Source organism: Actinomycetospora termitidis (genome assembly GCF_030286555.1).
Taxonomy (GTDB): domain Bacteria; phylum Actinomycetota; class Actinomycetes; order Mycobacteriales; family Pseudonocardiaceae; genus Actinomycetospora; species Actinomycetospora termitidis.
Genome location: NZ_JASVWF010000001.1, coordinates 56,876 through 110,629 on the forward strand (window position 1 = coordinate 56,876; position 53,754 = coordinate 110,629).

The 53,754-nt window shown below is 74.3% G+C and carries 65 protein-coding genes (2 of these 65 only partly in view); 37 read left to right on the forward strand and 28 right to left on the reverse strand.

The annotated features are described in order from the left end of the window. Positions 1-110, forward strand: partial view of an aminotransferase family protein gene (locus QRT03_RS00265; RefSeq protein WP_286050412.1) — the end only. The gene continues 1,171 nt to the left of window position 1, outside the view; only the last 110 of its 1,281 coding nucleotides appear in the window; its start codon lies off the left edge, out of view; its stop codon occupies positions 108-110. Here the strand turns inward: QRT03_RS00265 and corA are convergent. Together corA and QRT03_RS00275 are read right to left on the reverse strand one after the other, a co-directional pair. Then, positions 107-1,147, reverse strand: a complete 1,041-nt coding sequence (gene corA, locus QRT03_RS00270) for a magnesium/cobalt transporter CorA (RefSeq protein ID WP_286050413.1) — start codon at positions 1,145-1,147, stop codon at positions 107-109. The genes QRT03_RS00265 and corA overlap by 4 nt on opposite strands. Before the next feature lie 62 nt (positions 1,148-1,209). Further along, the gene (locus QRT03_RS00275; RefSeq protein ID WP_286050414.1) at positions 1,210-1,740 is read right to left on the reverse strand and encodes a hypothetical protein; all 531 of its coding nucleotides are present in this window, start codon (positions 1,738-1,740) and stop codon (positions 1,210-1,212) included. Between the two features lie 94 nt (positions 1,741-1,834). Between QRT03_RS00275 and QRT03_RS00280 the strand changes: the two genes are divergently transcribed. After that, the gene (locus QRT03_RS00280) at positions 1,835-2,458 is read left to right on the forward strand and encodes an L-threonylcarbamoyladenylate synthase (protein ID WP_286050415.1); all 624 of its coding nucleotides are present in this window, start codon (positions 1,835-1,837) and stop codon (positions 2,456-2,458) included. Positions 2,459-2,461: 3 nt separating this feature from the next. On the opposite strand, the gene QRT03_RS00285 is transcribed toward QRT03_RS00280, so the two are convergent. Both QRT03_RS00285 and QRT03_RS00290 read right to left on the reverse strand, forming a co-directional pair. Then, a complete protein-coding gene (locus tag QRT03_RS00285) occupies positions 2,462-3,175 on the reverse strand; it encodes a DUF4333 domain-containing protein (protein WP_286050416.1) in 714 nt (237 codons plus the stop codon). A gap of 146 nt (positions 3,176-3,321) precedes the next feature. Continuing rightward, a complete protein-coding gene (locus tag QRT03_RS00290) occupies positions 3,322-3,828 on the reverse strand; it encodes an Hsp20/alpha crystallin family protein (protein ID WP_286050417.1) in 507 nt (168 codons plus the stop codon). A gap of 113 nt (positions 3,829-3,941) precedes the next feature. On the opposite strand from QRT03_RS00290, the gene QRT03_RS00295 reads away from it, so the two are divergent. The 3 genes from QRT03_RS00295 (at position 3,942) to QRT03_RS00305 (ending at position 5,737) form a co-directional block, all read left to right on the forward strand. Next, positions 3,942-4,166, forward strand: a complete 225-nt coding sequence (locus QRT03_RS00295) for a hypothetical protein (RefSeq protein ID WP_286050418.1) — start codon at positions 3,942-3,944, stop codon at positions 4,164-4,166. Positions 4,167-4,244: 78 nt separating this feature from the next. Beyond that, positions 4,245-5,012, forward strand: a complete 768-nt coding sequence (locus tag QRT03_RS00300; RefSeq protein WP_286050419.1) for a serine/threonine protein phosphatase — start codon at positions 4,245-4,247, stop codon at positions 5,010-5,012. Then, positions 5,012-5,737 (forward strand): HAD family hydrolase, encoded by a 726-nt coding sequence (locus QRT03_RS00305; RefSeq protein ID WP_286050420.1) that lies wholly within the window; start codon positions 5,012-5,014, stop codon positions 5,735-5,737. The genes QRT03_RS00300 and QRT03_RS00305 overlap by 1 nt, the downstream gene beginning before the upstream one ends. A 2-nt stretch (positions 5,738-5,739) precedes the next feature. Here QRT03_RS00305 and QRT03_RS00310 read toward each other — a convergent pair whose 3' ends face one another. Further along, positions 5,740-6,528: an N-acetylmuramoyl-L-alanine amidase gene (locus QRT03_RS00310; protein WP_286050421.1), complete on the reverse strand. Its 789-nt coding sequence runs from the start codon at positions 6,526-6,528 to the stop codon at positions 5,740-5,742. Between the two features lie 34 nt (positions 6,529-6,562). On the opposite strand from QRT03_RS00310, the gene QRT03_RS00315 reads away from it, so the two are divergent. Further along, the gene (locus tag QRT03_RS00315; protein WP_486598979.1) at positions 6,563-7,021 is read left to right on the forward strand and encodes a phosphatase domain-containing protein; all 459 of its coding nucleotides are present in this window, start codon (positions 6,563-6,565) and stop codon (positions 7,019-7,021) included. Here QRT03_RS00315 and QRT03_RS00320 read toward each other — a convergent pair. Continuing rightward, entirely contained in the window at positions 7,018-8,421 is a 1,404-nt protein-coding gene (locus QRT03_RS00320) for an MFS transporter (RefSeq protein ID WP_286050423.1), read from the reverse strand. The two genes, QRT03_RS00315 and QRT03_RS00320, sit on opposite strands and share 4 nt — an antisense overlap. An 88-nt stretch (positions 8,422-8,509) precedes the next feature. Between QRT03_RS00320 and QRT03_RS00325 the strand changes: the two genes are divergently transcribed. From QRT03_RS00325 to QRT03_RS00345, 5 genes are all read left to right on the forward strand, one after another. After that, positions 8,510-8,869: a YciI family protein gene (locus QRT03_RS00325; RefSeq protein WP_286050424.1), complete on the forward strand. Its 360-nt coding sequence runs from the start codon at positions 8,510-8,512 to the stop codon at positions 8,867-8,869. Further along, positions 8,866-10,086: an RNA polymerase sigma factor gene (locus QRT03_RS00330; protein ID WP_286050425.1), complete on the forward strand. Its 1,221-nt coding sequence runs from the start codon at positions 8,866-8,868 to the stop codon at positions 10,084-10,086. Before QRT03_RS00325 ends, QRT03_RS00330 begins: the two co-directional genes overlap by 4 nt. Before the next feature lie 42 nt (positions 10,087-10,128). Next, positions 10,129-11,034: a helix-turn-helix domain-containing protein gene (locus tag QRT03_RS00335; RefSeq protein WP_286050426.1), complete on the forward strand. Its 906-nt coding sequence runs from the start codon at positions 10,129-10,131 to the stop codon at positions 11,032-11,034. Positions 11,035-11,126: 92 nt separating this feature from the next. Further along, entirely contained in the window at positions 11,127-11,363 is a 237-nt protein-coding gene (locus QRT03_RS00340) for a DUF397 domain-containing protein (RefSeq protein WP_286050428.1), read from the forward strand. After that, positions 11,363-11,620: a hypothetical protein gene (locus QRT03_RS00345; RefSeq protein WP_286050429.1), complete on the forward strand. Its 258-nt coding sequence runs from the start codon at positions 11,363-11,365 to the stop codon at positions 11,618-11,620. Before QRT03_RS00340 ends, QRT03_RS00345 begins: the two co-directional genes overlap by 1 nt. 15 nt (positions 11,621-11,635) lie before the next feature. On the opposite strand, the gene QRT03_RS00350 is transcribed toward QRT03_RS00345, so the two are convergent. The 4 genes from QRT03_RS00350 to QRT03_RS00365 form a co-directional block, all read right to left on the reverse strand. Continuing rightward, complete coding sequence (locus QRT03_RS00350; RefSeq protein WP_286050430.1) at positions 11,636-13,060, reverse strand: wax ester/triacylglycerol synthase domain-containing protein; 1,425 nt, start codon at positions 13,058-13,060, stop codon at positions 11,636-11,638. Next, positions 13,057-14,457 carry a 1-acylglycerol-3-phosphate O-acyltransferase gene (locus QRT03_RS00355; RefSeq protein WP_286050432.1) on the reverse strand — a complete coding sequence of 467 codons (1,401 nt, stop codon included), beginning with the start codon at positions 14,455-14,457 and terminating at the stop codon, positions 13,057-13,059. The genes QRT03_RS00350 and QRT03_RS00355 overlap by 4 nt, the downstream gene beginning before the upstream one ends. Then, the gene (locus QRT03_RS00360; protein WP_286050433.1) at positions 14,454-16,736 is read right to left on the reverse strand and encodes a glycerol-3-phosphate 1-O-acyltransferase; all 2,283 of its coding nucleotides are present in this window, start codon (positions 16,734-16,736) and stop codon (positions 14,454-14,456) included. The genes QRT03_RS00355 and QRT03_RS00360 overlap by 4 nt, the downstream gene beginning before the upstream one ends. Positions 16,737-16,837: 101 nt before the next feature. After that, complete coding sequence (locus QRT03_RS00365) at positions 16,838-17,827, reverse strand: helix-turn-helix domain-containing protein (RefSeq protein ID WP_286050434.1); 990 nt, start codon at positions 17,825-17,827, stop codon at positions 16,838-16,840. A gap of 187 nt (positions 17,828-18,014) precedes the next feature. On the opposite strand from QRT03_RS00365, the gene QRT03_RS00370 reads away from it, so the two are divergent. The 3 genes from QRT03_RS00370 to QRT03_RS00380 all read left to right on the forward strand — a co-directional run bounded on the left by QRT03_RS00370 (position 18,015) and on the right by QRT03_RS00380 (position 21,332). Next, positions 18,015-20,147: a molybdopterin-containing oxidoreductase family protein gene (locus tag QRT03_RS00370; RefSeq protein WP_286050435.1), complete on the forward strand. Its 2,133-nt coding sequence runs from the start codon at positions 18,015-18,017 to the stop codon at positions 20,145-20,147. A 2-nt stretch (positions 20,148-20,149) separates the two neighbouring features. Further along, a complete protein-coding gene (locus tag QRT03_RS00375; protein ID WP_286050436.1) occupies positions 20,150-20,560 on the forward strand; it encodes a CBS domain-containing protein in 411 nt (136 codons plus the stop codon). Positions 20,561-20,765: 205 nt separating this feature from the next. Further along, positions 20,766-21,332 (forward strand): hypothetical protein, encoded by a 567-nt coding sequence (locus QRT03_RS00380; RefSeq protein ID WP_286050437.1) that lies wholly within the window; start codon positions 20,766-20,768, stop codon positions 21,330-21,332. Between the two features lie 333 nt (positions 21,333-21,665). On the opposite strand, the gene QRT03_RS00385 is transcribed toward QRT03_RS00380, so the two are convergent. Together QRT03_RS00385 and QRT03_RS00390 are read right to left on the reverse strand one after the other, a co-directional pair. Next, positions 21,666-22,304: a zinc ribbon domain-containing protein gene (locus tag QRT03_RS00385; protein ID WP_286050438.1), complete on the reverse strand. Its 639-nt coding sequence runs from the start codon at positions 22,302-22,304 to the stop codon at positions 21,666-21,668. A 285-nt stretch (positions 22,305-22,589) separates the two neighbouring features. After that, complete coding sequence (locus tag QRT03_RS00390) at positions 22,590-22,991, reverse strand: DUF3224 domain-containing protein (RefSeq protein WP_286050439.1); 402 nt, start codon at positions 22,989-22,991, stop codon at positions 22,590-22,592. A 69-nt stretch (positions 22,992-23,060) separates the two neighbouring features. Here QRT03_RS00390 and QRT03_RS00395 point away from each other — a divergent pair, with 69 nt between their 5' ends. Together QRT03_RS00395 and QRT03_RS00400 are read left to right on the forward strand one after the other, a co-directional pair. Then, positions 23,061-23,813, forward strand: a complete 753-nt coding sequence (locus QRT03_RS00395; RefSeq protein ID WP_286050440.1) for an SDR family oxidoreductase — start codon at positions 23,061-23,063, stop codon at positions 23,811-23,813. A gap of 4 nt (positions 23,814-23,817) precedes the next feature. Further along, positions 23,818-24,111 (forward strand): YrhK family protein, encoded by a 294-nt coding sequence (locus QRT03_RS00400; RefSeq protein ID WP_286050442.1) that lies wholly within the window; start codon positions 23,818-23,820, stop codon positions 24,109-24,111. Here QRT03_RS00400 and QRT03_RS00405 read toward each other — a convergent pair. Continuing rightward, complete coding sequence (locus QRT03_RS00405; RefSeq protein WP_286050444.1) at positions 24,108-25,847, reverse strand: LamG-like jellyroll fold domain-containing protein; 1,740 nt, start codon at positions 25,845-25,847, stop codon at positions 24,108-24,110. The two genes, QRT03_RS00400 and QRT03_RS00405, sit on opposite strands and share 4 nt — an antisense overlap. Positions 25,848-25,889: 42 nt before the next feature. Then, positions 25,890-26,570, reverse strand: a complete 681-nt coding sequence (locus QRT03_RS00410) for a hypothetical protein (RefSeq protein WP_286050445.1) — start codon at positions 26,568-26,570, stop codon at positions 25,890-25,892. A gap of 194 nt (positions 26,571-26,764) precedes the next feature. Between QRT03_RS00410 and QRT03_RS00415 the strand changes: the two genes are divergently transcribed. Genes QRT03_RS00415 through QRT03_RS00430 form a run of 4 tightly spaced genes read left to right on the forward strand, consistent with a single transcriptional unit; the run spans position 26,765 to position 29,022 of the window. Beyond that, positions 26,765-26,941 (forward strand): hypothetical protein, encoded by a 177-nt coding sequence (locus tag QRT03_RS00415; protein ID WP_286050447.1) that lies wholly within the window; start codon positions 26,765-26,767, stop codon positions 26,939-26,941. Continuing rightward, positions 26,938-28,341 (forward strand): FMN-binding glutamate synthase family protein, encoded by a 1,404-nt coding sequence (locus QRT03_RS00420; protein ID WP_286050448.1) that lies wholly within the window; start codon positions 26,938-26,940, stop codon positions 28,339-28,341. Before QRT03_RS00415 ends, QRT03_RS00420 begins: the two co-directional genes overlap by 4 nt. A 16-nt stretch (positions 28,342-28,357) precedes the next feature. Continuing rightward, positions 28,358-28,588, forward strand: a complete 231-nt coding sequence (locus QRT03_RS00425) for a type II toxin-antitoxin system CcdA family antitoxin (protein WP_286050449.1) — start codon at positions 28,358-28,360, stop codon at positions 28,586-28,588. Then, the gene (locus tag QRT03_RS00430) at positions 28,585-29,022 is read left to right on the forward strand and encodes a type II toxin-antitoxin system VapC family toxin (protein ID WP_286050450.1); all 438 of its coding nucleotides are present in this window, start codon (positions 28,585-28,587) and stop codon (positions 29,020-29,022) included. The genes QRT03_RS00425 and QRT03_RS00430 overlap by 4 nt, the downstream gene beginning before the upstream one ends. 111 nt (positions 29,023-29,133) lie before the next feature. Here QRT03_RS00430 and QRT03_RS00435 read toward each other — a convergent pair whose 3' ends face one another. The 6 genes from QRT03_RS00435 to QRT03_RS00460 form a co-directional block, all read right to left on the reverse strand. Further along, entirely contained in the window at positions 29,134-29,466 is a 333-nt protein-coding gene (locus tag QRT03_RS00435) for a VOC family protein (RefSeq protein ID WP_286050451.1), read from the reverse strand. Between the two features lie 10 nt (positions 29,467-29,476). Continuing rightward, on the reverse strand, positions 29,477-30,448 hold the full coding sequence (locus tag QRT03_RS00440) for an ERCC4 domain-containing protein (RefSeq protein ID WP_286050452.1): 972 nt from the start codon (positions 30,446-30,448) through the stop codon (positions 29,477-29,479). Between the two features lie 18 nt (positions 30,449-30,466). Next, entirely contained in the window at positions 30,467-30,979 is a 513-nt protein-coding gene (locus QRT03_RS00445) for a TIGR03086 family metal-binding protein (RefSeq protein ID WP_286050453.1), read from the reverse strand. Between the two features lie 37 nt (positions 30,980-31,016). Further along, the gene (locus QRT03_RS00450) at positions 31,017-31,502 is read right to left on the reverse strand and encodes a L,D-transpeptidase (protein WP_286050454.1); all 486 of its coding nucleotides are present in this window, start codon (positions 31,500-31,502) and stop codon (positions 31,017-31,019) included. Between the two features lie 85 nt (positions 31,503-31,587). Further along, complete coding sequence (locus tag QRT03_RS00455; RefSeq protein ID WP_286052006.1) at positions 31,588-32,931, reverse strand: serine hydrolase domain-containing protein; 1,344 nt, start codon at positions 32,929-32,931, stop codon at positions 31,588-31,590. A 19-nt stretch (positions 32,932-32,950) separates the two neighbouring features. Then, a complete protein-coding gene (locus tag QRT03_RS00460) occupies positions 32,951-33,202 on the reverse strand; it encodes a DUF2795 domain-containing protein (protein ID WP_286050455.1) in 252 nt (83 codons plus the stop codon). A 59-nt stretch (positions 33,203-33,261) separates the two neighbouring features. On the opposite strand from QRT03_RS00460, the gene QRT03_RS00465 reads away from it, so the two are divergent. The 3 genes from QRT03_RS00465 to QRT03_RS00475 are packed head-to-tail and all read left to right on the forward strand — an operon-like array spanning position 33,262 to position 35,506. Beyond that, on the forward strand, positions 33,262-34,215 hold the full coding sequence (locus QRT03_RS00465; protein ID WP_286050456.1) for a TIGR03557 family F420-dependent LLM class oxidoreductase: 954 nt from the start codon (positions 33,262-33,264) through the stop codon (positions 34,213-34,215). Positions 34,216-34,230: 15 nt separating this feature from the next. Then, entirely contained in the window at positions 34,231-34,824 is a 594-nt protein-coding gene (locus QRT03_RS00470) for a class I SAM-dependent methyltransferase (protein ID WP_286052007.1), read from the forward strand. 43 nt (positions 34,825-34,867) lie between these two features. Further along, positions 34,868-35,506 (forward strand): NAD(P)-dependent oxidoreductase, encoded by a 639-nt coding sequence (locus QRT03_RS00475; protein ID WP_286050457.1) that lies wholly within the window; start codon positions 34,868-34,870, stop codon positions 35,504-35,506. Positions 35,507-35,509: 3 nt separating this feature from the next. On the opposite strand, the gene QRT03_RS00480 is transcribed toward QRT03_RS00475, so the two are convergent. The 3 genes from QRT03_RS00480 to QRT03_RS00490 are packed head-to-tail and all read right to left on the reverse strand — an operon-like array spanning position 35,510 to position 38,211. Next, on the reverse strand, positions 35,510-36,907 hold the full coding sequence (locus QRT03_RS00480; protein ID WP_286050458.1) for a dihydrolipoyl dehydrogenase family protein: 1,398 nt from the start codon (positions 36,905-36,907) through the stop codon (positions 35,510-35,512). Further along, entirely contained in the window at positions 36,900-37,610 is a 711-nt protein-coding gene (locus QRT03_RS00485; protein ID WP_286050459.1) for an FAD-binding oxidoreductase, read from the reverse strand. The genes QRT03_RS00480 and QRT03_RS00485 overlap by 8 nt, the downstream gene beginning before the upstream one ends. Further along, positions 37,600-38,211 carry a sulfite oxidase-like oxidoreductase gene (locus tag QRT03_RS00490; RefSeq protein ID WP_286050460.1) on the reverse strand — a complete coding sequence of 204 codons (612 nt, stop codon included), beginning with the start codon at positions 38,209-38,211 and terminating at the stop codon, positions 37,600-37,602. Before QRT03_RS00490 ends, QRT03_RS00485 begins: the two co-directional genes overlap by 11 nt. Before the next feature lie 146 nt (positions 38,212-38,357). On the opposite strand from QRT03_RS00490, the gene QRT03_RS00495 reads away from it, so the two are divergent. The 7 genes from QRT03_RS00495 (at position 38,358) to QRT03_RS00525 (ending at position 42,966) form a co-directional block, all read left to right on the forward strand. Next, complete coding sequence (locus tag QRT03_RS00495) at positions 38,358-38,705, forward strand: UBP-type zinc finger domain-containing protein (RefSeq protein WP_286050462.1); 348 nt, start codon at positions 38,358-38,360, stop codon at positions 38,703-38,705. 2 nt (positions 38,706-38,707) lie between these two features. After that, on the forward strand, positions 38,708-39,430 hold the full coding sequence (locus tag QRT03_RS00500) for a YoaK family protein (protein ID WP_286050463.1): 723 nt from the start codon (positions 38,708-38,710) through the stop codon (positions 39,428-39,430). A 98-nt stretch (positions 39,431-39,528) separates the two neighbouring features. Further along, complete coding sequence (locus QRT03_RS00505; RefSeq protein WP_286050464.1) at positions 39,529-39,990, forward strand: DUF5709 domain-containing protein; 462 nt, start codon at positions 39,529-39,531, stop codon at positions 39,988-39,990. A 62-nt stretch (positions 39,991-40,052) separates the two neighbouring features. Then, positions 40,053-40,694, forward strand: a complete 642-nt coding sequence (locus QRT03_RS00510; RefSeq protein ID WP_286050465.1) for a TetR/AcrR family transcriptional regulator — start codon at positions 40,053-40,055, stop codon at positions 40,692-40,694. Continuing rightward, positions 40,691-42,097 carry a cytochrome P450 gene (locus QRT03_RS00515; protein WP_286050466.1) on the forward strand — a complete coding sequence of 469 codons (1,407 nt, stop codon included), beginning with the start codon at positions 40,691-40,693 and terminating at the stop codon, positions 42,095-42,097. The genes QRT03_RS00510 and QRT03_RS00515 overlap by 4 nt, the downstream gene beginning before the upstream one ends. Then, positions 42,097-42,576: a nucleoside deaminase gene (locus tag QRT03_RS00520; protein WP_425604761.1), complete on the forward strand. Its 480-nt coding sequence runs from the start codon at positions 42,097-42,099 to the stop codon at positions 42,574-42,576. Before QRT03_RS00515 ends, QRT03_RS00520 begins: the two co-directional genes overlap by 1 nt. Before the next feature lie 126 nt (positions 42,577-42,702). Beyond that, positions 42,703-42,966: a hypothetical protein gene (locus QRT03_RS00525; protein ID WP_286050467.1), complete on the forward strand. Its 264-nt coding sequence runs from the start codon at positions 42,703-42,705 to the stop codon at positions 42,964-42,966. 87 nt (positions 42,967-43,053) lie between these two features. Here the strand turns inward: QRT03_RS00525 and QRT03_RS00530 are convergent, their stop codons facing one another. Then, positions 43,054-43,596 carry a YbhB/YbcL family Raf kinase inhibitor-like protein gene (locus QRT03_RS00530; RefSeq protein WP_286050469.1) on the reverse strand — a complete coding sequence of 181 codons (543 nt, stop codon included), beginning with the start codon at positions 43,594-43,596 and terminating at the stop codon, positions 43,054-43,056. A gap of 155 nt (positions 43,597-43,751) precedes the next feature. On the opposite strand from QRT03_RS00530, the gene QRT03_RS00535 reads away from it, so the two are divergent. Next, positions 43,752-45,854, forward strand: a complete 2,103-nt coding sequence (locus tag QRT03_RS00535) for a serine/threonine-protein kinase (RefSeq protein ID WP_286050470.1) — start codon at positions 43,752-43,754, stop codon at positions 45,852-45,854. On the opposite strand, the gene QRT03_RS00540 is transcribed toward QRT03_RS00535, so the two are convergent. The 3 genes from QRT03_RS00540 to QRT03_RS00550 all read right to left on the reverse strand — a co-directional run bounded on the left by QRT03_RS00540 (position 45,805) and on the right by QRT03_RS00550 (position 47,323). After that, positions 45,805-46,125: a PadR family transcriptional regulator gene (locus QRT03_RS00540; RefSeq protein WP_286050471.1), complete on the reverse strand. Its 321-nt coding sequence runs from the start codon at positions 46,123-46,125 to the stop codon at positions 45,805-45,807. The two genes, QRT03_RS00535 and QRT03_RS00540, sit on opposite strands and share 50 nt — an antisense overlap. A 270-nt stretch (positions 46,126-46,395) precedes the next feature. Further along, positions 46,396-47,070 (reverse strand): metal-dependent transcriptional regulator, encoded by a 675-nt coding sequence (locus QRT03_RS00545; protein WP_286050472.1) that lies wholly within the window; start codon positions 47,068-47,070, stop codon positions 46,396-46,398. 28 nt (positions 47,071-47,098) lie between these two features. Beyond that, a complete protein-coding gene (locus QRT03_RS00550; protein WP_286050474.1) occupies positions 47,099-47,323 on the reverse strand; it encodes an FmdB family zinc ribbon protein in 225 nt (74 codons plus the stop codon). A gap of 75 nt (positions 47,324-47,398) precedes the next feature. Between QRT03_RS00550 and QRT03_RS00555 the strand changes: the two genes are divergently transcribed. The 4 genes from QRT03_RS00555 to QRT03_RS00570 all read left to right on the forward strand — a co-directional run bounded on the left by QRT03_RS00555 (position 47,399) and on the right by QRT03_RS00570 (position 50,735). Beyond that, a complete protein-coding gene (locus QRT03_RS00555) occupies positions 47,399-47,809 on the forward strand; it encodes an SRPBCC family protein (protein WP_286050475.1) in 411 nt (136 codons plus the stop codon). Between the two features lie 217 nt (positions 47,810-48,026). Next, positions 48,027-48,425, forward strand: coding sequence for a VldE C-terminal domain-containing protein (locus QRT03_RS32305; protein WP_486598980.1), 399 nt, complete (start codon positions 48,027-48,029; stop codon positions 48,423-48,425). Positions 48,426-48,575: 150 nt separating this feature from the next. Continuing rightward, positions 48,576-50,060, forward strand: a complete 1,485-nt coding sequence (locus tag QRT03_RS00565) for a DEAD/DEAH box helicase (RefSeq protein ID WP_286050477.1) — start codon at positions 48,576-48,578, stop codon at positions 50,058-50,060. Between the two features lie 21 nt (positions 50,061-50,081). Then, a complete protein-coding gene (locus QRT03_RS00570) occupies positions 50,082-50,735 on the forward strand; it encodes a DUF2461 domain-containing protein (protein WP_286050478.1) in 654 nt (217 codons plus the stop codon). 12 nt (positions 50,736-50,747) lie between these two features. On the opposite strand, the gene QRT03_RS00575 is transcribed toward QRT03_RS00570, so the two are convergent. Then, a complete protein-coding gene (locus QRT03_RS00575; protein ID WP_286050479.1) occupies positions 50,748-51,527 on the reverse strand; it encodes an SDR family NAD(P)-dependent oxidoreductase in 780 nt (259 codons plus the stop codon). Between the two features lie 143 nt (positions 51,528-51,670). Between QRT03_RS00575 and QRT03_RS00580 the strand changes: the two genes are divergently transcribed. After that, positions 51,671-52,888, forward strand: a complete 1,218-nt coding sequence (locus QRT03_RS00580) for a PucR family transcriptional regulator (protein WP_286050480.1) — start codon at positions 51,671-51,673, stop codon at positions 52,886-52,888. 114 nt (positions 52,889-53,002) lie between these two features. Beyond that, on the forward strand, positions 53,003-53,754 hold the 5' portion of the coding sequence (locus QRT03_RS00585) for an alpha/beta fold hydrolase (RefSeq protein WP_286050481.1). The gene runs 82 nt beyond the window's last position; the window shows 752 of its 834 coding nt (coding positions 1-752); the start codon lies at positions 53,003-53,005; its stop codon lies beyond the right edge, outside the window.

Consider the following 53,754-nt stretch of genomic DNA (forward strand, 5'->3'; position numbering starts at 1 on the left):
CGCCCCTCACCGTGACCGACGAGGAGATCCGGCTGCTCGGCGAGGGCATCCGGGCGGGCCTGGACGCGCTGCCGGTCGAGGCGCCGGTCCCCAGCGCACCCGGTGCCTAGAGCCAGCCGCGGCTCTTGAACACCACGTAGAGCACCACGGCCGCAGCCACCATGAGTCCCAGGGCGAAGGGGTAGCCGTAGGTCCAGGAGAGCTCGGGCATGTGCTCGAAGTTCATGCCGTAGATGCCGCCGATCATCGAGGGCGCGAAGATGATCGCGGCCCAGCTCGAGATCTTCTTGACCTCCTCGCCCTGGGCGAGGCTGGTCTCGGACAGGCGCTGCATCTCGTCGTTCTGCCGCTGGCCGACCAGCGAGGCGTTGACGCTGAGCAGCCGCTCGAGCAGCTGCCGGAACCCGTCGGCGGCCTCCACGCAGGACTCGACGTGGTCCGCGACGTCCCGGAGCCCGCGGTGCAGCTGGACCGACGCGGCGTCGTCCTCGGTCTCGGTCAACAGGGTGCGCATCATGGCGCGCAGCGGGTCGGTGGCGCGCTGGAACTCGATCACCTCGCGGGAGAGGTGGTAGATGCGCCGCGACACGTCCGGGTCCCCGCCGAACACCTCGGTCTCGATCTGGTCGATGTCGCGGCGCAGCTCGGAGACCACCGGGGCGTAGTCGTCGACGATCCGGTCGAGGATGCCGTAGAGGACCGCGCGGGGACCGAGACGCAGCAGCTCGGGGTCGGCCTCCAAGCGGCGGCGGACGTCGGCGAGGTCCGGGGTCTCGGCGTGCCGCACCGCCACGACGAAGTCCGAGCCCAGGAACAGGTGGATCTCGCCGACCTGCACGTCCTCGTCCTCGTCGACGTACCAGGCGGGACGCAGGACGACGAACTCGACGTCGTCGTAGCGCTCGATCTTGGGGCGCTGGTGGGCGTGCACCGCGTCCTCGACCGCGAGGTCGGGCAGCGCGAAGTCGCGGGCCACCTGGGCGATCTCGTCGTCGTCGGGCCGCAACAGGCCGATCCAGGCGAAGTCGGCCCGACCGCGCCCGTCGAGCGACTCCTCGTCGCGCAGCACGCCCAGCGTGCCGTCGAGGGTCTCGGGCTCGGACTCCCGGTGTCCGGCCCGGTAGACCGCGTTGTCGACGACGCTCATGCCGGCCCGAGTACCCGACGACGGGCCGGGGTACGACCGGCCGTCGGCGAAAACGTCCGGTGTCAGCGGATCGGGATGACCTGGGTCTGGCCGGCGGGCGGGACGGGTGACGCGTCCGCGGCGTTCGTGCCGGAGGCGATCGGGCGGGTGCTCGTGCCCGAGGTGGGGGAGTCGGGGTTCGCGACGGCGGGTCCGGCGCTCGCGGCGGCGGGGTCGGAGGTCGCGGCGGCCCCGTGGCCCGTGTCGGTGGACCTGCCGACGTCGGTGATCGCGTCCTCGCCGGTCGCGTCCCCGTCCACGGAGGAGTCGGAGTCCTCGTCCGACGGGAGGAGTCCGGCGTCGACCAGCGCGTCCCGCACGGTCTGCTGCGCGTCGGCCCGGGCGTCCGCCGCCTTCTCGCGGGCGTCGGACGTCGCACCGTCCGAGCCGTACGCGTGGCCGTGGGAGCCGTGGTGCGAGTCGGACCCGTCGTCGTGGGCGAGGGCGGTGCCCGCCCCGACCACCCCGGTGGCGGCGACGGCCAGCGTCGTCGTCGCGATCCGCGCGACGGTGGTCGCGCCCGTGTCGGTCGATCGGGCCGTGTGGGCTCCCATGTCTGCCTCCTGCTCCCGGGTCACGGTTGCATCACGGGCTATCCCGACCCGGTCGTGGCTACACGTCCGGGGCCGGACGCCTACGCTGCGGAGGGTGGCCAGGTTCTACGACGTGCACCCCCGGAACCCGCAGCGGCGGGTGATCTCGCAGGTCGTGGCGCTGCTGCGCGACGGCGGCCTGATCGTCTACCCGACCGACTCGGGTTTCGCGCTGGGCTGCCGGATCGACGCCCGCGACGCGGTCGAGCGGATCCGGGCGATCCGCCACCTCGACGACCGGCACCACTTCACGCTGGTGTGCCGCGACTTCGCGCAGCTCGGGCAGTTCGTGGAGGTCTCGAACCCGGTGTTCCGCGCGGTCAAGGCTGCGACCCCCGGGCCCTTCACCTTCATCCTCCCGGCGTCGCGCGAGGTCCCCCGCCGGCTCGCGCACCCGAAGAAGCGCACCGTCGGCGTCCGCATCCCGGACAACGCCGTGACCCGGGACCTGCTCGACGAGCTGGGCGAGCCGCTGCTGTCGAGCACGCTGCTGTTCCCGGGCGAGAGCGAGCCGCCGACGGAGGGCTGGGAGGTCGCCGAGCGCCTCGAGCACCAGGTCGACGCCGTGCTGGACTCCGGCGACCAGGGCAAGGAGCCGACGACGGTCGTCGACCTCTCCGGCCCCGAGCCCGAGATCGTCCGGCAGGGCGCCGGCGAGGAGCGGGAGTGGCGTTGGTGAGGCTCAGGCGCGGGTGATGTCGAACTTGACGTCACGCCCCTGGACGCTGCTCACCGTCGCCCGGAGGTTGACCGGCTGACCGTTCTCGGTCGCGGTGCACGTGATGGCGGCGCCGACGGTCGCGGGCAACGGACCCGGGCACCGCACCGTGCCGGCGACCGCGGGGACCGTCTGCTCGATCGTCGACTGGACGCGGTCGGCGGTCAGGTCCGTCGACGGGAGCCAGCTGGTCGGCACGCCGACGGTGAGCGCCACGACGAGGGCGGCCTCGGCCAGCGTGAGCAGCAGCCCGATCACGATCGCGGCCGTCGCGGCGCCCCGGCCGGTGAGCCGCTCCGGCGGGCTCTGCTCGAAGGCGGCCGTCGACGAGGCCGTGATCCGGCGGCGGGCCACGATGCCGAGCACGAGGCCGACCGGCGCGACCAGCACCGCGAGCACCACGGCGACGACGGCCAGGCGCGACCGGCGGGCGGGCGGCGACGGGGCCGTGCGGTGGGGCCCGCCCGGCCCGAACACCGACTGCACCGGGGGTCGCGGCGGCGGGGCGGCGAACGTGCCCGACCCGGGACCGGTCACGGGGAACGGGCCCGTGGGCGGCCGGGGCGGCGGGGGGCCCGGGCGCGGCGGCGGCGCACCGCGCGGCCCCGGCGGCGGCCCGGGGTACGGCCCGCGCTGCGCGGGGCCGGGGCGGCCGGGCGGCGGGGCCTGCGGTGGCATGGGAACTCCGGGCGGGTCGGACGGCCTGTGCCGGGATCGTAGCGAGCGGCGTCGCCGACGGGCAGCGCTCCGGCGGGGCCGGACACGACGACGCCCCGCAGGACGGTGTCCGGCGGGGCGTCGTGCAGGATCAGGCGTGCAGGAGATCAGGCCTGCGGCGTGCTCTCGTCCGACGACTCCTCGGACGAGGTGTCGGACGGCGTGCCGCCCGCGATCTCGATGCGGCGCGCCTCCGGCGTCACGGGCTGCGGCGCGACGTGCGCACCGGCGACCCGCACCGTCAGCACCCCGGCGTCGTACGACGCGCTCACCGCGTCGGCGTCGACGTGGCGGGGCAGGGAGAAGCTGCGGCGGAACGAGCCGCGGCGCGACTCCCGGACGCCGTCACCCTCGTGCTGCTCGCGGCGCTCGCCGGCGATCACGAGGCGGTGCTCGGCGACCTCGACGGTGACGTCGGAGGTGACGTCCACACCGGGCAGCTCGACGCGCACGACGGCGTCGTCGCCGTCCCGCACGACGTCGGCGGCCGGCACGTACCAGGCGGACTCGGACGGGCGCGGGGCGGCGAAGGAGCCGCGCACGAGCGCGTCGGCCACGCGGAAGGGGGCGAAGGGGCCGACGAAGCGGGGGCCCCAGTAGGTCAGGGAACTCATGATGGTCCTCCTCGGACTGCGAAGGGAGCCCGGCCTTGCGGGCTACTGACTCCTGCAACCTGAGTCGGGTCCGCTCAATTCCCGCCTCCGCGAGATTCTGGGACCCTGGCGCCATGAGCGAGACCGGCCCGGAGATCACGCCCGACTACACCGCCGACGGGGTCCCGACGTTCGACTTCGTGCGGGACCGCATCGAGCAGCGGGCGGCGACCGCCGAGGGCGCGGGCGAGCTCGACGCCGCGACCCCGGAGGGACAGGACCTCGCGCAGCGGGAGGCCGACCGCGAGGAGGCGGCCCGCGCGAAGCTCGAGGAGATCCGCCGCAGCCTCGAGGGCTGACCCCGAGGTCTCACCCGGCGCTCAGCCCGCCCACAGCCTCCGCGGCCACCGTGGAGGCACGAGGCGAGGAGGCCGGCGATGACCGTGACGACGACGACCCCGGGCACGAGGACCCGTGGCACCCGGACGACACGCAGGACGGACTGGTCCGCGGCCGACGCCCGCGGCCCGCGCCGCCACCAGGCGGACGCCGCCGCCGGGTTCACCGGCCGGGACGGCCGCCGGGCCGTCGCGGTCGCCGACGGGGTCGGGGACTCCCCGGCCGCCGCACGGGCCGCCCGCATCGCGGCCGACCACGCCGTCCGCACGGCGGTGCTCGACGGGCGCGCCGACCTGGCGGTGCTCGCCGCCCGTGACGTGCTCCTCGGCGCCGGCCTGCCCGGCGACGCCGCCCTGACCGTCGCCCTCGGCCCGGACGCCCGGCTCGCGGAGCCGACGTGGACCGTCGCGTGGGTCGGCGACGTCCGTGCCCTCGCGGTCGTCGACGGCCGTCCGCAGCCCCTCACCCGCGACCACAGCGTCGGCGCCGCGATGCGTGCTGCGGGCGTCGAGGTCGCCCCGCGGATGGACCACGTCCTGACGACGAGCGTGCGCACCGTCCGCGGGGCCGTCGAGATCGGGCTCACCGTGATCGCCGAGCCCGACGCGCTCGTCCTGGCCACCGACGGCGTCCACCGGGCGTTGGACCCGGACACCCTGGCCGGGCTGTGCGCCGCCGTGCCCGCGGCGCACCTGCCCCGGGCGCTCGTCGCCGCCGCGACCGCGGCCGACACGCACGACAACGCCACGGCGCTGGTGGTCGTGGCGGGAGCACGCCCCGTGGTGCCGGAGCCGCGTCGGGGATGATGCCCGCCGTGCGCGCCCTGTTCGACCTCACCGCCGCCTACGAGCCGACCGACGCCCAGCGCCGGGACCCGGTGCCCGCCGTCGAGGCGGTGCTGTTCGACTTCTCCAACACGCTCTTCCACATGGTCGACACCCCCACCTGGCTCCTGGCGGTGGGCGACGCGACCGGGCGGGAGATCCCGTTCGGCGCCACGCTGGACGCCCTGGCCGAGGCCGCCGCCCGCCCCGACGTCGCAGCCGCCCAGCAGGGACGGGACCTCTCCGACGCCGCCCACCGCGACGCGATGCGCACGTGGTTCGCCCAGGTGCCCGTGCTGGCCGGGATCGAGGACGTCGCGGTCGACGTCCTCCGCGCGCCGGGGACCTGGATCCCCTACCCGGACACCGCCGCCGTCCTGACCGCGCTGGCCGACCGTGGGATCCGGGTGGGCGTGGTGTCCGACATCGGCTGGGACATCCGCACCCACGCCCGCGCGGCCGGGCTCGAGGACCTCGTCGGGACCTGGGTGCTCTCCTGCGAGCTGGGCGTCGAGAAGCCGGACCCCGCGATGTTCACGACCGCCTGTACCGCGCTCGGCGTCGACCCGCGCGCGACGCTGATGGTCGGTGACAACCCGGGGCGCGACGGCGGGGCGGTGGCGGTGGGCTGCCGGACGTTCCTGCTGCCGAGCGAGTTCCGCCTCGGCGAGCGGGGACTCGGGGCCGTGACGGCCCTGCTCGGCTGACGTCAGCCGATCATCGACGCCAGGGCGGCGGCGAACCGCTGCTGCCCCGCGGGCGAGCGCGCGAGCGCGGCGTCGTCCGGGTTGCGCAGGTTGGCGCACTCGACGAGGACCGTGGGGACCGTGGCGAGGTTGAGCCCGGCGATGTCGTCGCGGGGATCGAGCCCGTCCCGGCCGATGTAGGTGGCCGGGGTGAACCCGGCACCGCGCATCCCCGTGACGGCGGCCGCGGCCAGCGCCCGGGCCGGCTCGCGCTGGGCCTCGTCCAGCGGCGGCGACGAGGTGAGGACGTGGAAGCCGTGCCCCCGCGGCGCGGCCCCGTCGGCGTGCACCGAGATCACGGCGGCCGCCCCGGCCCGGGCGCCCGCCGCACCACGTTCGTCCACGCAGGGGCCGACGCCGGTGTCGTCGTCGCGGGTCAGGACGACCCGGAACCCCCGGCCCCGCAGGAGCTCGGCGAGGCGCTGCGAGACCGACCACGTGAAGGCGTGCTCCGGGTAGCCGTCGGCGGTCGACGCCCCGGTGGTGTTGCACGGCTTCGTCCCGCCCCGCCCGTCCGGCACCGGGCGCCCGATGGCCGCCGCGGCGCCGGCGTTGCCGCCGTTGTGGCCCGGGTCGATCACGATCGTCGCGCCCGGCGGGACCGCGAACGTGCCCGGGCGTGCGGGCGCCGCGCTCGTCGGAGGCGCCGCGGCGGGAGCCGGCGGCGGGACCGGCTGGGCGGGCGCGCTCCCCGGCCCGGCGCAGGCGGCGAGCACGACGACCAGGGCGGCGACCAGCACGGCGCGGGACACGGGCGTCGATGGTGCCCGACCGGCCGTGCGGACGGTGGGAGCGCACCGCCAGGATCCGCCCCATGGAGGAGGTGCTGCTCTGCGACGTCGACGGGACGGTCGCCCTGCGCGCGGACCGGTCCCCGTACCCGGGCCCGGACGGCGAGCTCCGTCGGGCGAGGACCTCCCGCACCTCCCCGTGCTCCGGGTCCTGGACGACCTGCGCCGCTCCACCCCGCGCGTGGTGTTCCTGTCCGGGCGGACGGAGGCGGCGCGCGTGCCGACCGAGTGGTGGCTGCACGCCCACGCCCTGGGTGGTCGGGAGTGGCCGGAGCTGTACCTGCGCGCGATCGGGGACACGCGGCCCGACGACGTCGTCAAGCGCGAGCTCTACGAGCGGCACGTGGCCGGACGGTTCGCGGTCCGGCTGGTCCTCGACGACCGTGACCGCGTCGTCGCGATGTGGCGCTCGCTCGGGCTGACCGTGCTGCAGGTGGCCGACGGCGACTTCTAGGCGGCCGCGCGGCCCCGGAGCGCGGTGAGGGCGCCGAGCACCGCCACGACGCCCATCCCGCCGTAGAGGAACGTCGCCGACGACGCCGGGTCCGCGCCGCCGAGCGCCACCGCCACGCCCGCGAACGAGGCCCCGAGGGCGACCGCGAGCATCTGGACCATCGTGATCGCCGCCGAGGCCCGGTCCCCCTCGGCGTCGTCCGGGTCGTCGTCGGCGTCGTCCGCCGAACCGGTCGCCATCGCCCCCGCCGTGAGGTGCGGCCACGCCACCCCGACCCCGAGGCCCGCGAGGACGAGGCCGAGCGCCCACCACGCGACGCCGCCCGAGGTCTGGGTCACGGTCAGCAGCGCGAAGCCGACGACGGTGAGCAGCGGCCCGGTCCCGACGGCGAGGCGTCCCCGGCCGACCGAGGCGCTGGTCAGCTCGCCGACCACCCACCCGCACGCGAGCGCGACGCCGAGGAAGCCCGCGGCGAGCGGGGAGAGCCCGCCGAGGCGCTGACCGAACAGCGGGACGAAGGCCTCCACCGCGGACACCCAGATCAGCACCGCCGCCGTCACGTAGACCGCGGCCAGGGGGCCGCCCCGGGTGTAGGTCGCGAGCGGGAAGACCCGCGCGGCGCCCGGTCGACGCTCGTGGCGCACGAGTCCGCCGAGCAGCAGCAGCGCCACGACGAGCCCGCCCGCGGCGACGAGGATCCCGCGGGTGCCCACCCCGGACCCGGACACCGCGAGGCCGGAGACCGACAGCACGGCCGCCGCGGCGCCGACGAGCACGACGGAGAGCACCGGGAACGCGGTCCGCGCCCCCGCCGCCCGCGGGGCCGCACGGCGCAGGCCCGTGGGCACCGCCACCGCGACGAGCAGGGTGACCCCGACCATCGTCACGAAGGCCCCGCGCCAGATCCCCGCCTCGGCGAAGACCCCGCCGAGGACGGGCCCGACGAGCAGGCCCACCCCCCACATCGCGGAGATCGCCGCACTGCCCCGGGTCCACAGTTCGCGCGGGAGCGCGGTCCGGAGCAGCGCGTAGGCCAGCCCGGCGAGCAGCCCGCCACCCGTTCCCTGGACCGCCCGCCCGACGAGCAGCACCGCCATCGACGGCGCCACGGCGTCGATCGCCGTGCCGAGGCCGAAGGCGAGCAGGGCCAGCAGGTAGGCCCGGCGCGCGGACCACGCCGCGAGCGCGCGGCCCGTCAGGGCGGACGTCACCACGGCCGGCAGCAGGTACACGGTGACGACCCACGAGTAGAACCGCTCGCCGCCGATCTCGGCGATCGCGGACGGCAGGAGGCTCGCCGTCACGTAGGTGTCCACGGCGAACAGCAGCACCCCGCCGCAGAGGACCCCCACCGCGCCGCGGCGCCCCGGGGCCACCAGCCCCGCCCATCCCGTCGTCATCAAAGTGCTCCACGTCACACTGGTCGTCGTCGATCCGGGGCGGTCCCGTCCGTGGAGAGGATGACCACCGACCCCGGGGAGGCACACCGTGACGCAGTACCTGCTCGCCATCCAGCAGCCCGACGATCCGACCGACCCGGAGCCGCAGCGCCCCGACGACGAGACCCTCGCCCGCATCATGCGCGACGTGGAGCAGGTCCGCACCGACATGCGCGACGCCGGGGTCTGGGTGTTCTCGGGTGGGCTCGCCGCGGCGGCGAGCGCGACCGTCGTCCGCACCCGCGGCGACGAGGTGCTGCTCACCGACGGGCCGTACGCCGAGGGCAAGGAGCACATCGGGGGCCTGACGATCCTCGACTGCGCCGACCTCGACGAGGCGTTGCATTGGGCCGGCCGGCTCTCCCGGGCGATCCACCCGCTGCCCGTCGAGGTGCGGCCGTTCCAGTGAGCACCGCGGAGGTCTTCGCCGCCGAGTACGGCCGGTGCGTGGCGACCCTCACCCGCCTCCTCGGCGACATCGACCTCGCCGAGGAGGCCGTGGCCGACGCGTTCGCGGTGGCGGTCGAGCACTGGGCCGGGGGCGTCCCGCCCAACCCCGGCGGCTGGATCGTCACGACCGCGCGACGGCGGGCGATCGACCGGATCCGACGGGAGAGGGCGCGGGAACCGAAGGAGGGGGACGCCGTGCGGCTGCTGGACGACACCGGTCCCGACGAGGACCACGGTCCCATCGAGGACGACCGGCTGCGGATGCTGTTCACCTGCTGCCACCCCGCCCTGGCGGCCCCCGCGCGGGTGGCGCTGACGCTGCGCCTGCTCGGCGGGCTGGAGGTCCCGGCGATCGCGCGGGCGTTCCTCACCGCGGAGCCGACGATCGCGCAGCGGATCGTGCGGGCCAAGGTGAAGATCCGCGACGCCCGCATCCCGTACCGGGTCCCGCGGGCGGCCGACCTGCCCGACCGGCTGGCGTCCGTGCTCGCGGTGATCTACCTGATCTCCACCGAGGGGCACACCGGCACCACCGACCCGACGCGGCCCGACCTCGCCGCGGAGGCGCTCCGCCTCGCCCGCCTGGTCGCCGACCTCATGCCCGACGAGCCCGAGGCGCTCGGCCTGCTCGCCCTGCTGCTGCTCACCGAGGCCCGCCGGCCCGCACGCGTGGCCGACGACGGGTCCCTGGTGCGCCTCGACGACCAGGACCGCTCGGCCTGGGACGCCGCGATGATCGCCGAGGGACACGAGCTGGTGCGCCGCTGCCTGCGCCGCGACCGGCCGGGCCGCTACCAGCTGCAGGCCGCGATCAACGCCGTGCACACCGACGCGGCCCGGGCGCAGGACACCGACTGGACGCAGATCCTGGCGCTGTACGACCAGCTCGCCGTGCTCGACCCGGGGCCGGTCGTCGCCCTGAACCGCGCCGTCGCGCTCGCCGAGGTGCACGGCCCGGCGGCCGGCCTCGCCGTCGTCGACACCCTCGACGCGCCGCGGTACCACCTGCTCGACGCCGTCCGGGCGGACCTGCTGGACCGGCTGGGGCGGCACGACGAGGCCGGGGCCGCCCGCGCCGAGGCGCTGGGCAAGACCGACAACCCCGCCGAGCGGGCGCTGCTGCGGGACGCGGGCCGTCGGCCGCGACACGTTCGGAAATCCTCCCGCGGCCTGTAGTCTCCTGCGTTCGGACCGTCACCGAACCCGGAGGACACCGGCGTGGCCGAGAAGGCTGTCGAGGAGCCCGAGGGCTCCGACGTTCCTGGCGGTCCGGACGACCCGGGGCCGACGGCCCGGCGGATCATCGTCGGGGCCCAGCTCAAGCGGATGCGCGAGCACGCCTCGGTCACCCGCGCCGCGGCGGGTTACCACATCCGCGGCAGCGAGTCGAAGATCAGCCGCATGGAGTCGGGCAAGGTCGGCTTCAAGCGCCGCGACGTCGACGACCTGCTGACCCTCTACGGCGAGGGCGACACCGACCGTCGCGCCCGGCTGCTCGACCTCGCCACGCAGGCCAACGAGGCCGGCTGGTGGCAGCGCCCCGGCGAGGCCGTGCCGGACTGGTTCTCCGAGTACGTGGGCCTCGAGTCGGCGGCGGTCCGCATCCAGACCTACGAGCTGCTGTTCGTCCCCGGTCTGCTGCAGACGGCCGACTACGCCCGGGCGATCGTCACGCGCGGGCGCCCCGACGAGGCCACGCCGACCCACGAGGAGCGGGTCGACGTCCGGATGAAGCGCCAGCGCGTCCTCGCCCGACCGGACGCCCCTCGGCTGTGGGCGGTCGTCGAGGAGTCGGTGCTCCACCGGCCGATCGGCGGGCACGCGGTCCTGGCCGCCCAGCTCGAGCACCTCGCAGAGATGTCCCGGCGCCCGAACATCACGCTGCAGGTCCTGCCCTCGGAGCTCTCGGGCTACGGCAGCGAGGCGGCGTTCACGATGCTGCGCTTCGCCGAGCCCGACGTCCCCGACATCACCTACATCGAGGGCCTCACCGGGGCGCTCTACCTCGACCGTCGCGCCGAGGTCGAGGAGTACTCGCGGTCGATGGAGGAGCTCACCATCGACGCGTTGAGCCCGGACGAGACCCGCAGCCTGCTCGCCAAGCTCCGCACGGGCCTCGACTGATCGTCGGACGAGAGCTTCTGCACATGCAGACGGCTCTCGCCGGTGTTAGCGTCATCCGCACTGCACGGCTCCAGCGCGGACGGGACTCCACCATGCACACCACGGCCTCGCGCCTCGCCGGCGCCGCCTGGCGCCGCAGCCGGCACAGCGGCAAGCAGGGCAACTGCGTCGAGCTCGCCCCGGCCGACCGTGCTGCCGCCGGACACGTGGCCGTGCGCAACTCCCGCTTCCCCGACGAGCCGGCCCTGCTGCTCACGCGCACCGACCTCGCCGCCCTGCTCTCCGAGGTCCGCGCCGGACGGTTCGACGACCTCCTCGAGGGCGCGTGATGGGATGCCCGCTGCCGGTCGACCGGGCGCACTGGCTCACCTGCGCCCTCGACGGACGCGACCACGCCGTCGTCGAGGCCGACCCGCACTCCGGTGCCCACCTCGCCGCGTGCGCCCGCACGGTGTGGGCGTCCTCGCTGGCCAGCCCGCCCGCCTCCCGGTGCCCGGACTGCGCCGGCGTCACGGGGGAGGGGCGGAGCGTCGAGCGGCGCGCCTCGACGCTGCTCGACCGGCTACGCGGGCCGCGCACCGCCTGAGCGGAGGCCGTGTCCTCAGGCGTGCAGCGTCGGGTCCGGCGGGGCCTCCGGTCCGAGGGACAGCACCTCGACGAAGCCTTCGACCAGGCATCGACCGAAGAGCTCGCGGTCGGTGATCGCGGCCGGGTCGATGTTCGCGCCCACGCAGCAGACCTCGCCGTGGGTGAGCATCGTGATCATCGCCGCGCAGCCGGGCCGCGGCGCGTAGGGGTACACCCGCTCCACCCGCGCCCCCGCGAGGAACACCTCCTCGCGGATGCCCGGGACGTTCGAGGCCTGCAGGTCGTTGCCCTTCGTGATCCCCCCGGCCACCGCGGCGATCACGGAGCCGGGCAGCCGGGAGAGCAGCGGCGACACGAGGCCCACATCGTCGGCGGCGGGCTCGGCGCGGCCGCGGGCGACGTCGGCCGCGATCCGGGCCATGCGCGCCGCCGGGTCCTTCTCGTCGATCCGACCCGCGAGGCGCAGCGAGGCGATCCGGTTGCCGCCGGCATCGTCGTCGTCGGCGCGCAGCGACACCGGGATGGCCATCCGGATCTCGTCGGTCGGGGCGCCCATCGCCTCGTGGTAGAGCCGGAACGCGCCGAGCAGGGCCGCGACGTAGGCGTCGTTGACGCTGCCCCCGCCGGCCTTCGCGGCCGCCCGGAACGGCGCGAACGGCAGCTCCAGCGCCACGAACCGCCAGTCCGGTCCGCGCTCCGCGAGCAGCGGCGACGCCGTGCCGCCGGGGTCGCCGATCACCCGGATCGCGGACAGCCCGAACGCCACGGCCTCCCGCGCCCTCGCGATCGGGTCGCGCAGCGCGGCCCCCACGGCGCGCACCATGTGCACCGGCACCGAGGCGAGCGCCTCGGCGTCGTGGCGGACCTGCCGACCGAGCGCGGTCCACGGGCCGACGCCGTCCCCGGTCGGTGGGTCGGGCTGCGGCTTGTCCGGATCGGTCTCGCGGTGCCGGTTGAGGAGCCCGGAGAACAGCTGCACGCCGCCGAGGCCGTCGGTGGTGGCGTGGTGCATCTTCAGCAGGTACGCCGCCCTCCCGTCGGGCAGGCCCTCGACGAGGAGGGCCTCCCACGGCGGGCGCTGCCGGTCGAACGGGGTGGTGGCGAGGTGTTCGGCGGCCTCCAGCACGCCGGACCACCCGGTGCCCTCCGGCACCCGGACCCGGCGGACGTGCCGGTCGAGGTCGAAGTCGGGGTCGGCGGCCCACACGGGGGTGCCGAGTCCCAGCGGTGGCTCGACCACCCGCTTGCGGAACCGGGGCACCATCCGGGTCGCCCAGTCGTGCGCGGCGACCAGGCGGGGCCAGTCCGGCGACGAGTCCAGGGCCGCGACGGCGACCATCGTCGAGCGCAGGGCGGGATCGGCCTCCGCGCGCCACATCAGCGTCTCGAAGGGCGACATCTCGTCGGCGTCGGCCCACGACATCGGGGTCTCGGTCATGGCTTCTCCCCCAGCCCCAGCGTCTCCAGGAACAGGCCGCGCACGTGCGCCACGTGATCGTCGAGAGTCTCGACGCTCCAGTCGTCGGTGTCGATCGGCGGGTGCACGACCGCGTGGACCGTCCCCGGCCGCAGCGTCCGGTCGTGTCGCCACATCAGCTCGCCCGCGTTCTCCAGGACGATCGGCACCATCGGCACGCCCGCCTGCATCGCGATGTGGAAGGCACCCTTCTTGAAGGGCCCCGGCCGCGGGGTCGCCGACCGGGTGCCCTCGGGGGCCATCAGCAGCGACATGCCGCGGCGCACCTTCTCGACGGCGGGTCGCAGGGCCTCGCGCGCCTGCCGGGTGTTCCCCCGGTCGACGAAGGCGACGTCCGCGAGCGCGAAGAGCTGCCCGAACAGCGGGATGGTCCGCGCCTCGGCCTTCGCCACGCCGGTGAAGTCGTGCCGCAGCATCGTCATCGCGACGATCGGGTCGAGCTGGCTCTGGTGGTTGAAGACGAAGACGGCCGGACGGTGCGACCAGAGGTGCTCCGCGCCGTCGACCTCGATCTCCACCCCGGCCACCCCGAGCGCCAGCTCCGAGGCGAGGGACCCGGCGAGGTTGACCGCGTGGTGGCGCGATCCGCGCAGCACACCCGCGCCCATCGCTGCCGCGGTCGCCGCGGCGAAGCCGCCGTAGAAGGCGACCGTCCCGCCGATCGCGTCGACCGGGGGGACCGAGCCGCGCGGAGCGACGGGCAGGGCGGGGTGGACACCGTCGCCGTCCCCCACCACGCTCGGGTGCGCGACCAGGTCGAGCAGCGCCCGGTCCTCGGCACCGGCGTAGAGGAAGGCGAGCCCGAGGTCGACGTCGTGGTCGTCGGCCCAGCCCACCACGGCCGCCGCGGCGTCCGGGCCGGCGCACACCGGCGAGCCCAGCCCGGCGACGGTGTCCCCGTCCAGCGAGAGCCGGGTGGTCACGACGTCGTCCGCACCCAGGTCCGCGGCGATCGGGTCGATCTCCGCACGCGTCGCCCGCGAGACCAGCACGAGCCGGTGCCCCCGTCCGGCGTGCCGGACGGCGAGCCGCCAGATCTCCGGACGCATCCAGGACGCGGTCGTCGAGCGGAAGAGCCGCCGGCCCTCCTCGACCACGTCGTCGAGGGTCCGGCCACGGTGGGACCGCACGACCCGCTCGACGTCGGCCGACGTCACCGTCCCCGGCCCGCCGAGCCCGGCCCGGACGTCCGCGACGAACCGCGACCAGACGCCCTCCGGGGCGACCAGGGGCGTCATCGGGCTGCCGGCGAGCAGGCCGTCGTCCACGACGACGAAGGCCGTGACCGTCTCCCCCGCGGGCATCGCGTCGATCCGTGCGGCGAAGGCCGCCTCGGCCGGCGTGGTCGGGGTCGTCATGCCAGCAGCTCCTCGGTGAGGCGGTCCTCGAGCCGGGCCAGCTCGCCCAGGCGGCCGCGGACCTCGTCGATCTCGTCCCTGAAGGCCTCGCGGCGGGCCGCGACGTCCTCCGCCCCGGCGTCGAGCAGGCCGCGGTTGTCGGCGAGGTCGAGCGCGGCCGCGTAGAGCTCGGTCGACACCGAGTCGGGCCGCACGACCCGACCCTGGCGCAGCATCTGGCGGCCCAGCCCGAGGCACTCGCCCGGGAAGGCCTTCCGGTCCACCTCGTCGTCACGACCGAGCCCGGCGAGCCGGGTCGCCACGACCCACTGGGCGTCCACGAACGACCGGAGCGCCCGGGGCGCGACCAGGAACCGGGTCTCCCGGAGCAGGTCCCCCGGATCCCGCTCCCGCCACGCCGGGTCCATGAGGTCGGCCTCCGCGGTGATCTCGTCGGAGAACCGGCGCTTCGGCGGGAAGAAGAACTCGAACTTGAGCAGGTCGCGCAGGGCGAGCGCGTCGTTCCAGGCGACCTCCACCGGATCGGTGCCCGCAGGCGCCCGCGAGGCCGCGAGCAGGCCGAGCTCGGCGACCGCCCGGTTGACGAAGTGGTGGATCGCGCCGTTGCGGTAGAACGCCGCGACGCGGTGGCGCCCGTCGCGCACCGACCACACCGGCTCGTCGCCCCCGGTGTAGCGCTCCACCACCTCCCCGGAGACCAGCCGCTCCAGGGTGCGGGAGAGCCCGCCGTCGTGGAGGCCCTCGCGGGGACCGGGCCGGCCGAGGGCGTCGAGGTGGTCGAGCAACGGCGCGGTCGACACCCGGATCTGCTCGTGGGTCAGCGCCCGTCCACCCGTCCCGAGCAGCGCGAACGTCACCAACGCCGTCGGGGTGGCCGGGGTGGCGCGGTTGATTCCGTCGCAGATGGAGAAGGCGACCTTGTCGAGACGGTGGGGCCCGTCGCCGGCCTCGGCCAGGGCGTCCGCGAGGGAGAACGGCTCCCCGAACCGCACGCGGGCGTGGCCGCGGTTGCGGGCCTGGCCGCGGATGTAGCGGGCCATCCACCCCAGCCCCTCGGCGGACTTGTCCTGCCCGCCCTGCTCGGCGGCCATCGCGTCGAGCTCGTAGAGCCGGTCGTAGACGATCGAGGTCGGCACCAGCTGGGCGTCCGCGGCGCGCCCGTCGTCGAGCGCCCCGGCGAGGTAGGACAGCAGGCCCATGCTCGGACGCCGCAGCTTCCCGGTGCGCGAGCGGCCGCCCTCGACGTACCACTCCAGGTTGAAGCGCTTGGTGACGAGGTGGGCGATGTACTCGCGCAGGGCCAGCCGGTAGACCGGGTCGTCGCCGGAGGTCCGCCGGATGAAGACGATGCCCGCCCGCTTGCCGAGCGGGCCGATCGGCCAGAACGCCATGTTGTTGCCGCCGAGCACGGTGTTGCGCGGCAGGTCGTGGTCGCGGAGCACCTCGGCGAGCACGAGCGGATCGGCGTACGAGCGGTGCGTGGGCAGGAAGACCAGGGGCGAGGTGCGGTTGAGCTCCCGCAGCGGCTCGATCGTCTCGGTGTCCACCTCCACGTCCCAGGCGGACGCGTGCATCGGCGAGAGCGCCGTGCGGAACGCGTCGATCGAGAGCGGGTTCTGCACGGCCGCGAGGTCGGCCAGGCGGCCCCGCATCTCGTCCAGCACCTCGTCGAACGGGCGGCCCTCCCGCTCCGCGAGCGCTCGCACCTTCTCCCGGATCGCGGTGGAGGCCAGGATCTGCTCCACCACGAGTCGCGGCACCGTGTAGTGGTCGCCGATGACCGCGCGCTCGGCCCGCTCGCAGGAGAGCACGCCGGCCCGGTGGACGAAGGCGGACAGGGCCTCCTCCCGCGCCTCGTCATCATGACGGCGGGCCAGGTCGTCCAGCGTCGCCGGCTCGCCCGCCACGACCTGCACGCGCTCCGGGGCACGCCTGGCGAGGCGCCGCTGCCAGAGCGCGGGCGGGCGGCGGTGTCCGAACAGGGCCAGCAGGTCGGACGGCTTCGACCGCTCCGGCGGCGCGCCGGTGCCGTCGGCCCACTCGACGGCCCGCGTCGGCGGCAGCCAGGTCACCCGGACCGGGACGACCCTGGTGTCCGGCGGGGCGTCGGCCAGCACACGGTCGAGGTCGTCGGCGGACAGGCAGACCGGGGCGCCCGGGTGGTGCCGCGCGGCCCAGTCGGCGATCAGGTCGCGCTCCGGCGCGGTCCGGGCCGCGCCGAGGACGACCACCCCGCCGGCTCCGGTCGTCGGGCTCTCGTCCTGGACGTCCACGGCCATCGTCGGCTCCCTGACCCGGGTCGAGGACGTCGACCGGCGCGGCGGCCACCGTCGGCCGCGCGGAGAGTTGTTACCCCGGTCACGCAGCGGCGATGCCGTGGTCAGACGGACGGACCGAACCCGCCGCGGCGCCGGTAGGCGCCGGGGGCCTCGTGGAACTCCTGCTTGAAGCGCCGGCTGAACGAGGCGAGGTCGGCGAACCCGCAGGCGTGCGCGATCTCGGTGAGGCTCGCGTCGGCGGCGCGCGGGTCGAGCAGGCGGCGCCGGGCGAGTTGGAGGCGCCGGCGACGGATGAGCGCACCGACGGACAGGTCGTCCTCGGCGAACACCCGGTGCAGCGCACGCACGGAGATGAAGTGCGCACGGGCGATGCACTCCGGCCCCAGGTCGGGATCGGCGAGGTGCTCGGTGACGTAGTCGTCGACGCGCTGCCGCAGGTCGGCGGAGCTGGCCGGCGAGAGGACCTCGTCGCGGCGCAGCGACTCCCCGACGGCGGTACCGAGCAGGGCGGCGAGCTGGCCCGCGAGCCGCCCCCCGGCGGCGTCGCTGAGCTCGGGCGGCGAGGTCGCGGTCTCGGCGAGCGCGTGCCCGACGATCATGCCCAGCCGGTCGTCGCCGAGCGCCCGCGCGGTCGCGGCCCGGGAGACGTCGGCGCCGAGCGCGACGAGCTCGCGCGGCCAGGTCAGCACGTTCAGCGTCCAGGGCCCGTCGAAGTGCCAGACGAAGGGCCGGTCGGTCTCGTAGACCGCGTAGCGACCCGGCGTCAGGACCGCCTCCCGGCCGTCCTGTTCGAGGACGGCCCGGCCCCGCGTGATCATCCCGACCTGCAGGTAGGTCCGGGGGTCGCTGCGCACGAGGCGCTCGGTGCGGCGAGCGCTCTGCGGCGCCGAGCTCACGACGGCGGCCGAGAGGTGCCCGACGAGCGTGCTGCGCACGGAGCTGCGGATGCCGTCGTCGACGTCGGAGACGTCCAGCGACACGAAGTGCTCGCGGAGCAGGTCGTTCCAGCGGCCCAGCCCGTCCGCCGTCTCCACGGCAGTGCCGTGCCCGGGCTCGGCGAACGGCCCGACGGGGTGGATGGCTCGAGTCATGGGCGGGTGCTTCCGGTGGTGGTCGTCCGACGCTATGACCGCGCTCACGCGCCCGCAAGGCGCGCGACGTTGCCGTCGCATCTCCGCCCGGTGACACGAGCCTGGCGCGGAGTGACAAGCCCGCTGCGGTCGCGGGGGCGAGCATCGCCGTCACGACCGGCCTCCCTACCACCACGAGGAGTGCACCGTGACCGCTCTGGACCTGCCCCTCACGCCGACCACCACCACGGTCCGCGCCGCCTGCCCGCACGACTGCCCGGACACCTGCGCCATGCTCGTCACCGTCGAGGACGGCCGCGCCACCAAGGTCTCCGGCGACCCGGAGCACCCGATCACCCGCGGCGGGCTCTGCGTCAAGGTCAACAACTACCCGGACAAGACCTACAGCCCGGACCGCGTGCTGCACCCGATGCGCCGCACCGGCCCGAAGGGCACGGGTCGCTTCGAACGCATCTCGTGGGACGACGCGCTGACCGAGATCGCGACCCAGTTCAAGGCCCGCATCGCCGAGCACGGGCCGGAGACGGTCATGCCGGTCAGCTACCTCGGCAACCAGGGCATCCTCAACGGGCTCTCGGTCGGCGACGCGTTCTTCCACCGGCTCGGGGCCACGATCACCGAGCGGACCTACTGCGACTCCGGCTCGTGCACCGCGTACGCCGCGACGATCGGGGCCACCGCGGGCGTCGACCCGGAGAGCTTCGTCCACTCCCGCTACATCATCATCTGGGCGTCGAACACGATCTCGACCAACCTGCACCTGTGGCCGCTGATCGCCGAGGCGCAGAAGCGCGGCGCGAAGGTGGTGTGCATCGACCCGGTCAAGCACCGGACGGCGCAGCGCGCGGACTGGTACATCCCGATCCGGCCCGGCACCGACAACGCGCTCGCACTCGCGATGATGCACGTGATCATCGCGGAGGGCCTGCACGACGAGGCCTACGTCCGCGACCACACGGCCGGGTTCGACGAGCTCGCCGAGCGCGTCGCGCAGTACACCCCCGAGTGGGCGTCCGAGGAGACCGGCATCCCGGCCGAGGACATCCGCACCCTCGCCCGTGAGTACGCGACCACCGACCCCGCGGTGATCCGCATCGGGGTCGCCATCGAGCGCCACGCCGGCGGCGGTCAGACCGTCCGCTCGATCGCGTGCCTCCCCTCGCTGGTGGGCGCCTGGCGCCACGTGGGCGGCGGACTGCTGCAGCTCCCGCTCTGGGCGCACCCGGTGAACTGGCCCGCGTTCATCCACCCGGAGATGGCGACCCCGGGCACCCGGGTGGTCAACCAGTTCCTGCTCGGGCAGGCCCTCACCGGCCAGCTCGACCTGGACCCGCCGATCACCGCGTTGATGGTCTACAACTCGAACCCCATGGTGGTCTCCCCCGAGCAGGAGAAGATCGCCGCGGGGCTGTCGCGCGAGGACCTGTTCACGGTGGTGAGCGACCACTTCCTCACCGACACCGCCCGCTACGCCGACATCGTGCTGCCCGCGACGACCGCGCTGGAGCAGCACGACATCATGTTCAGCTGGGGCCACTTCTACGTCACGCTGAACGTCCCGGCGGTGGCGCCGGAGGGCGAGGCGGTCGCGAACACGGAACTGTTCCGCCGGCTCGCCGCCGCGATGGGCTTCGAGGACGAGTACTTCACGCTCACCGACGAGCAACTGCTCGAGCAGGCCTACGACTGGACCGCGCCGGCGATGGAGGGCATCACGCTGGCGTCGCTGCGGGAGACGGGGTGGGCGCGGCTGAACCTGCCCTCGCCCGACGAGTACCGGCCCCACGCGGAGGGCGGCTTCCCGACGCCGTCCGGGAAGACCGAGTTCCGCTCCTCGGCCCTGGAGGCGGCCGGCAACTTCGTCGTGCCGCTGTTCCGCCAGCTCTACGAGGAGTTCCAGCCCGGGGGCACCGTCGACCCGCTGCCGCACTACATCCCGCCGCGCGAGCGCAGCGAGGTCTACCCGCTCAACCTGCTCTCGCCCAAGTCGCACGCGTACATCAACTCCAGCGCGGGCGACCAGGCGATGCAGAAGCGGGTACAGGGTGAGCAGACCGTGACGATCCACCCGGACGACGCCGCCGCCCGCGGCATCGACGAGGGGAACTACGTCGCGGTGACCAACGACCGCGGGCGGTTCGTGGCGCTGGCGCACCTCTCCGAGGAGGTCGCACCGGGCGTCGTGGTCTGTCCCATGGGATCGTGGGCGAAGAACGCGAAGGAGGGCACCACCGTGGCCGCCGTGAACCCGTTCGTCTTCGCCGACCTGGGTAATGCCCCGACGTTCTCGGACACCCGCGTCGAGGTCTCCCCGGTCTGATCATGGCCACCGTCAGCGACGCCCACCTGCGGACACCCAAGGTCCACGGACCCGACGTGTCCGCAGGTGCGGCGCGGGCGTTCTTCCTCGACGGGCACGTGCACGCGCTGCTGCTGGTCTCCGCCGCGGGCGTGCTCGTGTCCGTCGTGGAGCGCGGCGACCTCGAGGGTGTTCCCGACGCTGCCCGGGCCCGCTCGGTGGGGCGGCTCGCCGGCCGGGTCGCCGGTCCCGGCGACGACCTCGAGGAGACCCGGCAGGCGATGGCGACCCGCGCACAGCGGCGGCTCGCGGTCGTCGACCGTGACGGCGTGCTGCTCGGCCTGCTGTGCCTCAAGCGGCACGGTCGGGGCTTCTGCTCCGCGGCCGACGTCGCCGCCCGCGACGCGGAGCGTGCCGCGAACCAGGTCGGGTGACTCCGACCTCGGTCACCCTGTGCGATCACGTGTCGGATTCCTCCCCGTGTGGCTCCCCCGCCAGGAGGAGATCAGGACTCTCGACCGCAGGAGTTGCCGCCACGGGGCGAACCCGCGGCGCCTCCGCTCGTTGAGGGTCTGCATCCGACGGCGTGACCTCCAACGCGCCGTCCGCTCCCCGCACGACTCTGCTGGAGGTCCGTCCGTGTCCCTCTCCCCCCGCGCCCGCGCGCTGTCGATCGGCGTGCTCGTGGCCGCCGCGGCGTCCCCGGCCACGGCGTTCGCCGCTCCGGCGCCCGCCGCGCAGCCCGCGCCCGCCGCTGCACCGGCGGCCGCTCAGCCCGCTGCTGCGCAGCCGGCCGCTGCTCAGCCCGCTGCCGCGCAGCCGACCGCCGCCCAGCCCGCGACCACCGCTCAGCCCGCCACCGCGCAGCCGGCCACCGCGCAGCCCACCGCGGCGCAGCCCGCTGCCACCGCGCAGCCCGCCACCGCGCAGCCCGCGGCTGCGCAGCCCGCGGCCGCGCAGCCCGCCGCGCAGCCCGCGCCGGAGCCGGGTCTCGTGGGCTCCCTGCTCGGCTCCGCCCCGGCGGCCCCGGCGCAGGCGTCGCCCGCTCAGGCGACGCCGACCACGAAGTCGTCGGACGCCGCGAAGAAGTCCGCCGACAAGAAGTCGGACGAGAAGTCCGAGGGCAAGCACGCCAAGAAGGACGGCGAGAAGAAGGACGCGAAGAAGGACGGCTCCGCCGCCATCCTCAGCGGCTTCACCTTCTAGGCCTCCGCACCACCTCGACGCCGGTCCTCCTCCCGGGGAGGGCCGGCGTCGTGGTGTGTCCGGCGATGATCAACGAGCACGTGCGGTCGTCGACGTCGCGGTCGGATCGCCCAGGGTGCTCGTTCGTCGTGCCGCCCCGCTCCCGCGTCGACGATGGCTCCCCACTGGCACTGGACGCGTGCAGGTCGCCATTCATCTGCTGACGGGTGATCCGGGGTCGTGGGGCGACGCGATTCGTGCGTCAGCCATGCATCGACGATGGCGCCCTGCTCGCACGGCATGCGTGCAGGTCGCCATCGTCAGGAGATCGGTGATTCGGAGCCGTCCGCGTCGTCAGGACCGGGGCACGGTGGTGCCGGACGGGCCACCGGTGTGCGAGAGCTTCTTCGCGAGGCAGTCGTCGGCGGCGAAGCCCTGGGCGTCGCACCAGGCGTTGGCCGCGTCCGCCGTCGCGAAGGACTGCGGGTACACGACGACCCAGTAGTCGTCGCCCTGGAAGACCGGCCAGTCGCCGGACCACAGCAGGGCCGCCGACGGGTAGCGGGCGGCCAGCGACGAGAAGTGGGACAGGATCGCGTCGTCGTCGTAGGTGATGCCGTCGGCGACGGTGCCGTCGTGCTTGGCGGAGAGCTGCGGGACCCACGTCCCGACGAGGCCGTTCACCGTCGACCGGTCCGCCTCCACGTAGCCCTGCAGGGTCGCGGCGGCCGCGGACCCGGAGTCGTACGAGGGGGACGACGACCCGCTCGAGGTCTCCGACGCCACTGGGACCCCGACGGTCACGGTCGGCGCCGCGACGGGGGTCGGGACGGCGACGGTGGTGGTCGCCGCGGGGCGCAGGGTCGCGAGGACCCCGATCGCGACGAGCAGCAGGGCGACGGCCACGGCGATCCCGGCGACGATCCACGGGGCGTTCGAGCGGCGCGGCAGCGGGGCCACCGGCGCCATCCCGGCCGCCATGGAGACCGGCATCGGACGCATCGGAGGCGCCGGGCGGAACACGGGCGCGGGCGTCGGCGCAGGAGCCAGAGGTGCCGGGCGGCCGGCGCCCGCCATCGCGGGCACGCGCGGGGCCATCGGCTGCCGCGCGCCACAGCTCACGCAGAAGTGCAGGTCCGGCACCAGCGAGGCTCCACAGCGGCAGCGCGGCATCACGATCATCCCCCGACGACCTGGCCGGGCACCTCCCGGCCGTTCACCGTCTGGATCGGTACGGCAGCACCGTCGTTACGACCGCCACTCGATCGGGTGATGCGTTCAGTCCAGCTCGTAGTCGAAGGCGATGCGGTGCGTGCCGTCGGCGTCCACCCCGAGGGAGCCGCCGCCCCGGATCCCCGTGAGCTCGCCGGTCCCGCTGCCCGCGACGACGTGGAAGAACTCGTCGCTGCGGTCGGCCCCCGACGTCGCGGCCGAGTGCACGTACGCGAACGTGCCCGAGCGCCCGTCGAGGGAGCCCTCGAACGCCTCCATCGCGAGGTAGGTCCCGACCTCGCCGCCGTACGCCGCGGTGAACAGCGTCGCGGACCGCCCGGTCACCCCGCCCGTGTAGGTCTTCTCCATCCGCGCCAGGCCGATCGGCAGGGCGGTCTCGATCGCCGGGGCGAGGGTGACGTCGACGGGTTCGAACGAGGCGACCTCGAAGGTGCCGGTGCTGCGCATGCGACCGATGCTGGCCCCGCGACCCGTCGTCCGGATTGAAGAATCGCGACCCCGTGCCAGGGTGGCGCCATGGTCAGCCACACCGAGCCCGGGATCGCCGTCGTCACCGGGGCCGGCTCCGGTCTCGGGCGGGTCATCACGCGGGCCCTGCTCGACGACGGGTGGCGGGTCGCCCTCGCCGGGCGACGGGAGGAGGCGCTGGTCGAGACGGTCGAGGGCCGGGAGCACGCGCTCGTGGTCCCCACCGACGTCGCCGACGCCCTGGCGGTCTCCGGGCTCTTCCGGGCGGTGCTGGACGCCTGGGGCCGCCTGGACCTGCTCGTCAACAACGCCGGTATGACGGGGCCGGTCGGGCCTCCCGACGAGGTGGACGTGGCGGGCTGGGAGTCGACGGTCGGGGTGAACCTCACCGGCTCGTTCCTCTGCGCGCGGGAGGCGTTCGGGATCATGCGCGCCCAGGACCCGCAGGGTGGCCGCATCGTCAACAACGGGTCGATCGCGGCACACGTGGGCCGCCCGGGCGGGATCGCGTACACCGCGACCAAGCACGGCATCACCGGCCTGACCCGCTCGATCGCCCTGGACGGCCGGCCCTTCGGGATCGCGTGCGGGCAGTTCGACGTCGGCAACGCCGCGACCGACATGACCGCCCGGATGCGCGAGGGGATCGTGCAGCCGAACGGCGAGCGGATGGTGGAGCCGACCTTCGACGCCGAGCACGTCGCTGATGCGGTGCGCTACATGGTCGGGCTGCCGCTCGACGCGAACGTCCCGTTCCTCACCGTGATGGCGACGACGATGCCCTACCTCGGACGGGGATGACGCCATGACGACGGGTCCGGGTCCCATCACGATCCACATCGGCCACGACGAGCTGGTGATCCGACGGCGCTACGAGGTCGTCTCGATCCTCAACGACATCCTCGTGGCGCTGTGGTTCCTCGTCGGGAGCTTCCTGTTCTTCTCCGAGGCGACGACCTACGCGGGCACCTGGTGCTTCGTCGCCGGCTCGTTCGAGCTCCTGATCCGCCCGTTGATCCGGTTGAGCCGGCGGGTGCACCTCACCCGCATCACCGGGTCGGACTCGTCGTCGACCGTGGACACCACACAGGACTTCTAGGTACCGGCCGCGTACATCGCCGCGATCCGCGCGGCGGGCAGGGCGTCGGTGTAGACGGCGGCGTCGTAGAGGCTCCCGGCCCAGTAGTCGGTGGTGGGTCGGGACGGCCAGCCCGCGAGGGTGTCCCAGCCCGCACGCCAGTAGCCCCCGAGCTGCAGCGACCCGGAGGTCACGGCGGAGTTGGCCGCGACCTGGGCCCCGTCGAGCGACAACGTCATCCCCGCCGGCGAGAGCGTGGCGACCGCGAGGTGCCAGGCCCCGTCGTTGTAGGCCTTCGTGCTCGTGACGGTCATCGGGGTGTTCAGGGCGGGCTGGGCGCCGAAGACGACCCGGCCGGCGTCGGTCATGTAGAGGTGGCGGTCGGTGCTCAGGGACGCGCCGGTGCGGGCGGTGCTGAAGCCGAGCATGCGCCCGCCCGTCGTCGTGGTGGTGCGGAACCAGACGGCGACCGAGAAGGTGTTGCGGGCCGCGGTGGCGAGGACCGCGCTCGGGGTGACGTACGACGGGGTGGTCGCGGTCGGGGCCAGCGTCACCGCGCGGGCCGGGGTGTCGCGCGGGCAGGGCTTGGCCGTCGTCGTCGTGAAGCCCCCGGTGTAGGTGCCGGTGCGACCGTTGCCGGAGGCGTCCCGAGCAGTGGCACCGGACGTGACGGTCGCGTCGTCGAGGGGCCAGACCTGGAAGTCGGCGCTCCCGTCGGTGAACGCGGACGTGCAGGTGAAGTAGGCCGCGGAGGCGGCCGTGTTCGCCGAGTTGGTCACCCGCGCCGTGAAGGACGCGGTGGTGGTGGCCGTGACGAGGGTGAGCGCGACGACGAGGCCGGCGACGACGGTGGTGCCCACCAGCGGGGGCCGGTACGACCGCGGGGCCGCGACCACGGGGATCGGCGTCGTGGGCGGGTCGTCGGGGCCGTCGTCGGGCCCGTCGTCGACCACCAGGGGGTGCCGCCACGCAGCGAGCAGGCCGTAGAGCATCGGGGTCAGCCAGAACGCCACCATGAGGACCCACAGCCACCACGGCATGTGCACGCCGCTGGTGATCACGGTGCCCTTCTCGCCCTCCGGCACCTGGGTGGTGAGCACGCCGACCTGGCCGTCGACGAGGTCGAGCTCCCCGCCGGTCGCGGCGGTGACCCGGATCGGGAGCAGCCCGGTCGAGACGAGGGTGATGTGCGAGCCGGCCGCGTCGGAGGTGGTCGCGAGGGTCACGACGCCGACGAACGGCTTCAGCACCGTGGTCGCGGCCGCGATCAGCCCGGAGAACCCGAGCACCCGCAGCGGCACCCCCCACCGGCGCGGCACCCACAGCCGCGTCACCCACCACAGCAGCAGACCGCCGCTGACCAGCAGAGGGAGCGCCTCGAGCAACCACCCCAGGCCCGGGGCGACGACGACGGCGACGCCCACGAGGTCGGAGGGGCGCGCCGTCCAGGGGTCCTCGGCGCCGTTGATGTCGCCGCGGGTGCGGAAGCTCCCGTCCGGTGCGACGGCGACGACGCGGTGGGTGACGGTCAGCGGGTGGTTCGCCACCGGCGGGCGGTAGGTCACGACGTCGCCGACCGCCACCGAGGGCGCGGGGCGGGTGAGCACGAGCGTGCCCACCGGCGCCGCCGTGCCCATCGACGGGGTGGAGACCACCTGCCACCGGCCCCCGGTCGCGAACCACGACCCCACGCCGATCAGCCCGGCGACCACCACGAGCGCTGCGAGCAGCGCCACCGCACGCCCCCCGAGGCGCATGGCGGGAACTCCTCTCCGAGGTCGGTCGCCGGACGGCGGGGATCAGGAGGACAGGGACCAGGTGATCGGCTGCGAGGCCTGCAGACCCTGGTAGGTGTTGCCTGCCGAGCTGTCGATGTAGGTCGTGAAGGTGAACGGCACGGTCGAACCGGAGTTGACCGCCGGGATCAGTGCCGCGGGCAGGGTCACCGTGGTGTTCGCGAGAGCGGCGGCGGTGGTGTCGGCCTGGACCACGGTGGCGCCGCTGACGACCTTGACGTGCAGCTTCGAGCAGAAGTCCGTGGCCGACCCGTTCGCGGCGCCGTTGTTCGACTGGGTGCAGGCGCCGAAGGCCATCGTGAACGCGCTCGCCGCGACCGTGCCGGTGTTCTTGAAGTTCACGGTGGTCGTGACGGTGTTCGTGGTGCCGGTCGCGTTCGACGGGATCATCGTCGTGCTGCCGCCGTACTTGTTGAACGTCGTGCAGGTGGCGTAGGCGTTGTCGCTGATCCCGCCCGCGCCGTCGGTGCTGTTGCAGGCGGCGGTGCCGGTCGCCCCGGTCTCCTGCAGGACGAGCGAGCCGGTGGCCGCGGTGTCGTTGCTGTTGGTGATGGAGGCGACGAACGCCGACAGGGTGTTCGTCATCGCCAGCGACATGAAGACCGCGCCGACGAGGCCGGCGGCGACGATGAGCGCGATGAAGCGACGCTGCCCTCGGGAGGCGGCGGAGGGGTGCTGGGCCACGGCGGGAGACCTTTCGAGCAGGAGGAGGGACGACGCTCGGCGATCCGCCGCGCTGGCCTGTCAATAGGCCGAACGGTGCTCTCCGTTAGCTCGTTCACCGCATCGTGTGAGGGCTGCTCCGGCGTGGCGGAGCGCCTGCGGTGGGAGGAGGTCTCGCCGCGCGGGACCCGCGGTACCGGTCCTACCGTGCTCGCGTGCTGGCGTTCCTCATCCTGGGCCTGCTGGTGGTGCTCGGGGCCCTGACGGTCCTCGCGGCGGCGGTCGGCTCCGCGGCGTGGTGGGTACTGCTCGGGGTCCTCGCCCTGCTGCTGGTGCTGGGCATCGTCGACGTGCTGCAGACCCGGCACTCGATCCGCGCAACTACCCGGTGATCGGGCACCTGCGGTTCCTCATGGAGACGATCCGCCCGGAGCTGCAGCAGTACTTCATCGAGCGCAACGTCGACGGCCGGCCCTTCGACCGCGACACCCGCTCGCTCGTCTACCAGCGCGGCAAGGGCGTCCTCGCGGAGAAGCCGTTCGGGACCGAGCTCGACGTGAACGCCGTCGGCTACGAGTACCTCGTGCACTCGGCGTGCCCGGCCGACGAGCCGGACCGGCCGCACACCGTGCGCGTCGGCGGCCCGGACTGCACGCAGCCCTACGACATGGCCCTGCTCAACGTGTCCGCGATGAGCTTCGGGTCGCTCTCGGCGAACGCGGTACTGGCGATGAACGGCGGGGCGGCGCTCGGCGGGTTCGCCCAGGACACCGGGGAGGGCGGGCTCGCCCGCTACCACCTCGAGCGCGGCGGGGACCTGATCTGGGAACTCGGCAGCGGGTACTTCGGGGCCCGTCGTCCCGACGGCGGGTTCGACGCGGTCCAGTTCGCCGACAAGGCCTCCCACGACGCGGTGAAGTGCGTGTCGGTGAAGCTCTCGCAGGGCGCGAAGCCCGGGATCGGCGGGGTGCTGCCGGGCGCCAAGGTCACGCCGGAGATCGCCGAGGCGCGAGGGGTGCCGGTGGGCGAGACGGTGACCAGCCCGTCCCGGCACTCCGCCTTCTCGACGCCGCGTGAACTGGTGCGATTCGTCGCGCGGATGCGGGAACTCGCGGGCGGCAAGCCCGCGGGGTTCAAGCTGTGCGTGGGCACGCGGGTCGACCTGCTCGCCGTCGTGAAGGCCGTGCTCGACGAGGGCACGGCGCCGGACTTCATCGTCGTCGACGGCGCGGAGGGAGGGACCGGCGCGGCGCCGCTGGAGTACTCCGACCATGTCGGGACGCCGCTGACCGAGGGCCTGATCGCGGTGCACAACGTGCTGGTCGGAGCCGGGTTGCGGGACCGGGTACGGGTCGGGGCGGCGGGCAAGGTCGCGAGCGGCACCGACATCGTCAAGCGCGTGATCCAGGGTGCGGACTACACCAACGCGGCGCGCGCGATGATGATGGCGACCGGCTGCATCCAGGCCCAGCGCTGCCACACCAACCACTGCCCGGTCGGCGTCGCCACCCAGGACCCGAAACGCGCGCGGGCGCTCGTCGTCGAGGACAAGCTGCACCGGGTCCACCGCTACCAGCGGGCGACCGTCGCCGAGGCGACCCGGATGATGGCCTCGCTCGGGGCACGCTGCCCCTCCGAGCTCCACCCGCGGATGCTGCGTCGCCGGGTCTCCCCCACCGACACCCGGTCCTACGCGGAGCTCTACGAGTGGCTCGCGCCCGGTCAGCTGCTGGCCGAGCCGCCGGTGAGCTGGGTCGAGGACTGGGAACGGGCCGACCCGGACCGCTTCTAGTGTGTATCGTGTGTGTATGGCGCGGCTGAACGTCTGGGTTCCTGACGAGCTCGCCGCCCGCGCGCGGGAGGGCGGGCTCAACGTCTCCGCGTTGACCCAGGACGCACTCCGCGCCGAGCTGGCCAAGCGCGCGACGGACCGGTGGCTGGACGGGTTGAAGCAGTCCGGCGCATCGAGGGTCGATTCGTCGGAGGCCCTCAGCGCTCTCGACCGGGCCCGCGACGAGTTCGGCGAGTCCGACGGGTGAGCATCCCGGAGCAGACCGGCGCCGCTGGTCCTGCCGCCTCGGAGACGGTGGTCGTCGACGCCTCGGTCGCGGTCGAACTCCTCGCCGGGACGCCGCTGGCGGTCTCCACCGCCCGTCGGCTGCGCGGCACCGTCATGCACGTGCCCGCGCACTTCGCCGCGGAGGTGCTGTCGGCACTCGGACGCCTCGAGCGGGCCGGGACGTTGCGGGAGGACGAGGTCGCTCTCGCCCTGCGCCGCCTCGCGGAGATGCCCGTGACCGAGCATCCGGTGCCGGGGCTCCTGCCCGGTGCGTGGCAACGGCGTGGGCGGCTCCGCCTCCTCGACGCGCTCTACGTCGAGCTCTCCGAGCAGCTCGACGCCGTGGTGCTGACCACGGATCTCCGCCTCGCCCGGGCCGGTGAGGGTCGGGTCGAGGCGGTCACGGGCGCGTGAGCCTCAGCCGATCCGCTCGGCGAGCATCACGATGATCCCCTCCGGCCCGCGGACGTAGCAGAGCTCGTAGACGTCGGCGTAGTTCTCGAGGTGGCCGACCAGGCCGTACCCCTAGTCGGCGAGACGCGCGACCATCCCGTGGACGTCGTCGACCTCGAAGGCGACGTTCGTGATCCCGAGGGTGTTCGACGGTGCGTGCCCGATCCCGCCCGTGGCCGGCGGGTGCATGTAGTGCTGGAGCTCGAGGCGGCTGTGGCCGTCCGGGGTCTGCACCATGACGACCTCGGAGCGCGCCCCGTCGACCCCGACGACGCGGGCGGCCCACTCACCGTCGATCGTGGCCTTCTCCTGCACCACCTCGAGCCCGAGGTCGACGAAGAACGCGACCATCGCGTCCAGGTCGGCGGCGACGATCGTGACGTGATCCAGGCGGCGGACCGGCATGGCGCGGACCCTAGTGCGCGGCCCGGTACCGCTCCCAGATCTCCGGGCGGAGCCGGCCGCGGTCCGGCACGTCCAGGCCTGCGTCGCGCGCCCAGGCGCGGACCTGTGCGGTCGTGGGCTCCGGCGCCGTGCGGGCGGCGTCGAGCGCGGACTCCGCACCCGGGATGCGCGCGCCGATCACGGCCTCGTCCTGCGCCCACGTCGAGGCGGCGGCCAGGAAGCGGTACGTCCACTCCTCGGCCAGACCGCGGGTCTCGGTGAAGATGATCGGCACGGTCGGGTAGCGCACGGCCAGCTCGGCGATCCCGTCCGCGACGACCGCGGGTCGGACGTACTCCAGGGCGAACACCCGCGAGTACCGCTCCTCCACGACGACGGCGGCCCGCGGCAGGGTGGCGAGCTCGGCCACGGCGTGCCGGAGCGTGGAGTTCGTCAGGCTCGAGACGAGGTCGGACAGCGACTTGCGTTCGACGGCCGCGACGACCCGGCCCTCGACCACGACGCCGTAGTCCCCGCAGCTCAGCGCCTGCTTGCGGACCCGCACCTGCTGGCCGGCGAACCGGTAGGCGTAGCGCTCGTGCGAGTCGACCACGATCTCCAGCTCGCCGTCGGTCCCGGCCGCCCGGGCCGTCGGCGTGCGGACCTGGGGCCGGGCCTGCTTGCGGGTGTTCGGCGACTGCCAGAACACCATCTCCCGCCCACGCGCCCGGGTGTGCACGATCTGGGACCGGCGCTCGGTGCGTCGATCGGCGATGACGTCGATCGCCGCTCCGTTCCGGCCGCACGACACGAGCGGCACCCGCTCCACGATCTCCGGCTCCGCGGGCCAGTCGGCGAGGTCGACCGGGTAGCAGAACAGTGCCTTCGTCCGCGGCCACGTGCCGGACGTCCGGAAGACGAGCCCACCCGCCGTCGGGACCCGGAGCAGGTAGGGGAGCGTCGAGTCCGGGTCCGGGTTCCGGGCGATCAGCAGCTCCGCCACGCCGGGGACGGTAGCGGGTCACATCGCGTCGACCCGCCGACCCGTCGCCGCGACGACCCGGTCGAGCAGCGGTGCGTCGTCGGACAGGGCCGTCGGAGTACCCCACAGCTGCGGCAGCGGAGCACGCGGGACGAAGTCGAGGACGTGCTCGAGGGTCGCCCGGAGCGTGGCGTCGTCGAAGGTGATCGTCCGCCCGGTGGCCTGTGCGAGGTCCCACCCGTGGACGACGACCTCGGTCAACGCGATCCGCCCCCACGTCGCGTTCGGCAGGTCGACGCCGGCCGTGGTCGAGCCCCGCCAGGCCGCCGGGTCGCGCCAGGCGACCGCGAGGCGTTCCAGCGCGACCGGCACCCCGACCCGGGGGTCCGCACGGTCGGTGTCCTCGACGCCGCCCCCGGCGACCAGGTCGAGGTGGACGAGGAGGCCGGCGACGTCGTACTCCGCGCACGGCGTGGGCCGCGTCAGGTCGGCGTCGTCGAGGGTCGCGATGAGCGCACCGGTGGACCGGCACGCGGACGTCAGGTCGATCATGTGGGTAGGACCGCCGACGCCGGCCGGACTCATCGGTCTACTCGACGATCTGCACCTCGTCGCCCGGGTGGAGCGCGTCGAAGAAGGTCCGCGCGTCCTCGTCGTCGAGGTGGATGCACCCCGCCGACGCGCGGCTCAGGCTGCCGCCGTGCAGGGCGCGACCCTGGTCGTCGAAGAACACCGACCACGGCATCGCGGCGTTGCGGACCTCCTTGCTGACGTGGTCGCGGTCCTTGCGCTGGACGTGGAACGTGCCGGTCGGCGTCGGGTTCCGGCGCGAGCCGGTCGTGACGGGCACCGGCCCCTCGGTCACCGTCCCGTCGTCGAGCAGCCACGCGCGGTGCCGGCTCAGGTCGACGCAGACGTCGGCCGAGGCCGCGCACGGCGTCGAGCGGTCCGGTCCGGTGGCCGGCCCGGCGACGGCGGGCTGTGCGACGACGGCGGGCACGGCCACGGCTGCGGCGACCACGGCCGTCGAACGCAGGCCCATCGAGTTCCGGGCTCGGCGATGTCGTGCACCCACGGTGTCTCCCCCCGGGACGCGGTTGGGTTCGCCCGGAGCGTTCCCACGCGACACGCCGCCCACGCATCGCTTCGCCCGGCCGGGGTCAGCCCCACCCGTCGTCGGGAACGCCTCCGGGGATCACGTCGCCCGGCGCGTAGGGCTCGCGGGTGAAGACGAAGCTGCCGAGGTCGAGGTGGCTCAGCGACCCGTCGTCGCGGCGCACGGCCCGCAGCGTCTCCCCCGCGTAGTAGCCGTCGAGGCCGAGCCAGGTGCCGTCCGGGCCGGGCCGGAACCGCGAGGTCCGCGCGCCGCCGCCGAGCCCGCCGATCGTCAGCTCGTCGGCACCGCGGAGGCGCAGGGCGACCGGCGACGCGCCCCAGTACCAGGGGCCGAGGAGCTCCCTGACCTCGGCGTTCACGACGGCCGGTCGCCACGGCTCGGGCAGTCGGGGCTCGCGCTCGGCGACGATGCCGATCAGGTCGCCGACGCAGGCACCGATCGCCGGGCCGGAGGTGGCGTTGGCGAACGCGACCGCCGCGAGGTCCTCGGCGGGGTCGACCCACAGCGTCGCGACGAAGCCCGGCATCGACCCGGTGTGCCCGGCCAGCGCGCGGCCGCCGTGGCGCAGCAGCTGCAGGCCGAGCCCCTGGGAGTGGTCGGCATCGCCGGCCTCCGAGGGCGCCGACGGCCGACGCATCTCCTCGACCGACGCCGCGGACAGGACCCGGTCGTCGCCGTGGAGCAGGAGGTCGCCGAAGCGGGCGAGGTCGGTCGTCGTCGACCAGAGCTGGCCCGCCGGGGCCATCAACCCGGCGTCGTGCGCGGGCTCGGGGTGCAGGAGGTCGGCCCAGGGGTGGACGGCCCACCCCTGCGCGTGCGGAGCGGTCGGTGCGTACGTCGTGCGGGTCATGCCGAGCGGCTCGAGGACCTCACGCGTGGCCGCGGTGAACCAGTCGTGGCCACGCATCCGCCCGACGAGCGCGCCGAGCAGCCCGAACCCGACGTTGGAGTAGTGGTGCCGCCGGCCGGGCGCCCGCAGCGGCGGTTCGGCGACGAGACTGCAGAGGTCGGGGCGGACCGCCCCGTCGGAGCGCTCCCACCACGGCGCACCGGTCTCCGACGGGAGCCCGGAGGAGTGTGCGAGGAGCTGCGCGATCGTCGCGTCCGGTACCGGCGTGTCGGTGAGGTGGTCGCCGAGCCGGTCGTCGAGGTCCAGCCGGCCCTCGTCGCGCAGCCGCATGACCAGGATCGCGACCACGGTCTTGGTGATCGAACCGATGCGGTACTGCGTGTCGTCGGTGGGCGGGGCGCCGTCCACCTCGCCGCGGGCGCCGGTCCAGACGATCTCCCGGCCGCGCAGCACCGCGCCCGCCATCGACGGGGCGCGCCCGCGGGACTGCTCGACGGCGAGGCGGTGGGTCAGGGCGTACGCGGTGGAGTCGAGCAGCACCGCGCCAGTCTGCCGGTCAGTTCGCGGGGCGACCCGTGCCGTCGTCGGTGTCGCCGCGCTCGGCGGGGTGGTCGTTCTCGGTGAGCGACACGGAGGCGACGACCTCGGACGCGCTGCCGTACTCGACCGGCGGGATCGCGCGGATCGCGCGGACCGTCTGCTCGTCACCGGCCTGCTCGGCGGCCACCACGAGCGTGTCGCGGTCGGCCGGGAACGACTGTCCGTTCAGCACGGCGTCGAGGCGGGAACGGGTGGTGGAGGCAGCCATGGGCGCAGGTGCCCGACGCGCGGCGCGTGCACACGTCGTCCTGGTGGGTAGCTCGGCCCATGACCTCCTACGGCTACTTCCTGTCCTGCGAGCAGTACGGGCCGCACGAGCTGATCGACCAGGCCCGGCGGGCCGAGGCGGCCGGCTTCGAGCGCCTGTGGATCTCCGACCACTTCCACCCGTGGAACGACGCCCAGGGCCAGAGTCCCTTCGTGTGGGGCGTCCTCGGCGCGCTGTCGCAGGTGACGTCGCTGCTGGTGACGACCGCGGTGACCGCGCCGATCATGCGCATCCACCCGGCGATCCTCGCCCAGGCCACGGCCACCGCGGCCGTGCAGCTCGAGGGCCGGTTCGTGTTCGGCGTCGGCTCCGGCGAGGCGCTCAACGAGCACGTGCTCGGGGACCCGTGGCCGCCGATCGGCGAGCGGCTGGAGATGCTCGAGGAGGCGATCGGGCTGATCCGACGGATGCACGAGGGCGGCGTGGTGAACCACCGCGGGAAGCACTACCGGGTCACCGACGCGCGCATCTACACGCTCCCCGAGAACCCGGTCCCGATCTACGTCTCCGGGTTCGGCGAGCAGGCCACCGAGCTCGCGGCGCGTATCGGCGACGGGTACTGCGGGGTCGCGCCGGACGCGTCGCTGCTGCGGACCTACCGGGACGCGGGCGGGACGGGGCCGACCCAGGGCGGCACCAAGGTCTGCTGGGGCGACGACCGCGAGGCGATGATCGACCACGCGCACCGGATGTGGCCGAACGACGCCTTCCCGGGCCAGCTCGCCCAGACCCTCCCCCGCCCGTCGGACTTCGAGGACACCGCGCAGCTGCTCTCCCGCGATGAGGTGCCCGGCCTGTTCGCGTGCGGGTCGGACGTCGACGAGCACGTCTCCCAGCTGCGCTCCTACGCCGACGCCGGCTACGACGAGGTGTACGTCCAGCAGATCGGGCCGGACAAGGACGGCTTCTTCGCGGCCTACGAGAAGGAGGTGCTCCCGGCCCTGCGTGGCTAGGGTCGCGGCGTGGGCATGTGGTCGGAGCAGGTGGTCCCGCGGGTCACCGACCTGGCACTGGGGCGGGAGCCGGTGACCCGGCTGCGACGGCGGGCGCTCGCGCCGGCCCGGGGCGTCGTGCTGGACCTCGGCGCCGGGTCCGCCCCGAACCTCCCGCTGATGCCACCCGCCGTCGTGAAGGTGCTGGGGGTGGAGCCGTCGACGACGGCACGGCGGCTGGCCCGGCGGCGGACGGGGCCGTCGCTGGAGTGGGTGGGACTGGACGGAGCGTCGCTGGAGCTGCCCGACGAGGCGGTGGACACCGTCGTCAGCACCTTCACGCTGTGCACGATCCCGGACCTCGACGCGGCACTGCACGAGGCGCGGCGGGTGCTGCGGCCGGACGGGCGGTTCCTGTTCCTCGACCACGGCCTCGCCCCGGACGAGCGGGTGCAGCGGTGGCAGCACCGCCTCACGGGTGTGCAGCAGCGGGTGTTCGCGGGCTGCCACCTGGAGCGCGCGATCGACCGGCGGGTGTCCGCGGCCGGGTTCGTCATCGAGTCGCTGGAGCACGCCGCGATGCCGGGCCCGTCGGTGCTGAACCACCTCTACCTCGGGTGTGCCGCCTGACACGGGACGATTGGGACGGCACCGGGGGAGCCACCCCGTCGTCATGAAGGTCACCGTGTTCGGCGCGACCGGCGGGGTCGGTCGCTTCGTCCTGCACCACCTGCTCGCGGACGAGCACGAGGTGACGGCGTTCGTCCGCTCCCCCGAGAAGCTCGGGGACCTCGAGTACGCCGTCGACGTGGTCTCCGCGGAGCTCTCCGACGCCGACGCGGTGGCACGCGCGACCGAGGACGCGGACGCGGTGATCACGGCCTACGGCCCGCCGATCGACCCGCTCGTCGCGAGCGGCCCGCTCACCGAGGGCACGCGGACGATCGTCAAGGCGATGCACGCGGCCGGGGTGCGCCGGCTGGTGTCCCTCGCGACGGTCAGCGTCCCCGACCCGCGCGACCGGCCGCGGCTGTTCGACCGCCTCGTGCCGATCGGGATCGGGCTGCTCATCCCGGGGGCGCTCGCCGAGGTGCAGGGCATCCACGAGGTCGTCTCGACCTCCGACCTCGACTGGACGGTCGCCCGGATGTTCGCCCCGATCGACGTGCCGGGCGGCAACCCGGTCCGTGCGGGCTTCCTGGGTGTCGACCCGATCGGCGTCGAGATGGCCCGCGCCGACGTGGCCCGGTTCCTCGTCGATCAGCTGACGAGCACCGAGTACGTCGGCGCGGCTCCCGCGATCAGCAACTGATCCTCAGAGTCCGTAGGTCTCCAGGAGCCGCAGCCACACCTCCGACATCGTCGGGAACGACGGGACCGCGTGCCACAGGCGTGACAGGGGCACCTCCCCGACGACCGCGATCGTCGCCGCATGGACCATGTCGGCGACGTCCTGCCCGACGAAGGTCGCGCCGACGATCACCTCGCGCTCGGTGTCGACGACGATCGTGGCGAACCCGTCGTAGCCGTCGGCCTGCAGCGAGCCGCCCGCGACGTTCCCGATCTCGTAGGACACCGACCGCACCGGCAGTCCCTCGGCCCGTGCGGCGTCCTCGGTGTACCCGACCGCCGCGATCTGCGGGTCCGTGAAGATCACCTGCGGGACGGCGGTGTGCTCGGCCGTGGTCGCGTGGTGCGAGTACCGGCCGCCGAGCTGCTGCCCCCGGGCCCGCGCCACGATCACGTCGCCGCAGATGCGGGCCTGGTACTTGCCCATGTGCGTCAGCTTCGCGCCGGTCGAGGCGTCGCCGACGGCGTAGAGCCAGTCGGCCAGCACCGTCGTCGTGTCGTCGGCCGGTAGCGGCTTCCCCGGCTCCAGACCGACCGTCTCCAGGCCTATGTCGGACGTCGCCGGCTTCCGGCCCGCGGCGACGAGCAGTTCGTCGCCGGTCACCTCGGACCCGTCGTCGAGGGTCGCGGTGACGGCGCCGTCGGAGCGCCGGACCGCCGTCATCGACGTCCCGAGCCGCACGTCCACCCCGTCGGCCTCCAGCGAGGCCTGCAGCCGGCGCGCGGCCTCGGGCTCCACGCCGGGCACCAGGCGCTCGCCGTGCTGGACGAGGGTCACCTGCGCGCCGAGGCGCTGGTAGGCGGTCGCCATCTCGACGCCGACCACGCCGCCGCCGAGGATCAGCAGCGACGACGGGACGTCCTTGACCTGTGTCGCGTCGCGGTTCGTCCAGGCACCGACGTCGGCGATGCCGTCAATCGGTGGGTAGGTCGGCACGGACCCCGTCGCGACGACGACCGCCCGCGCGGTCACGGAGGTCGTCGTCCCGTCGTCGTGGGTGACCTCCACGGCCCGCTCGCCGGTCAGCCGGCCGCGCCCGCGCAGCAGCGTGATGCCGGCGCCGGAGAGCCAGTCGGCCTGCGAGGAGTCGTCCTCGGCGGCGAACTGGTCACGGCGCTCGAGCACCTTCGCGACGTCGACCGGGCCCGAGGCCACGCCCGGCATGCGGTCCACGGCGGCCTTGAGGTCGACCGGGCGGAGCAGCGCCTTCGACGGGATGCACGCGTAGTACGAGCACTCGCCGCCGACGAGCCCGGCCTCGACGATCGCCGCGCTGAGTCCCTGCTGGTGGGCGCGGTCGGCGGCGTTCTCGCCGACCGGGCCGGCACCGATCACCACGACGTCGACATCGAGGTCAGCCATCGTCCTCCGTCCCTCCCGTCGGGCCGAACCGTTCGACCCGGATGCTGGCGTCGGGCTGCCCGGCCGCCTGCAGGTACGACTCCATCGCGAGGGTGAATCGTGCCGATCCGCACACGAACGCGGTAGCGCCCGGGTCGGCGATCGCCCCGATCACCGCCGCGTCGAGGCGCGACCCGCCCTTCTGCCGCGACCGTGCGATCAGCGCCCCGGCGGCCTCGAGCTCCTCGCGGTAGGGCAGGTGCTCGTCGGTCCACGCGGACACCGCGAGCGAGAGCAGCTCGGGGTGCCCCGTCTCCTGCGCGTGCCGCAGCATCGAGACGAGCGGCGCGACCCCGCTCCCGCCGCCGATCCCCAGCGCCGGCGTCCGGCCGTCCCAGGCGAACCACCGCCCGATCGGTCCACGGCACTCGAGCTCGTCGCCCGGCTCGACGACCTCGGAGACGAAGCCGGACACCTCGCCGTCGGGAACCTTCTCCACGTACAGCTCGACGAGGTCGTCGGACGGGGCGGACACCGTCGAGTAGGAGCGGCTCGCGGTGTAGCCGTCCTCCGCGCGCAGCCGCAGCACGTAGTGCTGACCGGGCCGGTGGACGACGCGGTCGGGGACCTCGAGGCGCAGGATCACCGCGATGTCGCCGTGGTGACGGACGTCCACCACCCGCGCGTCGCGCCAGATCGCGGCGCGCTGGGCGTCAGTCGCCATCGAAGCGCTGCTCGGTCCACGGGTCGCCGCGGTGGTGGTACCCGTTGAGCTCCCAGAACCCGGGCTCGTCGTGGTCGAGGAGGGTGACCTTGGAGATCCACTTGGCGGACTTCCAGAAGTACAGGTGGGGCACGATCATCCGCACCGGCCCGCCGTGCTCGCGGGTCAGCGGCTTCCCCTCGTGCTCCCAGACGATCCACGCCTTCCCGCCGGTCACGTCGGAGAGCGGGAGGTTGGTGCGGTAGCGGGTGGTCGACTCCTCGACGACGAACGTCGCCTCGGGCAGCGGCTGCGCGAGGTCGAGCAGCGTGTCGAGGCTGATGCCGGTGAACGAGGTGTCGAGCTTCGACCACGTCGTCACGCAGTGGATGTCGCCGCGGTAGACGTCCGTCCCCAGCGCCTTGAGCTCCTTCAGCGACCACGACGACGGGTTCGCGACGAGGCCGTCGATCGTGAGCGTCCAGCGCTCGGCGTCGATGCGGGCCGTCGGCTCGGCCGTCAGCACCGGCCAGGACGACCCGACGTCGTACTGACCCGGAGGCAGCCGCGGATCGCGCTCCGCCTGCCGTCGTCGTCCGGTGAACCCTCGTGTGATCGCCATCGCCCGCTCCTCTCGGCCCGACCGACACCCTAGGGAGCGGCCGGGCGCTCCCGCGTCGGTCGAACGACGCAGCTCGTGCGGATCATCCCGACGATCGGTCGCACGACCGATACCCGCGCCCCGGTCCGGGGTGCAGGATCGTCGCCGTGACCGAGACCTCCGAGATCGACCCCGCCGCGGCACCGTCGGGACCGGGCTGCCTGGAGTGCGAGAACGACGGCGGCTGGTGGTTCCACCTGCGGCGGTGCGCGGCCTGCGGACACGTCGGCTGCTGCGACTCGTCGCCCGCGCAGCACGCGACGGCGCACGCCCGCAGCGCGGGGCACCCGATCCTCACCAGCTACGAGCCCGGTGAGTACTGGTTCTACGACGACCGCACGGGGACCGCCTCCGAGGGCCCCGACCTCGCCGTGCCGCGCCACCACCCCGAGGACCAGACGGTCCCGGGGCCCGCCTCGCGGGTGCCGGGCGACTGGGTCCAGCGGCTGCACTGACCGTGCCGGCGACGACCCGCTGGGACGGGAACCTGCTCCGCGGCCCGGTGCACGGCCCCCTCCCCGTCCTCCTCCTGGTCATGACGACCGCGACCGGGCTCGTCGACGCCGTGAGCGTCCTCGGACTCGGCCGGGTGTTCGTCGCGAACATGACCGGCAACGTGGTGTTCCTCGGCTTCGCCGTCGCGGGCGCCCCCGGGTTCGCGCTCGCCGCCTCGCTCGCCGCGCTGGCCGGATTCCTCGTCGGCGCGCTCGTCGGGGGCGCCGTCATCGGGCGGAGCGGGGCGGCGCGCGGCCGCCTGCTGCGGGACACCGTGCTCGTCGAGGTGCTGCTCATGGCCGTCGCTGCCGTCCTGCTCGCAGGAGTGTCCGGTGCCCCGGGCAGCGCCCTCGCCTCCGCCGTCGCCGCGCTGCTCGCCCTCACCATGGGGCTGCAGAACGCGGTGGTGCGTCGACTCGCGGTCCCGGACCTGACGACGACCGTCCTGACGATGACCCTGACGGGGATCGCCGCCGACGTGCGCGCCGCGGGTCGGCCGGTGGTGACGCGCCGCGTGCTCGCCGTCGTGACGATGTTCCTCGGTGCGCTGGTCGGGGCCCTCCTGGTCGGCCGGACCACGCTCGTGTGGGCGCTGCTCCCGGCGCCCGTCCTGCTGGCCGTGGTCGCGGTGGCGCTGCTGGTCGCGCTGCGCCGGCCCGCGCCGTGGCAGGTCGCGCCGGGCTGATCCGCCGGGCCTGATCGCCCTGGTCGCACCGGACGCGGGCACCGCGGGCAGGATCGGCCCTTCGACGTTCACCTGCGAGCGCCCCCGAGAGGACGACGATGACCGACCCCGGCCTCCCCGAGAGCCCCGACGAGATGCCCGAGGACGACCGGGACTCGATCGACGACACGACCTTCGAGCAGCTCGACGACGCCGACCTGCTCGACGGGTCCGGCCCGGAGCGCGATCCCGAGGACCCGCTGGACGCGGGCTGGGTCCCGAACGAGACCACCCGCGGGATCGACGCCTGGGGCGTGACCCCGGACGAGGAGGCCGAGGGCGAGCCGCTGTCCGAGCGGATCCGCCACGAGATCCCCGAGGACCCCGACGACGAGCGCGCCGACGGCCTCGGCGACGCGAGCGACACCGACGGCGAGCTCTACGACGACGAGGTCGGCACGGAACGCTCCGGGCGACTGGTGCTGCGCGACGAGGGCGACGAGGGCTACGCCGACGACGTGGGCGTCGACGGGGCGGCGGCGAGCGCCGAGGAGGCCGCCATGCACACCATCGACGAATGAGCTGACAGGACGTCCTGTCCGGGGACTTCCTTCCTGACAGGGCGCTCTGTCAGGATGCTCGCGTGGCCACCCGGGCGTTCCAGGGCGCGAGCGCCGCGGAGCGCGCGGCGCAGCGGCGGGCGCGGTTGCTCGAGGCGGCCCTCGACGTCATCGGTGAGCGCGGGATCGGCGACTTCACGATGACCGCGGTCTGCCGCGAGGCCGGGCTCACCGAGCGCTACTTCTACGAGTCCTTCGCCCGCCGGGAGGACCTGCTCAAGGCGCTCTTCGACGCTGTCGCGGCCGACGCGCTGGACCTCGCGGTGCGGGCCGCGGACGTCGTCGCCCCGACCGATCTCGAGGCGCGCGCCCGGGCGGCGATCGCCGCCACGACGACGCTGCTCGGCGAGGACGCCCGCGTCGCCCGCCTCTACCGCGAGGCGATCGGGCACCGCGAGCTCGCGGGCCGCCGTCAGGACACGATCGCGGCGTTCGCCGCCCTCCTCGCCCGGCTGATCGCCGGCGCACACCCCGAGCTGCGCGCCGAGGACCTGCAGCTGACCACGACCGTCCTCACCGGCGGTGTCGTCGATGCCGTCGGCTTCTGGCTCGACGGCCGGCTGGGCGCCGACGTCGACACCCTCCTGCACCGCTGCGCCCGCCTCGTGGTGGCCGCGGCCGAGCAGCACCGCACCGAATCGGCCCGTCCCCGGGAGGAACGATGACGACCCCCCTGCCGCTGCGCGTCCAACAGACGGTCGCCTCCGTCCTGGGCCGGGTGCCCTCGACCCCCGGACCACTGGCACCCCCGCCGCCCGGCAGCGACCTGCGGGCGGTGCCCGGGGACCCCGGCGCCCCGTTCGTCGGGCGGTCGCTGGAGTTCGCGTCGGACATGCTCGGGTTCGCCCGCCAGCGCTACGAGCAGTACGGACCGGTCTCGTGGAGCGGCGCGTTCGGCCGCCGGATGGTGGCCGTGCTCGGACCGGACGCGATCGGCCAGGTGCTCGTCAACAAGGACAAGTACTTCGGCAACGCCGACGGGTGGGGCTTCTTCATCGGGCCCTTCTTCCGACGCGGGGTGATGCTGCTCGACTTCGAGGAGCACCGCACGCACCGGCGCATCCTGCAGGAGGCGTTCACGAAGGCGCGCCTCGGCGAGTACCTCGACGTGATGACCCCCCGGATCTCCCGCAGCCTCGACGACTGGACCACCGGCGACGGTGTCCGCATCTACGAGCGCATCAAGCAGATGACGCTCGACATCGGCACCGAGGTCTTCGTCGGCGACGAGCTGGGCCCGCGCGCGGACCGGGTCAACCGCGCCTTCGTCGACACCGTGCACGCGGGGGTCGCGGTCGTGCGTGCGCCGGTCCCGGGCGGCTCGTGGAAGCGGGGGCTGGACGGCCGGACGGTGCTCGAGGACTACTTCACCGCGCAGATCCCCGCCAAGCGGGCGGGCGAGGGCCGGGACATGTTCAGCGTGCTGTGCCGGGCGCGCAGCGACGAGGGCGAGACGTTCTCCGACGACGACGTCGTCAACCACATGATCTTCCTGCTGATGGCCGCCCACGACACGTCGACGATCACGCTGTCGATGATGAGCTACCTGCTCGCCAAGAACCCGGAGTGGCAGGAGAAGCTGCGCGAGGAGTCGTTCGCGCTCGGGGAGACCGGCTCGATGGCCGATCTCGACTCCCTGGTCTCGCTCGACCTCGCGATGCGCGAGACGTTGCGGATGTACGCGCCGGTCGGCCAGCTCGCGCGGATCACGGTGCGCGACGCCGACCTGCAGGGCTTCCACATCCCGGCCGGGACGCTGATGTCGCTCGGCATCCACGCCTCGCAGCGCATGGAGCCGTGGTGGGACCGCCCGGACGAGTTCGACCCGGACCGCTTCGCTCCGGAGCGCGCCGAGGACAAGTCGCACCGCTTCGCGTGGATGCCGTTCGGCGGCGGGGTCCACAAGTGCATCGGCCTGCACTTCGGCGGCATGGAGGTCAAGGCGATCATGCACGCGATGCTGCGGCGCTTCCGCTGGAGCGTGCCGGACGACTACGTCATGCCGATCGGCCTGACGACCGGCCCGACGCCGGCCGACCACCTGCCGCTGCGCCTGGAACGGCTCTGATGCACGACGCCGACCTGGTCCACCTCCGCCGTTGCGTCGAGCTCGCCCGCGAGGCGCTCGACGCCGGGGACGAACCCTTCGGCTCCGTGCTGGTGGGCGCCGACGGCACCGCGCTCGCCGAGGACCGGAACCGGGTGAACACCGGCGGCGACCCGACGCTGCACCCGGAGTTCGCGCTGGCCCGGTGGGCGGCGGAGACGCTCCCGGAGGCCGACCGGCCCGGAGCGACCGTCTACACCTCCGGCGAGCACTGCCCGATGTGCTCCGCCGCGCACGCGTGGGTCGGGCTCGGCCGGATCGTGTACGCCAGCTCGTCGGAGCAGTTGAGCGGCTGGCTCGCCGAGTTCGGCGCCGGCCCCGGTCCGGTGGCCTCGCTGCCCGTGTCGGCTGTGGCCCCGGGCGTGCTGGTGGAGGGCCCGGCGCCGGGTCTGGCCGAGGAGGTCCGGGAGCTGCACCGCCGGCTCCACCTCGGGGCGTGACCCGCGTCGCCTGTCAGCGAGCCCACTTCTCCGTGTCGGGACACCGCCGTTCGGGTCATCCTGGCGCGGTCGCCCCAGTGCTGCGGCCACACGAGTTTCCAGCACGGGATCAGGTAGGTGATGGCGATGCCGACGACCTCGGTGCCCTGGATGGGCAATCGCGTCGTGATGTGGGAGATCGAGGACACGGAGCTGACCGCCCTCGAGTGGCGTCGGCCGTACAACGGCGTGACGCGCGGGTTCCGGGTGCTGGGGGCCGACGAGCTCGCCGTCGTGTGCCAGGCCGTCGAGGAGGCCACCGCCGAGCTGCGCCCCGCTCCCCGACTGGAGGACGTGGCCGGGCGGCCGCTCGACCTGGAGTCGTTCCTCGAGGAAATCCTCGATCGCTGACGCGCGTCCCCGGACGATCGAACGGCACCCTCGCAGCTTCTGTGCGCGCGAGAGTGCCGTTCGTTCATTCCGGGGCCGGCCTCGGACTCAGCCGGGCACCTCGTAGGTCGGGGTGATCATCGCGCGCCCGATGGAGTGGAAGAACAGGTTGAAGCCCAGGAAGGCCGGGCTCCCGTCCTCCCCCACACCGAGGTCCTCCACGTCGACGGCGTGGACGACGAAGAAGTAGCGGTGCGGGCCGTGGCCCCCGGGCGGCGCGGCACCGATGAAGCGGTGGGCGCCTGCGTCGTTGGCCAACGTCACCGCGCCCTGCGGCAGCAGGCCCTTCTCCGGGTCCCCCGCGTCCGCGGGCAGCGACGTCGTCGAGGCGGGGATGCCGGTGACCGCCCAGTGCCAGAACCCGCTGGCCGTCGGGGCGTCCGGGTCGTAGCAGGTGACGGCGAAGCTCTTCGTGCCCTCCGGGAAGCCCGACCACTCGAGCTGGGGCGACACGTCCTCGCCGCCGGCACCCATGATCCCGCTGACCTGGGCCGTCGGGAGCGTCTGGCCGTCGGTGACGTCGGTGGAGGTCACCTCGAAGGTGGCCACGTCGGGCAGGAAGCTGTACGGGTCGGGCGGCTGGGGCGCCACGGGTCCTCCTCGTCGTCGGGAATGCTCGTCGCTTCTCTTCCCCGTCCCGGGCGACCGGCATGCACCACAGCAGGGCCGACGCGATCCGGGAGTCGGTTGCGCCGGTCGCGCACCGCCGTGGACGCTGTCGCGAACGGAGATCCACGGGGGGTGCGATGGACGGGCGGGAGTTCGGGCGGTACCGGCTCGGCCGTCTCATCGGCTCCGGCGGCATGGGCGACGTCTACGAGGCCGTCGACACCGAGCGCGACCGGGCCGTCGCGCTGAAGCTCCTGCCCGAGCTGTTCGGCGGGAACGCGGAGTTCGTCGAGCGCTTCCGGCGCGAGTCCCGGGTCGCCGCGCGCCTCCGCGACCCGCACATCATCCCGATCCACGACTACGGCGAGATCGACGGCCGGCTCTTCATCGACATGCGCCTCGTCGACGACGGCACGACCGTCGCGGACCTGTTGCGCGACGGCGGCCCGTTGACGGTCGAGCGGACGGTGGACCTGATCGGCCAGGTCGCGGACGCCCTGGACGCCGCGCACGCCGACGGCCTGATCCACCGCGACGTGAAGCCCTCGAACGTGCTCGTCACCGCGCGGGACTTCGTCTACGTCGTGGACTTCGGCATCGCGCATGCGGCGGGACACACGGCGTCGCGCGTCACCGGCACGGGCTCCACGGTCGGCACCCTCGACTACATGGCGCCCGAGCGCTTCACCGCCCGCTCGGTCGACCGTCGCGCCGACGTGTACTCCCTGGCCTGCCTGCTCCACCAGTGTCTCACCGCCCGCCCGCCGTTCGAGGGCGAGGACCTGCCCGAGCTCATGTACGCCCACCTCGACCGGGAACCCCCGCGCCCGAGCGAGCACCGGCCGTGGATTCCGACGGCCCTCGACGAGGTCGTCGCCCGCGGGATGGCCAAGGACCCCGAACGACGGTTCCCGACGGCGGGTGCGCTCGCCGACGCGGCCCGCGCGGCGGTCGCGCCGGAGCGGGATCCGGCGTCGGAACGGCCCGCCGGCCCGGCGCCGTCGTCCGCGTCCGTCGTGGGCCCGTCCCGGGGTGCTGCACCGTCCCGGGAACCGCTCCCGGTGCCGCCGCGACGAGCGTCCGACCGGCCCGTGCCGTCGGCCGATGCCACCACCGTGGGTTCGGCTCCGTCGCGCGGACCGGCCCGGCCGGTGCGCTACCGCCGCGACGGCACGACGGTGCGCGTGCCCCGCCTCGCCGTGCTCGGGCGGCGTCGTCACCGGGTGCTGCTGGCCGCGCTCGTCGTGACGGTCCTGGTCGCCGTCGTGGTCGGGCTGACCCTGCTCCTGCGACCGACGCCCGCGCCCGCTGCGGCGACGGTGCCGCCGGGCGGGTCGGGCGGGCTGCGGAGTTCCGCGACCCCGCTGGTCGTCGGCGCGATCTCGACCCCACCGACCCCGGGCTACCTCGCCGTCACCCCCGACGGTCGGCAGGGGTGGGTGACGAACCGGGACACCCGGGTGGTGTCGGTGGTCGACCTCGACCGGCAGGCGATCGTCGCGACGGTCCCGATGACGGTCGCGACGCCCCGCTTCGTCGCCTTCAGCGCCGACGGCACCCGCGCCTTCGTGAGCTGCTACGACGAGCGCGGCGACGTGGTCGAGGTGATCGACACCCGCTCCGCCACCGTCGTCGCGACGATCCCGGTGGACCGCGAGCCCTACGCCCTCGCCGTCGCGCCCGACCAGCGCACGCTGTGGGTGCCGAGCCACGAGACCGGCTCCCTCGACCTCGTCGACCTCGCGACGAATGCGGTCGCGCGGCGCGTACCGGTCGCGCCCAACCCGCACTGGGTCGCCTTCGGCGCCGGCGGCACCTACGTCGCGAACCACGAGTCCAACCTCGTCAGCGTCCTCGGCCCGGACGCCTCGACCCGCACGACCGTGCCCGTCGGCCGCAGCCCGCACGCGCTGGCGATCTCGCCGGACGGCACCCAGGTCGCGGTCGCCAACTACGACGGCGACACGGTCAGCCTGATCGACACCCGGACGAACCGGGTCGTCGCCGAGGTGCCGGTCGGCCGCGGTCCGCAGCACGTGGCCTGGTCCGCCGACGGCGAGCACCTCTACACGGCGGACGTGGACGGCGGCACCGTGACCGCGGTCGACACCCGCACGGCCGCCGCCACCGCGACCGTCCCGGTCTGCTCCTCGCCGACCAGCGTCACCCTCCGCGGTCCCGACGCCCTGGTCACGTGCCTGGACGAGGCGAGACTCGTCGTCCTGCGCGCCGCGGGGTGAGGGCTTCTGCCGCCAGCGCCGCACCGTCCCGCGTCAGGCGGTAGTAGCGGCGAGGTGGCCGCCCCGTGCCGAGGTAGATCTCCGGGTCCTCGTTCCGGCTCTCGACGAGGCCCCGGCCCTCGAGCCTGGCGAGCAGGGGATAGAGCGTTCCCGACGGCAGGTCGGCCCCTCGGGCCAGTTCGAGTCCGTAGTACTCGGCTTCCGGATCCAGCATGAACACCGCCAACACGTCGCGCAGTGCTGCCGTGATCCGCAGGCTCCTGCCTCCCATGACCCTTAAACTACATAGGTAGACGAGCGGTCGGAACCGTCGTGACGAACACGTGATCCCGCCGTCCGAGCACCCGAGGGCCGACAAGATCACCGGAACGAAGAGGATTTGGACGCCCAGGCCTCGGATTCTCGTTGTTGCGGTGATCTTGGTCGGGCCGAGCCGGGCCCCGTCGACCCCGGGACGATCAACGGGTCTTCCGTGCTGTCCAGAGCCCGTTCCGGCAGCCCTGAGTGCCCGTTCGTCGCAACCGTCGGAGCGACCACCGCCCTACTCCCGCGGCGTGACCCACATGGCGGCGGCGAGTTCGGGGCCGAGGAGGTGCTCCTCGTCGTCCCGGCCCAGGGACACCACGAACGACCCTCCGAACGGGTGCCGGCCGCGCATCAGCACCTCGCTGCCGAGCCCGAAGCCCCGCTCCTTGAGGTGGCGGAGCACGGCGGGGTCGTCGTCGTCCACGCGGACGAGCCGCCCGCCGCGGCCGGCCTCCAACGTCGAGAGCGCCCGGGCGTCCTGCTCCACGGTGCGGCCGTCGGCGTCCGGGATCGGGTCGCCGTGCGGGTCGACCTCCGGGTGCCCGAGGCGGGCGTCGATCCGGGACAACAGGGTCTCGGAGACGTAGTGCTCGAGGACCTCGGCCTCGTCGTGCACCTCGTCCCAGCCGTATCCGAGCTCCTGCACGAGGAACGTCTCGAGCAGCCGGTGCCGGCGCAACATGGCGAGCGCGTGCCGTCGTCCGGCCTCGGTCAGCGTCAGCCCGGCGTAGGGGCGGTGCTCGACCAGCCCGAGGTCGGCGAGCTTGCGCGCCATGCCGGACACCGACGACGCGGAGAGCCCGAGCCGCAGCGCCAGCCGGGACGTGGTGGCGGTGCCCTCGGACTCGACCAGCTTGTAGACGGCCTTGACGTAGTCGTCGACCGCTGCCGAGTGCGCACCACCCTCCATGCGCATCAGACTAGGCGCGCGGGGTCGATCACCCCCCGCAGCAGCCACCACCGCAGCATCCGCCACCACCGCCGGACGGTGCCATCGCGGGCTGCGCGGTCCGGGCCTTCCCGCCGAGCGCGACCGTCGAGAGCAGCTTCACGGTGTCGGCGTGCCCGTCGGGGCAGTCCGCCGGGTCGCCCGCCTGCTGCATCGGCCGGTTGACCTCGAAGGTCGATCCGCACTCCCGGCACCGGAACTCGTACACCGCCATGCGCCGAGCCTAGGCGCACCACCCGACGTCAGGAAGGCTCTTGCGTTCCCGCCACCACTGCGAACACTGGCGGACGTGCACCACGCGACCCGCGACATCGCCGCACCGCTCGCCGAGGTGTGGGCGGTCGTGGAGGACGTCGAGCGCTGGCCGGAGTGGACGCCGACGTTGCGGGCCGCGACGCTGCTCGACCCCGGCCCGTTGCGGCCGGGGACGCGGGTCCGCCTCGACCAGCCCCGGCTCCCGACGATCACGTGGACCGTCGAGCGGGTCGACGAGGGGCGCGGCTTCTCGTGGGTGTCCGGCGGCCGACTCGCGCTCTCCCGCGGCGACCACCGGCTGACGGCGACCGACTCCGGCACCCGCGTCGACCTGACCTTCGAGCAGCACGGGATCGCCGCGGTGTTCGGCGCCCTGACCGCGTCGATGACCCGACGCTACGTCGAGACCGAGGCAGAGTCCCTGCGTCGCCGCTGCGAGGCCTGACCTCACCGGCACGCACCACGAACGCTCCTAATCTGGACACATCACCACCTCCACCGCCTCCCGCGCCCTGGCCGCCCTGCTCGTCGTCGGGCTGCTGGCAGCGGGAGCGGTCTGGTTCGCGCAGAGCCGGGGCTTCACCGCGCGGGACGCGTGGGAAGTCGTCGCCCCGCCGCCGCCCGAGCCGTGCAGCGAACCGGACCCGACGACGGACGGGTGCCTGACGCCGACCGCGCTGCGCCTGCACGACGCGGCCGTCGCCCGGTTCGGAGAGCCCGGGGCGGACGGGCCGCTGCGCTCGCTGACGTGCTGGTCCGAGCACGCGTGGAACCCGTCGAGCGACCACCCCGCGGGCCGGGCGTGCGACCTGTTCCCGACGCGGTCCGGGCGGTTCCCGGTCGGCGACGAGCTGGCGGCGGGCTGGGCGATGGCGACCTTCCTGCGCGAGAACGCCTCCGAGCTCGGGGTGCGCTACGTCATCTGGCAGGGCCGCATCTGGTCCCGCGGTGCCGGTGACCAGGGCGGATGGGGGCGCCCGTACGACGGGGGCGGGGTCTACGACCCGAGCGACGCCACCGGCGGGCACTACGACCACGTCCACGTCAGTGTGCGCCGCTGAGGACACTCATCACGTTCGGCCGCGGGCCCGACGATCTCCGTGCCACACTCGGGAGCGAGCGCGTCGGCACCACTGCCGCGACGCGCGTGCCGCCTGGCCCTCGCCGAACCGCGATCGACGCCCGGGCGGAACCCCCGACCTCGACGCTAGGTGCTCCCCATCTCTGACATCAGCACGTTCACCGGCCTGGGCATCTCGCCCTCGATCGCCGACCTCCTCGCCCCCCGCGGCATCACGGAGCCCACCCCGATCCAGGCCGCGGCCATCCCCGACGCGCTCGCCGGGAAGGACGTCCTCGGCCGCGGGCGCACGGGTTCCGGCAAGACCCTCGCCTTCGGGCTCCCCGTGCTCGCGAAGCTGGCGCGCTGCGACGCCCCGACGCGGCCGAACCGCCCCCGCGCACTGATCCTGCTGCCCACCCGCGAGCTCGCGAGCCAGGTCCGCGACGCCCTCGCCCCGCTGTCCGAGGCCCTGGGGCTCGAGCAGACGGTCGTCTACGGCGGCGTCGGCCAGCGTCCGCAGGAGAACGCGCTGCGCCGCGGCGTCGACCTGCTCATCGCGTGCCCCGGCCGCCTCGAGGACCTCATCGGGCAGGGCATCCTCGACCTGGACCGTGTCGAGGTCACCGTGCTCGACGAAGCCGACCACATGTCCGACCTCGGCTTCCTCCCGGCCGTGCGCCGCCTGCTGCGCCGCACCCCGGGCGGCTCCCAGCGCCTGCTCTTCTCCGCCACGCTCGACGGCGAGGTGGACAAGGTCGTCAAGGAGTTCCTCCGCTCGCCGGTGACCCACAGCGTCGACCGGGCGGCGGAGCCGGTCCCGGACATGACCCACCACGTGTTCACGGTGTCGCCGGCCGACCGCAACGCCGTCGTGCAGGAACTCGCGGGCGGGCTCGGACGCACGATGCTGTTCACGCGCACCAAGCACGCCGCGCGCAAGCTCTCGCGCAAGCTCACCGCGGCCGGCATCCCCGCCGCCGAGCTGCACGGCAACCTCGCCCAGAACGCCCGCGACCGGAACCTCGGCTGGTTCCGCGACGGTGACGTCCGGGTGCTCGTCGCCACCGACATCGCCGCGCGCGGGATCCACGTGGACGACGTGTCCCTCGTCGTCCACGTCGACCCGCCGGCCGAGCACAAGGCCTACCTGCACCGCTCGGGCCGCACCGCCCGTGCCGGGTCGGCCGGTGACGTCGTCACCCTCGCCGCTCCCGATCAGCGCGGCGAGGTCTCCAAGCTGACCCGCCAGGCCGGGATCAAGCCGCGGACCGCGCAGGTCGCGCCGGGCGCCCGCGAGATCACGGCGCTGGTCGGCGAGCCGGCCCCGTTCGCGACGATGCCCGAGGCTCCCGCCCCGCAGCAGCCCGCCCCGTCGTCGGGAGGCTCCGGCTCGGGGTCCCGTTCCGGCCGGCCGCGTCGCCGTGGTGGCGGCGGGGGCACGGGAGGCAGCGGTCGCCGCGGCGGTGCCCCCGCCGCGCAGGGGTCCGGCCAGGGCTCGAGCGGCCAGGGAGCTCCCGCGGGCGGCGGTGGTCGTCGGCGTGGCGGTCGCGGTGGCCGCGGTGGCGCGGGCTCCACGCCGGTGCACTCGAGCTCGTCGTTCTCCTCGGAGTCGCGCGGGCGCCGCAGCCGCTGAGTCGTACTAGCCTCGCCGAACGTGTTCACCGGGTTCGGCGAGGCGGCGGTCGACTTCTACGAGGGGCTCGAGGCCGACAACTCCAAGGCGTACTGGCAGGACAACAAGCACCTGTACGACGACCACGTCCGCGCGCCCATGCAGGCGCTGCTGCTGACGCTGGAGCCCGAGTTCGGCGAGGGCCGCATCTTCCGGCCGTACCGCGACGTGCGGTTCTCGAAGGACAAGGTGCCGTACAAGACACAGTGCGGCGCGACGGCGGGCGGGCACTACGTGCAGGTCTCGGCCGACGGGATCATGGTCGCGGTCGGCTACTACGCGATGGTGCCGGGGCAGGTCGCGCGCTACCGCGCGGCGGTCGACGACGAGCGGCACGGCCCGGTGCTCGCGTCGATCGTCTCGAGCCTGCACGACGACGGGTTCACCCTCGGCGGCGACCGCCTCAAGACCCGCCCGCGCGGCACCGACCCCGACCACCCGCGGCTCGACCTGCTGCGCCACCGCGCGCTCTTCGCGCACACCTCGTGGGAACCGTCGGACGAGCTGCACACCCCGGAGCTCGCGGACCGGGTCGCGCGGACCTGGCGGCGGATGGATCCGCTGGGCGAGTGGCTCCACGAGCACGTCGGGGTCACCCTCGACGACGCCGCCCAGGGCGCGCGCGGCCGCCGGTGAGACCTCGCCCTCCTAACACCGGGCGGTCAGGCCACCGTCCACCGGCAGGCAGACGCCGTTGACGTAGGCGGCGTCGTCGGAGGCGAGGAAGAGCGCGGCGCGGGCCACGTCCCACGGGGTGCCGCTGCGTCCGGTGGGGCTGCGGCGGTCCCGCTCGGCCCGCGCCGCACCGCCGTCGTCCGCGAGCTGGTCGCCGACGAGCGGGGTGTCGATCAGACCGGGCAGCACCGCGTTGGCCCGGATGCCGTCGGCCGCGTACGTCAGGGCGATCGAGACCGTCAGCTGGTCGACCGCGGCCTTTGCCGCCATGTAGCCCGGGTAGTCGTAGCCCGGGTGCCGGATCGCGGCCACCGACGACACGTTGACGATCGCGCCGCCGCCGGCCGCGATCATCAGCGGGACGGCGTGCTTGCTGGTGAGGAACACCCCGGTCACGTTGACCGCCAGCGCCCGGTCCCACGAGGAGCGGCACAGGTCGACGAGGCCACCCGGCGTCGCGACCCCGACGTTGTTGTGGATGATCCGCGGCGGCCCGAAGGCGTTCGTGGCCGTGGCGAGGGCCGCGATCACGTCGCCCTCGTCGGTCACGTCGGCGCGCACCCCGATCGCCCGCCCGCCGTCCTCGACGACGAGCTCCGCCGTCAGGTCGGCCTGCCCGGCATCGCGGTCGACGGCGACGACGGCCGCTCCCGCGCGGGCGTAGGTCAGCGCGGCGGCCCGGCCGTTGCTCATCGCCGATCCGCTGGAGCCGGCTCCGAACACCACGGCCACCCGGCCCTGCAGATCGGGCATCGTCGACCCCCCGCTCGCTGACCGTCCGGACGTCGACGACGGTGCCCGCCCCGGGCCGGGGCCTGCGACCGCCCGCTGACGCGAGCGACGTCGGTCTCCTCCTCGTTCTGTAGGAACATGACGGCGACGGGAGGCGAGGGGCGATGACACATCGGGCGGGCACCGTCGACGAGGTCCAGCACCTCGTCGACGAGCTCGCGGACGAGCTGGGACGGTCGGTCGTCGTGAACGACCCCGGGATGCACCTGCTCAACGCGACGCGGCACTTCGCCGACGAGGACCCGGTGCGGGTCCGGGCGGTGCTGCAGCGCGACCCGGGTACCGACGTGGCCGACTACGTCCTCGGGCTCGGGGTGGCGGAGTGGACCGGGCCCGGAGTGATCCCCGCGGAGCCGGCCCTGGAGCTGCGCTCGCGCTGCTGCGTCCCGGTGCGGCAGGGCTCCCGCCTGCTCGGACTGCTGCTCGTCATCGACGCCGACGGCTCCCTCACCCCCGCCGAGCTCGAGCGGCTGCGCGAGGCCGCGGACGTCATCGCACGGTGTCTGGCCGACCGCGAGCTGGAGGCCACACGGACGTCGGCCACCGCCGAGGGGCACGCCACCGCCCTGCTCGACGGCGGCCCCGACGAGCGCGCGGAGGCACGCCGTGCGCTGGTCGCGGGAGGGCTGCCCGACCTCGCCGTCGCCGCGGTGACGACGATCGTCGCCCGCGCTCCCGTGCGGGCGGGCGAGGTCACGCGGGTCCTGCGGACGGCGGCGACCGCGCACCTGCGGCGCGGCTCCCGACGCGGGGTCGCCGTCGCCGCCGGGGGCCGGGTCCGGCTGGTCGTCGTCTCGGCCCGCCCCGGCGACCGGGACGCGGAGGTCACCGCGGCGCGCCGGCTCGCCGTCGGGGTGGGCTACGCCCTGGGGACCAGGGCCGACGTCGTCGTCGGGCTCGGTGGAGAGGTCCCGGGCCTGGACGCGGCCGGGCGCTCCGGGGCGCAGGCCGAACTGGCCGCCCGGGGCGCCCGGCTCCTGCCACGGCACGGCGGGGTCGCCCGGTACGAGGACGTCGCCGACCACGCGGTCCTGCTCCGCCTGCCCGACGAGGCACTCACCCCGGACCTCGTGCCCGACGCCCTGCGCCGGCTGGTCGACCACGAGTCGGGCGGGCGGTTGCGGCCGACCCTGGAGATCTACCTCGACCTCGCGGGCTCGGTGCCGCGCACCGCGGAGCGTCTGCACCTGCACCGCACCTCGCTGTACTACCGGCTGCGACAGATCGGCGAGATCACCGGCGTGGACCTCGACGACGGCCGCCAACGGCTCGTGCTCCACCAGGGGCTGCGCGCGCTGGAGCTGCTCGAGGGCCGGAGCTGATTCGACAAAGGGAGGACGGAGGCCGGGCGCTCCTCCGACAGCCGACGGTCGTGGCGTGGGTCACGGGCGCGGGACGCTCACCGCGGCCACCGAACCACGAGCGAGGGAGCTCCCGTGCCGTCCTTCACCACCTCCGACGGAGTCGTCCTGGAGTTCCGGGACAGCGGCGGGGACGGCGTCCCGCTGGTCATGCTGCACGGGTGGGGCCAGACCCAGGCGATGTTCCACCACCAGCTCGACGGCCTCGACCGCCGCGTCGTCACCGTCGACTTCCGGGGCCACGGGACCTCCGACAAGCCGCACCACGGCTACCGGATCGCCCGGCTCGCGCAGGACCTGCACGAGCTCCTCGACCACCTCGAGGTCCACGAGGTCGACCTGCTCGGCTGGTCGATGGGCGTGTCGGTGTGCTGGAGCTACCTTGATCAGCGCGGATCGGGCCGGGTCCGCCGGTTCGTCGCCGTCGACCAGCCGGCCGCGGTGGCCGCGGTGCCGTGGATGAGCCGCACGGAGCAGACGCAGTGCGGGGCGATCTTCGACGTGGCCGGGCTCCTGACGCTCGGCGGCGAGCTGGCCGGGGAGAAGGGCGAGGCCGCCCGCGAGGACTTCGTGCGCAGCATGTTCTCCGGCGAGCCGGAGCCGGACGTCTGGTCCTTCGTCGCGGAGGAGATCCGCTCCACGCCCGCGTACGCCGGCGTGCCGCTGCTGTTCGACCACTGCGCCCAGGACTGGCGCGACGTCCTGCCCCGGATCGACGTCCCCACCCTCGTGCTGGGTTGCGACGGCAGCCACGTCGCGCCGTCCTCGCAGGAGTACATCGCCGAGGCGATCCCGGGCGCCCGGCTGCACGTCTTCGGCGCGGACGA

Bases quoted from the DNA above. Each gene is read 5' to 3' on its own strand.
- corA (WP_286050413.1), bottom strand. From the start codon at position 1,147: ATGAGCGTCGTCGACAACGCGGTCTACCGGGCCGGACACCGGGAGTCC.
- QRT03_RS00275 (WP_286050414.1), bottom strand. From the start codon at position 1,740: ATGGGAGCCCACACGGCCCGATCGACCGACACGGGCGCGACCACCGTC.
- QRT03_RS00285 (WP_286050416.1), bottom strand. From the start codon at position 3,175: ATGCCACCGCAGGCCCCGCCGCCCGGCCGCCCCGGCCCCGCGCAGCGC.
- QRT03_RS00290 (WP_286050417.1), bottom strand. From the start codon at position 3,828: ATGAGTTCCCTGACCTACTGGGGCCCCCGCTTCGTCGGCCCCTTCGCC.
- QRT03_RS00295 (WP_286050418.1), top strand. From the start codon at position 3,942: ATGAGCGAGACCGGCCCGGAGATCACGCCCGACTACACCGCCGACGGG.
- QRT03_RS00300 (WP_286050419.1), top strand. From the start codon at position 4,245: ATGACCGTGACGACGACGACCCCGGGCACGAGGACCCGTGGCACCCGG.
- QRT03_RS00305 (WP_286050420.1), top strand. From the start codon at position 5,012: ATGCCCGCCGTGCGCGCCCTGTTCGACCTCACCGCCGCCTACGAGCCG.
- QRT03_RS00320 (WP_286050423.1), bottom strand. From the start codon at position 8,421: ATGACGACGGGATGGGCGGGGCTGGTGGCCCCGGGGCGCCGCGGCGCG.
- QRT03_RS00340 (WP_286050428.1), top strand. From the start codon at position 11,127: ATGCACACCACGGCCTCGCGCCTCGCCGGCGCCGCCTGGCGCCGCAGC.
- QRT03_RS00345 (WP_286050429.1), top strand. From the start codon at position 11,363: ATGGGATGCCCGCTGCCGGTCGACCGGGCGCACTGGCTCACCTGCGCC.
- QRT03_RS00350 (WP_286050430.1), bottom strand. From the start codon at position 13,060: ATGACCGAGACCCCGATGTCGTGGGCCGACGCCGACGAGATGTCGCCC.
- QRT03_RS00355 (WP_286050432.1), bottom strand. From the start codon at position 14,457: ATGACGACCCCGACCACGCCGGCCGAGGCGGCCTTCGCCGCACGGATC.
- QRT03_RS00360 (WP_286050433.1), bottom strand. From the start codon at position 16,736: ATGGCCGTGGACGTCCAGGACGAGAGCCCGACGACCGGAGCCGGCGGG.
- QRT03_RS00365 (WP_286050434.1), bottom strand. From the start codon at position 17,827: ATGACTCGAGCCATCCACCCCGTCGGGCCGTTCGCCGAGCCCGGGCAC.
- QRT03_RS00375 (WP_286050436.1), top strand. From the start codon at position 20,150: ATGGCCACCGTCAGCGACGCCCACCTGCGGACACCCAAGGTCCACGGA.
- QRT03_RS00385 (WP_286050438.1), bottom strand. From the start codon at position 22,304: ATGCCGGTCTCCATGGCGGCCGGGATGGCGCCGGTGGCCCCGCTGCCG.
- QRT03_RS00390 (WP_286050439.1), bottom strand. From the start codon at position 22,991: ATGCGCAGCACCGGCACCTTCGAGGTCGCCTCGTTCGAACCCGTCGAC.
- QRT03_RS00395 (WP_286050440.1), top strand. From the start codon at position 23,061: ATGGTCAGCCACACCGAGCCCGGGATCGCCGTCGTCACCGGGGCCGGC.
- QRT03_RS00400 (WP_286050442.1), top strand. From the start codon at position 23,818: ATGACGACGGGTCCGGGTCCCATCACGATCCACATCGGCCACGACGAG.
- QRT03_RS00405 (WP_286050444.1), bottom strand. From the start codon at position 25,847: ATGCGCCTCGGGGGGCGTGCGGTGGCGCTGCTCGCAGCGCTCGTGGTG.
- QRT03_RS00425 (WP_286050449.1), top strand. From the start codon at position 28,358: ATGGCGCGGCTGAACGTCTGGGTTCCTGACGAGCTCGCCGCCCGCGCG.
- QRT03_RS00435 (WP_286050451.1), bottom strand. From the start codon at position 29,466: ATGCCGGTCCGCCGCCTGGATCACGTCACGATCGTCGCCGCCGACCTG.
- QRT03_RS00445 (WP_286050453.1), bottom strand. From the start codon at position 30,979: ATGATCGACCTGACGTCCGCGTGCCGGTCCACCGGTGCGCTCATCGCG.
- QRT03_RS00460 (WP_286050455.1), bottom strand. From the start codon at position 33,202: ATGGCTGCCTCCACCACCCGTTCCCGCCTCGACGCCGTGCTGAACGGA.
- QRT03_RS00465 (WP_286050456.1), top strand. From the start codon at position 33,262: ATGACCTCCTACGGCTACTTCCTGTCCTGCGAGCAGTACGGGCCGCAC.
- QRT03_RS00470 (WP_286052007.1), top strand. From the start codon at position 34,231: ATGTGGTCGGAGCAGGTGGTCCCGCGGGTCACCGACCTGGCACTGGGG.
- QRT03_RS00475 (WP_286050457.1), top strand. From the start codon at position 34,868: ATGAAGGTCACCGTGTTCGGCGCGACCGGCGGGGTCGGTCGCTTCGTC.
- QRT03_RS00480 (WP_286050458.1), bottom strand. From the start codon at position 36,907: ATGGCTGACCTCGATGTCGACGTCGTGGTGATCGGTGCCGGCCCGGTC.
- QRT03_RS00485 (WP_286050459.1), bottom strand. From the start codon at position 37,610: ATGGCGACTGACGCCCAGCGCGCCGCGATCTGGCGCGACGCGCGGGTG.
- QRT03_RS00490 (WP_286050460.1), bottom strand. From the start codon at position 38,211: ATGGCGATCACACGAGGGTTCACCGGACGACGACGGCAGGCGGAGCGC.
- QRT03_RS00505 (WP_286050464.1), top strand. From the start codon at position 39,529: ATGACCGACCCCGGCCTCCCCGAGAGCCCCGACGAGATGCCCGAGGAC.
- QRT03_RS00515 (WP_286050466.1), top strand. From the start codon at position 40,691: ATGACGACCCCCCTGCCGCTGCGCGTCCAACAGACGGTCGCCTCCGTC.
- QRT03_RS00520 (WP_425604761.1), top strand. From the start codon at position 42,097: ATGCACGACGCCGACCTGGTCCACCTCCGCCGTTGCGTCGAGCTCGCC.
- QRT03_RS00525 (WP_286050467.1), top strand. From the start codon at position 42,703: ATGCCGACGACCTCGGTGCCCTGGATGGGCAATCGCGTCGTGATGTGG.
- QRT03_RS00535 (WP_286050470.1), top strand. From the start codon at position 43,752: ATGGACGGGCGGGAGTTCGGGCGGTACCGGCTCGGCCGTCTCATCGGC.
- QRT03_RS00540 (WP_286050471.1), bottom strand. From the start codon at position 46,125: ATGGGAGGCAGGAGCCTGCGGATCACGGCAGCACTGCGCGACGTGTTG.
- QRT03_RS00545 (WP_286050472.1), bottom strand. From the start codon at position 47,070: ATGGAGGGTGGTGCGCACTCGGCAGCGGTCGACGACTACGTCAAGGCC.
- QRT03_RS00550 (WP_286050474.1), bottom strand. From the start codon at position 47,323: ATGGCGGTGTACGAGTTCCGGTGCCGGGAGTGCGGATCGACCTTCGAG.
- QRT03_RS00575 (WP_286050479.1), bottom strand. From the start codon at position 51,527: ATGCCCGATCTGCAGGGCCGGGTGGCCGTGGTGTTCGGAGCCGGCTCC.
- QRT03_RS00580 (WP_286050480.1), top strand. From the start codon at position 51,671: ATGACACATCGGGCGGGCACCGTCGACGAGGTCCAGCACCTCGTCGAC.